Raw genomic sequence first — 55,539 nt, forward strand, 5'->3', positions numbered from 1 at the left:
CCGGCGGAGCGAAGCCCGGCGGAGCGAAGCCCGGCGGAGCGAAGCCCGGCGGAGCGAAGCCCGGCGGAGCGAAGCCCGGCGGAGCGAAGCCCGGCGGAGCGAAGCCCGGCGGAGCGAAGCCCGGCGGAGCGAAGCCCGGCAAGCCGGAGCCCGGCGGGGCGAAGGCCGGCGGGGCGAAGCCCGGTGCGGCGGAGGTCAGTGGTGCGAAGCCCGCAGGGGCGAAGCCCGCTGGAGCGCAGTCCGCTGGAGCGCAGTCCGGCAAGGCGGAGTCCGTGCGGTGCGCGGTCCGAGACAGCACCTGGTCCGGCGAACCGGACCAGGGCGAGGTGAGCCGTGACCGACGGAGAGCGGCGCCGTGCCGCGCGGGTGAGCGCGGCGCGGGGTGCGGGCGGTCTCATTGCGTCGCGGGCTTGGGGACCGGCACGCGGGACAGCACGTCGGCCAGCACCTCGGACGTCGTCACGCCCGCCAGCACGCTCTCCCTCGTCAGCACCAGGCGGTGTGCCAGCACCGGGTCCGCGATGTCCTGGACGTCCTGCGGCACCACGAAGTGCCGGCCCTTCGAGGCCGCGTACACCTGGGCGCAGCGCACCAGGGTCCGCAGGCCGCGGGTGGACGTGCCGAGGCGCAGGCGGTCGTCGGAGCGGGTGCCGGTGCCCAGGGCCGAGATGTACTGCAGGATCGGGTCGGCCACGTGCAGCAGCTGCAGGCGGCCGCTGAACGCGCTCACCTCGCGCGGTGAGGTCACGGTGCGGACGTCGGTGATGCGGCCGGCGCCGCTGCCGGGGCGCAGCACGTCCAGCTCGTCGGCGACCGCGGGGTAGCCGATGGAGGTGCGCAGCATGAAGCGGTCGAGCTGGGCCTCGGGCAGGCGGTAGGTGCCGTCGAGGTCGATCGGGTTCTGCGTGGCCACCACGAGGAACGGGTCGGGCACGGTGTGGCCGACGCCGTCGATCGTGACGGTCCGCTCCTCCATCACCTCGAGCAGCGCCGACTGGGTCTTGGCCGCGGCGCGGTTGATCTCGTCGGCCAGCACGATGTTCGCGAACACCGGGCCGGGGCGGAAGCGGATCTGGCCGGTCTGCGGGTCGTAGACCGACGTGCCGGTCACGTCGGAGGGCAGCAGGTCCGGCGTGAACTGCACGCGCCGCGACACCCCGCCCAGGGCGCCCGCCACGGCGCGCGCCAGCGTCGTCTTGCCGGTGCCCGGCACGTCCTCCAGCAGCACGTGGCCGCCCGCGAACATGGCCACCAGCACCAGGTCGACCACGTCCCGCTTGCCGCGCACCGCGGCCTCGACCGCGTCACCGAGGCGGGTGTGCAGGTCGCGGAAGGCCGAGACCTCGCCCGTGTCGATCACTGTTCCTCTTCCCTTCGCGGCTTGATCCGCAGCAGGAACGCCGCCGCGAGCAGGCCCAGGCCACCGGCGCCCATCGGGGCCGTCTCCACGCCGGCCGGTGCCATGCGCGGGATGCACGACGGCTTGCCGGCGCACTCGTCGTAGGTGAACAGCGTGGTCCGCGCGGCCGAGTCGACCTGGCCGCCGCCGGAGGCCGCGTAGGCGCGCACGACGATCCGGTTGCTGCCCTCGTCCACGTCGATCGTCGCCGACGTGGCGTTGCACGGGATGCCGACCGCGAAGCCGTACGTCACGTTGACGACCTCGCAGCGCCCGTTGTGGCTCGCCCAGTCCGGGGGCGGGGCCATGGTCACGCGGCGCGTCGGGATCGTCCGCGCACCGGTGAGCCCGGTGATCACCGTGGCACCCGCGCTCGGCAACGACGGCGGAGGCGGTGGCGGAGGCGGAGGCGGCGGAGGCGTGGTCGTTGTGGTCGTCACGACCGGCGGCGGGGGCGGTGGCGGCGGAGGGGGCGTGGTCGTCGTCGTGGTGGGCGGTGGAGGCGGGGGCGGGGTGTTCGGCGGCGTCACCGTGAACGCGGCCATGCCCGCGGCACCGGCGGCGGTCGCCGTCGACGCGCGCACCGTCACGTCCAGCCTGCCGTTCGTGCAGAACGTCGAACCCGCGCACGGCAGCGACAGCTCGGCCGTCGTGCCCGCCACCTGGGCCGACTTCGAGCCGCCGGTGAACGAGCCGGAGCCCGACACCGTGTAGCCCGCGATCGGCTCGGCCGACGCCGGCGCGGTCCAGCTCACCGTCACGACGAGCGCCGAGGAGCTGCGCGACTTCTCCCGCACGGACACACCGGCGGGCGCACCGGGAGCGGCACCACCCGCGGAAGGCGTCGTGGTGGTGGTCACCGGCGGCGGCGACACCTCGGTCGTCGGGCCGCTGCCGTCCGGGGTGCCGCCGGGGTTGCGCGGCGGCTTCGTCGGCTCGTTCGGGTTCGGCGGCGGGGGCGGCGGCACCGACGGCGGCGGCGAGCGGTCCGGGTCCTTCACCGGCAGCTCGGGCGAGCGGATCGTCAGCGAGCGGGTCGCGCCGTCGGCGTCGACCAGCACACCGGTCGAAGAGCCCGGCACGTTCACGAACAGCCGGCCGTCGTCGAACACCAGCTCCGGGTCGGACCCGCCAGCGGTGCGCACGTCGTCACCGCCGCGCTTGCCGCCGCGGTCGAGCACGATGACCTTGCCGGACCCCTTGCAGGGCACGTAGACCTTGTCGCGGAACACCGCGGGACGGCCGGGCTTCGGGCAGCCCAGCGAGCCGACGTCGACGCGCAGCACGTCGCGGCCCACGACCAGCACGACGACCGACGACGACGGGACCGAGGCGGGCACGAGGTCGAGCGGCGCGAGCTGCGCGGCGATCACCTCGGCGTCCAGTCGGCCGGTCGAGGCGGAGACGTCCTCGCCGGTGCCGTCGCGCACCACGACGCCTCCGTCCAGGCCGAGCAGCGTCACGCCCTGGTCGTGCGGCACGAGCACGGTGCGCGGCCCGGCACCGGTGACCTGGCGGTGCGACCGCTCCTCGAACTTCTCCTCGTCCACCGACCAGTCGAGCGCGCGCAGGGTGCCGCCGTGGTCCACGACCCACAGCACGCCGCGCTCGTCCACCACGGCGTCCGCGAGCGGCTGCCCCGCCTGCCACGTCTGGCCGACGTCGTCCAGCGTCAGCGGGTCGGCGGTGTGCACGGTGCCCGCTGCGCGGTCGACGACGAACACCAGCCCGTTCGCCACCAGCACCTTGCTCGTCGCTCCCGGCGGGGCCTGCCTGCGCCCGGAGGCGAGCAGCGTCGCGAGGTCGATGACGGTGATCTCGCCCGTGCGCCGGTCCAGCACGATCAGGCGCCCGTCCTCCTGGGCGATCTCCAGCTGCGAGTCCGGCCCGCTGATCTGCAGGCGGGTCTGCGGCTTGCCCGACACCGGGTTGACCTGCACGACCTCGCCGCGCTGGTCGTCGCCCAGCCAGGTGAGACCGTCGGAGACGTCCACCGAGGTGCGCGAGATGCCCTGCCCGAGCGCGGCGCCCGCGAGCACCAGCACGCCGAGCAGTGCCGCGACGAAGCTCGCCGACTCCCGCCCTCCACCGGAGATGATCCGTCTGATCCGGTGCCACCAAGCCATCGCGCACCCTCCCTCGCCCGCCGGGGATGCTAACCCCCTGCTCTGACAGCTTCGGACGGTGCTCGGTTCCCGGATCGCCCGGTCAGCCACACGGCCGACATGGACAACGGTAATGACGGGGTCTGACAATTCCGGATTCCGAATGGCACTGGACCGAACCGCTCAGCGCGGCAGACCGAACGGATCAACGCGGACACACGGCGGACGCCCTGCCGCGGAGCGCTCTCCTGAATACAGTGGACCCATGGAGATCCCCGGCATGGGACTGGCCAGGCAGGTGCTGGGCACCGCCGTCACGACGACGACCGCGGTGGCCGCGGTCCCCGGCCGCGTGCTCGACCTGATCGGCGAGGTGGAACAGCTCGTCCGCAAGGTCAACGGCACGATCGACGCGGTCGACGCCGTCGTCGCGCGGGCGGACGGCCTGGTGGAGCGCACCGGCAACGTCATAGCCGACGCGGAGAAGGCGGTCGACCAGGTGCGCGCGATCACCGCGAGCGCCGCGGACGTCGCAGAGCGCGCGGGTGGCGTCGTCGCGACGGCCGGGAGGACGGCGGACACCGCCGACGAGCTGATCCACATCTACGAGCCGATCGCGAAGCAGGCCCAGCCGCTCGCGAAGCGGTTCGTCGACGAGCTGTCGCCGCAGGAGATCGAGGCCGCGATCAGGCTGGTCGACGAGCTGCCCGCCCTCACCGAGCACCTGACCAGCGACATCTTGCCGATCCTGGCCACGCTCGACCGGGTCGGACCGGAGGTGCACCAGCTGCTGGAGGTCACGAGCGACGTCCGCCAGGCCATCCTCGGCATCCCCGGTTTCGGGTTCATGCGCCGGCGCGGCGAGAAGAAAGAGGAGGAAGAGGGTGTGAAGGACGGCGAGAACGGGTAGCCGCTTCGACATGACCGGTCTGAGACATGAAGATCAGCTCACGTGGTGGCTGCTGAGCGGCATCTTCGCCCTGCTGGCCGCGGTGAACGTCGGCCTCGCCGTCACCGAGAGCGCGACCTGGCCCTACGCGCTCGCGACCGTGCTGCTCGCCGCGAGCGCGTGGAGCGCCCGGCAGGCGTTCAGGCCCTTCCCGTCTTCTGGTGCGTCAGGTTCGACGCGACCCCGAATCGGAACGCCCGCACCCGATACGTCGCGTTTTTCTCGTCTGGGAGTGTGATCAGCCCGAACGAGGTGACGTCCGGGTCGAGCTGCGCCGCGACGCGGTAGTCCGCCGCACCCGCGGGCCTGAGCTCGATCAGGTACCCCTCCTCGTCGGACGCGTGGTCCTCCCACGTGAACAGGATGCCGTTCGCGTGCTTGACCTCCGCCTTCAGCACGCCCGGCGCCGCCTCCGGTGACGACACCGGGTGCGTGCCCCCGCCGGTCCTGCGCGGTTCCGCCCATTCGTGGCCATCGGTCTCCGGCACCTCCTCCCCCGGTGGCAGCGCGACGTCCACGGTGTCCGTGGCCGGTCCGGTGAACGGCCGGACCCGGTAGTAGAACTGCGTCTCCGGGATCAGGTCCGGGTGCTCGTAGGTGTTCTTGCCCGGCGGCGCGAACTCCAGCACCGCGTACTCGCCGTCGGCCGCGTTCGCGTACTCGACGACCTGCCCGGCCGCCCCCGCCTCCGGACGCCAGTGCAGCGTCACGTCGACCGGCGAGGTCAGCTCGGACGTCAGCGCGGGGGCCTGCTGCCCCTGGCCACAGGCAGCCAGGAACAGCAGGACCGCCAACCACGTGTGCCGTCGGGTCACTTGCGCCAGAACCGAATGTTGCTCCAGACGACCGTGGCAGGTCCTTGGCCGCTGGAGGTCCGATAAGCGCCGAACTTGTCGTAGAAGCTCGTACCCGAGCTCGCATAGGTGTGCTTGCGCGAGCCGTTGATGTACGTGCGGTGCTCGGTGGCCGTGTTGTGCACGGTGTTCACCCGCACGGTCGTGCCCACGGTCGCGCCGGTCGCGATGGTGTCGCCTCCGTGCACGGCGTAGAGCCGGCCGCCGCGTTCCACGGCGAGCATCCAGAACGGTCCCGCGGTGGGCCCTTCCCGGAACGTCTGCTTGAGACTGACGCGGGTGCCGCCGAGACTGGTGATCCGGAAGCTCCCCTCGAACTGCCGCGTGCCGCCGGAGTAGGTGGCGTACCGGCGTTCGGCGCGCTGGTCTCCGCTCGCGGTGGAGCAGGTCAGCCGGAACGTCAGGTCGTCGACCGTGCCGCAACCGCGTTCCTGGACGGTGAACGATGGTGAGTAACCGGTCCACGGACCGGTTTCCACCTGGGCCTGCGCGGGCGAACCCGCCACGAGCAGACCGGTTGCCGCTGCGATCCCCGCGACGGTGCGGAGTCGTGTGGACATACCGATTCCTCCTCAAGACGTGCTGAGGACAGCACGTTTTCTCAGGGGGCGGTAGCGGCAGCGTAGCCGATAATGATCGGATGTTCGACCTCCACCGGCTGCGGCTGCTGCGCGAGCTCTCCAGAAGGGGAACGCTCGCGGCGGTCGCGCAGGCGCTGAACTACAGCCCGTCCTCGGTCTCGCAGCAGTTGTCGTTGCTGGAGAACGAGGTCGGCGTGCCGTTGCTGGAGCCGGTCGGCCGCCGGGTGCGCCTGACCCCGCAGGCGGAGATCCTGGTGCGGCACACCGAGGAGGTCCTCACCCGGCTGGAGCAGGCCGAGTCCGAGGTCGCCGCGTCGCTGCACGAGGTGACCGGCACGCTGCGGGTCGCGACGTTCCAGACCGCGGCGCTCGCGCTGATCCCGGCGACCCTGGCGCGGATGCGCGACGAGCACCCGGCGCTGCGGGTCGAGTTCCAGGTGCTCGACCCGGCGGAAGCGCTGTCCGCCTTGAACGCCAGGGACTTCGACCTGGTGTTCGTGGAGGAGTGGCCGGACCAGCCGGAGGCGAGGTTCTCCGGCCTGGAGTACCGGGAGGTGTGCCGTGACCCGATCCGGCTCGCGGTCCCGCGTGGACTGCCCGCCGCCGAGGCCGCCGCGTTCCCGTGGATCATGGAGCCGGCCGGGATGCCGCAGCGGGTCTTCGGCGTGAACTGGTGCCGTCACAACGGTTACGAGCCGGACGTGCGGTTCTCCTCGACCGACGTGCTGGTGAAGCTGCGGTTCGTGGAACGGGGACTCGCGGTCGCGCTGCTGCCGGACCTGGTCTGGTACGACCGCGACGTCACCGTGGACCTGCACGAGCTGCCGGTGCCGCAGTCGCGGCTGCTGTTCACCGCGGCACGGGCAGGGCGAGGTCAGCATCCCGCGGTGCGGGCGTTCCGGGAGGCGCTGGCGCTGTCCACAGCGCCGCTCCGACCCCCGCGGTGATGACGAGCCCGACTGCGCACAGCGAGACCAGGTCCAGGTGCTGGCCGAGCAGCACCGCGCCGGCGAGCGCGGCCGCCGCCGGTTCCAGCGCGAGCACCACGCCGAACGTGCTGGCCTGCAACGTCTTCAGCGCCCTGATCTCCAGCGTGTAGGGGATCGCGGAGGCCAGCACCGCCACGAGCGTGCCCAGCAGCAAGATCCGCGGCTCGAACAACGCCGTGCCCGCCGTCGACAGCCCGTACGGCAGGGTCAGCGCCGCCGCGACGGCACTCGCGCCCGCGAGCCCGCCGGTGCCGAGGCCCAGCGTGGCGATGGTGCGGCCGGCGAGGACGTAGCAGGCCCAGAAAGCAGCGGCGACCAGCGCCAGCACGACGCCGACCAGGTCGAGGCCGGCACCGGTGTGCTCGCGCAGCCCCAGCACCACGACCCCGGCGAACGCGAGCCCGACCCACACGAAGTCCCTGGGCCTGCGGCTCAGGACGGCCGCGAGCCCCAGCGGCCCGAGGAACTCGATCGTGACCGCGACGCCGAGCGGGATGCGTTCGAGCGCGAGGTAGAACGTGCCGTTCATGCCGGCCATGGTCATGCCGAGCACAAGCGTCTCCTGGCGGAACTTCGGCCGCACCACCACTGCCAGCAGCAACGCCGCGATGCCCAGCCGCAGCGCCGTGGCCCCCGGCGCGCCGATCTGGCCGAAGAGCTGACTTGCGAACGCCGCGCCGAACTGCAGGAAGATGACCGAACCGAGGACCAGGAAGACCGCCATGGGCACAGCCTCGTTGACCAGGTCTCTTCGGTACAGCTCAAGTTTTCGAGCGATGTCGTTCGGTTTTTCCGAACGTTTAGACTGGCGGGTGCGATGAGACGCAAACCCTCCTCCCCACTCCCCCAGCGCAACGGCCTGGACGCGGCGCGCCTGAAGCTGCCGCCGGACGGCACGTGGCCGTCGTTGCGCGCGCACCTGGTCGAGCGCCTGCCGCGGGTGGCTCCCGAGCGCATCGAGGAGATGCTGCGCGAGGAGCGGATCTGGGGTGTCACGGGCCCGCTGGGCGTCGACGCGCCGTTCGTGCCGGACAGCTACATCTGGTTCCACCGCGACCTGCCGGTCGAGGTGCCGGTGCCGTTCTCCATCGGTGTCGTGCACCGGGACGACGACATCGTGGTCGCCGACAAACCGCACTTCCTCGCCACGATCCCACGCGGTCAGCACATCATGCAGACGGCGCTGGTGAGGCTGCGCGCCGAGCTGGGCCTGCCCGACCTCTCCCCCGCACACCGCCTGGACCGCGTCACGGCCGGGCTCGTGCTGTTCGTGGCCCGCCGGGAGCTGCGCGGCCGGTACCAGACGATGTTCCGCGACCGGGTGGTGCGCAAGGAGTACGAGGCGGTCGCGCCGGTGCGGCCCGACCTGGAGCTGCCGTGCGTGGTGCGGTCGCGGATCGTCAAAGAGCGCGGCATCATCACCGCGTTCGAGGAGCCCGGCGAGCCGAACGCGGAGACGCACGTGTCGCTGGTGGAGCAGCGCGGTGCGCTGGGGCGCTACCGGTTGCGGCCGCTGACCGGGCGCACGCACCAGCTGCGGCTGCACATGTCCGGTCTCGGCGTGCCGATCCTGAACGACGACTTCTACCCGGTGCTGCGGGAACGCCCGCTCGACGACTTCTCCTCGCCGTTGCAGCTGCTGGCCCGCACGCTGTCCTTCACAGACCCGGTCTCGGGCGTCGAGCGCTCGTTCACCTCGCGGCTGTCGTTGTCCGCCTGGTCATGAGACGTGCGTGCGCACGACTGGAATGCTGTGCTCCGGCCAGATCTCGCACATCCGCTCGTGCAGCCGCCGTGCGAGCGCGCTCGTCTTCGGGTGCGTCTCGGTGAACGCCGCCACCACCCGCGTGCGGAACATCAACCGGTCACGCGCGGTCGTGGTCGTCCACGCCCAGTCCTCCTCCACCACCCTGGCGAGGTGGTCGGTGCCGTCGCGGTGCAGCCGCCGCACGAGAGCGTCCCCCTGCACCAGCCAGCGCACGCACGCGTCCTCCAACGGCGCGGTGAACCCGCGTTCGGCGAAGTAGGCCTGTTCGGCGGCCTCCCGCAACGGTGCCGGTGTCTCGCTGACGAGCGCGCACGTCGGAAAGCCGATGCGGAGGTAGACGAGCTCGCTGAGGCCGTCGCCGAGCGCCGCTCCTTCGAGGTCCACGAACCGTGCGCCCCGGTCGGTGTACAGGTCGTTGCCGGGACAGGGATCGCCGTGCAGCAGGTCGAACCCGCCGGTGTCGGTGAACACCAGCTCGTCCTCGGCGCCACCGGTCTCGACTCCGAGTGCGTGGACCAGCCGCAGGAACGGCTCCGGGTCCGGTACCCGCTGGCGTGGCAGCAGACCGGCGTGCCGCGGACCGGTGGACATGTGCAGGCGGGCCAACGCCCGCGCGTAGTCGACCACCCAGTCCTCCCGCGGCGGCTCGGACTGCAACCGTTCGAGCACCACGGTCTGTGCGGCCTCGTCGACGTCGAGGACGCGCGGCACCACGCCGGTGTGCGCGGCCAGCCGCAGCGCGGTGACCTCGCGGGTGAAAGCGGCCGGATCGCCGATGACGCGTTTGACGATCCGGTCGCCGTCAGCCCACACGCTGGACCGCGGGTTGTCGTTCAGCAGCTCCACGGTCCCATCATCCTCAGGCGAGCGTGAGCGCGTACAGCTCCACCCGCGGGTCGTCCGGCAGCGTCACCGACCGCACGGTCTTGGCCGGGTCCAGCCGCAGCGACTGCCCGAACAACCGCACCGGCGGCCCGTCCACGCCCTGGCCCGCCTTGATCCGGTGCGGCATCTCCAGCACCGCGAGCCCACCGCCGGCCCAGTCCGGCACGGTGGCGGCGACCTCGGCGGAGGTGCCGTCGGTGTACCAGACGGTGAAGCCCGCCGACACCGGCCCGTTGTGCGAGGAGCCGACGACGTGCAGCCACGAGAACTGACCGGACGGCAGCAGCAGGCCCTGGCCGCGGGCCTCGACGAAGTTCGCCGCAGTGCCCGTCGGGTCCGGTGCCTGGTAGGTGATGCCGCCCCAGGTCACGGGTCCGGCGGGCGGCAGCAGCGCCTCGTCGTAGCTCCAGCCGCCGCCGTCGAAGTTGCCCGACGAGGACGCGGTGACGGACGCGGTGCCGTCGTGGTTGCGCTCCGGTGCGATGTCCACCGAGCACGCCGAGAACGCGCACAGCGCGGCCTGCTTGACCTCCACGGTGGCCTTGAGCTGCACCGCCTCGACCTTCACCGCCACCTCGTAGGTGCCCACCGGCGTGCCCGCGGGTACGGAGACCGTCAGCGGCACCGTCTTCTGCGTCGGCAGGCCGCGCGAGACGATCGCGAACGGCCGTGCGCCGGTCACCGCCCAGCCCGCGGGCGCGGTCACCTCCGGCCGCACCGTCGTGGCCGACGGTGACTGCGCCAGCACGTCGAGCTGCAGCGTCAGCGACTGCGCCGACTCGGAGGTGGGCATGACGACCTCGGTGCCGCGCAGCGAGGCGTTCAGCGACCGCCGCGAGTCCACCTTGCCGTCGTTGAGCGACGGCGGCTCGTCACCGCGGCTCGTGCCCCACGACGACGGTTTCGCCGACACCTCGTAGGACAGCTTCCCGCCGCGCTGCACCGTGGACCAGTCGACCCACGTCCTGCGCACGTCGCGGCCGTTGAACGACGCCGACTTCACGTACCGCACCGAGTCGGAGACACCGGGCGCGGTCACCGTCAGCGTGCCGCCCTGGGAGCCGTGCTGTCCGATCCGGACGGTCGCGGACGGGAACTGCGGTGACGACAGGGCCAGGAAACCCGAGCCGCTGAACGTCGGGTACAGGCCCAGCGACGAGAACACGTACCAGGCCGACATCGTGCCCAGGTCGTCGTTGCCGGTCATGCCGTCCGGGCCGGTGGTGAACAACGTCATCGCGGCCCGCACGACGGTCGCCGCCTTCGACGGCGTGCCCGTCCACAGGTACACGTACGGCGCCAGCAGGTCGGGCTCGTTGTTCGGGTTGTAGGTCGGCTTGCCGTAGTAGTCGTACGGCTCGGTGATCCAGTCCTGCCGTGCCGTGCCCGCCGGGTCGACGAGCAGCTTGTCGTAGGCGAAGAACGCGTCGAGCCGCTTCTCGGCCTCCCTGCGTCCGCCCATCAGCGAGATCAGCCCGGCCGGGTCCTGCGGCACCAGCCACTGGTACTGGTAGGCGCCGCCCTCGTGGAACTGGTGCGCGGCGTCGACCGGGTTGTACGGCGACAGCCAGGTGCCGGCGGCGGTGCGCGGCCGGAAGTGACCGGTCGAGGCGTCCCACAGGTTGCGGTACCACTGGCCGCGGTCGGCGAACATCCGCGCGTCCGAGCGGTGGCCGAGCCCCTTCGCCATCAACGCCAGCGACGCGTCCGCCGCCGAGTACTCCAGCGTGGCCGAGGCCGGGTGCACGCAGTCGTTGTCGCCGCCCTTGTGCGCGCAGTCCGTGCCCAGCTTCAAACCGGACGGGATGTAGCCGCGCTCGTTGTAGTGCTCGACGCCCGAACGCCCGTTGTAGGGCGAGTCGGCCGGCGGCAACGTCAGCGCGTTCTTGCGCAGCAACTGGTAGGTCTCCTCCTCGAAGCCCTTCAGCAGCCCCTTCTCCCACGCCTCGACCAGGAACGGCGTGACGGGGTCACCGGTCATGATGTTGGTCTCGGAGGACGCCAGCGCCCACCGCGGCAACCACCCGCCGTCGCGCCCGCCGGCCACGACGGACAGCGCCACGTCCCTGGCCACCCGTGGTTCGAGGACCTGCAGCAGCTGGTTCTGCGGCCGGTAGGTGTCCCACAGCGAGAAGTTCTGGTACGGCGTGTAGCCCTCGGCGGTGCGCACCTTCCCGTCGAACCCGGTGTACCTCCCGTCGACGTCTCCGGCGATGTTCGGGTGCAGCACGGAGTGGTAGAGCGCCGTGTAGAACGCGACCTGCCGCTCGCGCGTGCCGCCGGTGATCCGCACGGCGTCGAGCTGCTTCCTCCACACCGCCTTCGCCGCGGCCACCGCGGCGTCGAAGTCGAACGCGGGCGCCTCGGCGGCGAGGTTCTTCCGCGCGCCCTCCAGCCCGGTGTAGGACAGGCCGACCTTCAGCACGACGTCGCGGTCGGCCGTGGCGTCGAACGTGACCCACGCGCCGTTGCCACCCGTGCCGGCCGCGTCCCGCGACCCCGGCGTGGGCACGTTCCCCCGCCACGAGCCGAAGGACGCGAACGGCCGGTCGAACGTCGCCGTGAAGTACACGGTGTGCTCGTCCTTGCCCGCGCAGAACCGCCCGTTGCGCACGCGGCCCTCGATGGTCCGGTCGCCGACGACGTGGATCTCGGAGTCGAGCACGGTCTGGTTGGACTTGCCGGTGTTGAACAGGACGTTCGCGGCGCCGTTGGACGGGAAGGTGTACCTCTGCCAGCCGGTCCGCTGGGTCGCCGTGACCTCGGCGTTCACGCCGTACCGGGACAGCCCGACGCGGTAGTAGCCGGGCTGCGCTTGCTCGTCCGAGTGGCTGAACTCGGACTTGTAGGCGTTGATGTCAACGTTGTCAACGGACCCGACCGTCGGCATCACCGGCAGCTCGCCCATGACGCCGCACCCCACGCCCGAGAGGTGCGTCTGGGAGAAGCCGTAGATCGACGTGGCCTTGTAGTCGTAGCCGCCCTGACCTCCTGTGTCCGGGCTTACCTGCACCATTCCGAAGGGCACCGACGCTCCGGGGAACGTGTTGCCGAAGTTCTGCGTCCCCACGAAGGGGTTCACCAATGACGACGGGTCCTCCTGCGCCGGTGCCGCCTGCGCAGGAACTGTCAGACCCAGCAACAGCCCGGCTACAACCAGTGTCCGCATGGTCAGTCAGTATTGCCCGATCACCGCCACCCCGGCAGCTTCTGTCGTGTTTTGTCAGCCGGTGCGCAGCCGGCGAACCGCTTCCACCGACACGATCGCTGACAACTCCCCGGCACCGGGGTAAGCAGGAGGCATGCCCGTACAGCTCAACCACACCATCGTCCACGCCACCGACCAGGAGCGCTCCGCCCGCTTCCTCACCGACCTGCTGGGCCTGCCCGCCCCCGTGCGCTTCGGCCCGTTCCTCGTCGTCGAGGTCGCGAACGGCGTCTCGCTCGACTACGTGACCGCGCCCGGCCCGATCGCCGAGCAGCACTACGCGTTCCTCGTGACCGAGGACGAGTTCGACGAGGTCTTCGGCCGCATCCGGGAGCAGGGGCTCGAGCACTGGGCCGACCCGTTCCGCAGCCGCCCCGGCGAGATCAACCGCAACGACGGCGGCCGGGGCGTCTACTGGAGCGATCCGGACGGCCACACCCTGGAGATCATCACCCGGCCCTACGGGTCCGGCTCCTGACGGATCAGGCCCAAAAGGTATAGACCACCTCTTGTGCTCGGAGTGCCTGCCTGCCACCGTGAGAGCGGTAACACAGTGGGCGCGCAGATGCTCGGAGGAGTTGGTCCGCATGTTCTCCACACGCGCCGCCGCCCTGCTCGTCGCGCTGCTGGGCGTCTTCACGCTCGTGCAGCCGGCGACGGCGGCGCCGTTCATCGTCAGCGAGGCGCAGTTCAACCGGATGTTCCCGTCCCGCAACGGTTTCTACACCTACAGCGGCCTGCGGAACGCGATGGGCGCGTTCGGCTCGTTCGCGAACCAGGGCAGTGACACGGTCAAGAAGCAGGAGCTCGCGGCGTTCCTCGCGAACGTCTCGCACGAGACCGGCGGGCTCGTCTACATCCGCGAGATCAACCAGAGCGGTGACTACTGCGACGAGACCAAGCCCTACGGTTGTCCGGCGGGCACCAGGGCGTACTACGGCCGCGGCCCCATCCAGCTGTCGTGGAACTTCAACTACAAGGCCGCGGGCGACTACCTGGGCATCAACCTGCTGAGCAACCCCGACCAGGTCGCCACCAACGCCACCACGTCGTGGAAGACCGCGATCTGGTACTGGATGACGCAGAGCGGTCCCGGCACGATGACCCCGCACAACGCCATGGTCAACTCGCGCGGTTTCGGTCAGACCATCCGCAGCATCAACGGGTCGCTGGAGTGCGACGGCCGCAACCCGGGAACCGTCGAGAGCCGCGTCTCGAAGTACCGCTCGTTCACCGGGATCATCGGCGTCACGCCGGGTTCGAACCTGTACTGCTGAGGGTAGAAGAGGTCTAGACCCTTGACTGGTCTGGACCATTGATGCCAGTCTCAGCAGCACTGTTCACATCCTTGATCCCTCGGATGCGCAAAGACTCCAGAGGTGGGTGACCTTGCTGAAAAAACGCATCTTGGCGTCTCTCGCGGCGGGTGTGGTGGCGGCTTCCCTCGCCGTCATCGCGCCGACCGCGTCCTCTCAGGCAGAAGTGTCCGCGCAGGCCTGCACCTTCACGGACTGGGTCCAGGGCAAGTGGTACACCACCGGCTCGATCGTGAGGTTCGAAGGCAACTACTACGTCGCCGAGCACGACAACCCGGGCTACAGCCCGACGGTCTCCACCTGGTACTGGGAGCCGACGGGCTGTGACGGTGGTGGCGGCGGTGGCGGCGGCACCACCTGCAGCAGTGCGACCGACTGGGTGGCCGGCCGGCAGTACTACACCGGCAACATCGTGCGCTACAACGGTTCCTACTACATCGCCGAGCACGACAACCCCGGCTACGACCCGACGGTCTCCACGTGGTTCTGGGAGCCGCACAACTGCGGTGGCGGCGGCAACCCCGGTGGCTTCCCCGTCACCGAGGCCCAGTTCAACCAGATGTTCCCCGGCCGCAACAGCTTCTACACCTACCAGGGTTTCGTCGACGCGGCCCGCACCATCCCCGCGTTCGCCACGACCGGCAGTGACACGGTGAAGAAGCAGGAGGTCGCGGCGTTCCTCGCGAACGCGTCGCACGAGACCGGTGGCCTGGTCTACATCGAAGAGATCAACAAGAACAACGACCTCTGCGACGAGAGCCAGCCCTACGGCTGCCCGGCCGGTACCTACGCCTACTACGGCCGCGGTCCGATCCAGCTGTCGTGGAACTTCAACTACAAGGCCGCGGGCGACTACCTCGGCCTGAACCTGCTGCAGAACCCGTACCAGGTGGCGCAGAACTCCACGACCGCGTGGCGGACGGCGATCTGGTACTGGATGACGCAGCGCGGCCCCGGCACCATGACCCCGCACGACGCGATGGTCAACAGCGCCGGCTTCGGTCAGACGATCCGCAGCATCAACGGGTCACTGGAGTGCGACGGCCGCAACCCGGCGCAGGTGCAGAGCCGCGTCTCGAAGTACCAGTCGATCACCGGCATCATCGGTGTGACGCCGGGCGGCAACCTGTACTGCTAGGACTTGAGCTGTCCTGGTTCGCTGTCAGCTTCACTTCATGACCATGGAGCTGGACGAACTGCTGCACGAGCTGAACGACCAACGCAAGACCTTCCGCGTCACCGTGCGGGGTCTGACCGCTGCGGAGGCCGCGAAGCGCACGACCGCCAGCGAGCTCACGCTGGGTGGGTTGCTCAAGCACCTCACCCGGTGTGAGCGCGGCTGGACGCACATCCTCACCGAGCAGCCCCTGCCCCCGCCCGGGATGCTGGACTTCGACCAGTACACCTGGACGGGCGGCGACTTCGACGCGCTGCTCGCGTCCTACGACGAAGCGGTGCGCGCGACCGACGAGGCCGTGCGCACCGCTTCGCTCGACCACCCGGTGCCGTTGCCGTCCGCGCCCTGGGACCCGGACCCGCGGCCGATGTCGATCCGCCGGATCGTGCTGCACCTGATCAGGGAGACCGCGCAGCACGCGGGCCACGCGGACATCCTGCGCGAGTCGCTGGACGGCCAGTCGACCACGGCGTTCCTGTACGAGGACTGAGCACCTGGCCAGAAGCCTCGCCCGCCGTTGCTGCCCAGGCGTCTGCTCAGCCCCGGAAGGGGACTAGCTCGCGAGCTGTTCCTTCACCTGCGCCAGCGACGGGTTCGTGAGCGCCGTGCCGTTCGGGAAGTGGACGGTGGGCACCGTGCGGTTGCCGCCGTTCACGCTCATCACGAAGTCGGCCGCGCCGGGCGTCTCCTCGATGTTGATCTCCGCGTACTCGATGCCCTCGCGGTCGAGCGAGCTCTTCAGGATGCGGCAGTACCCGCACCACGAGGTGGAGTAGACGGTCAGCTGGTCCGGAGCCATCAGGCACTCCTCGTCGAGTCGTCGGACGTCACCGTTGTCAACGTGCGGCGGGAGCGCCTGATGCCGGGATGAGCGCCAGATCACTCCGGCGTGGGCCGCCGCGCTGCTCCGGCGAGGCGGCTTTCGCTCGTTCAGAGCAGCCGCGGCGATCGTCAGACAACCGTCAGGTCAATTCCGCCCGCGGTCGGCGAGCATGGTTCGCGCACACCCCGAAATCATCCGGAAACGCGATCGGTTCCCATTCCGCCGCCGGTTCCGCACCCCAGGAAAGAAAGGCTGGCCATGCTGAAAACGCTGGCGGCTGCCGCCCTCGCGCTGTCCGCGGTCGTCGTTGCCGCGCCCGCCGCCCAGGCGGTTCCCGACGTCCCCGACTTCGTCACGATCGACGTGGTCACCGTGAACGGTTCCGGCTGCCCCGCCGGTACCGCCGCCGTCGCCTCCGCCGACGACCGCACGGCGTTCACGGTGACCTACAGCCAGTACCTCGCGCAGGCGGGGCAGGGCTCCGCGCCCACCGACTTCCGCAAGAACTGCCAGCTCAACCTGCGCGTCACCTACCCGCAGGGCTTCACGTTCGGCATCGCCCAGGCCGACTACCGCGGCTTCGCCCACCTGCAGGCGGGAGCCACCGGGACGGAGAAGGGGAACTACTACTTCCAGGGCATGTCCCAGACCGCCAGCCGCACCCACACGTTCACCGGCCCGAAGAGCGACAACTGGCAGGCGACCGACCGTGCGCAGGTGGCGGAAATCATTTACGCGCCCTGCGGTGAGGTCCGGCACCTCAACATCAACACCGAACTGCGCGTGAACGCGGGAACCGCGTCGAAGGCGAACAGCTTCATGACGATGGATTCCACCGACAGCAGCGTCAGCACCAAGTACCAGTTCTCCTGGAAGCGCTGCTGACAGCTGCGTCCACCGCCGCCGGTCTTTGTCGGATTCCAGTCGGAAAGGTGCCCCATGCTCAACGCAGTGGCCGCGGCCGTGCTCGCGACGTCGACGATCATCATCCCGCCGGGAGGCGCACCCGGCACCACGCCTCCGCCGGACCACATCACCATCGACGTCGTGACCATCAACGGGTCGGGCTGCCGGGCCGGCACGGCCGCCGTCGCCGTGTCCCCCGACAACAAGGCCTTCACCGTCACCTACAGCGAGTTCATGGCCCAGGTCGGCCCGCAGGCCCTGCCGACCGACTTCCGCAAGAACTGCCAGCTCAACCTGCGCGTCAACGTGCCGTCCGGCTTCACCTACGGCATCTCCTCGACCGACTACCGCGGGTTCGCGCACCTCGAACGCGGCGCCACTGCCCTGGAGCGGGCCAACTACTACTTCCAGGGCATGTCGCAGACCGAGTACAGGCAGCACAACTACAAGGGCCCGTTCAGCGACGACTGGCAGGCGACCGACACGACCGACGTGGCCGCGATCGTCTACCACCCGTGCGGTGAGAAGCGGAACTTCAACATCAACACGGAGCTGCGGGTCAGCGCGGGCACGTCCGACCCGAAGAAGACCACCAGCTTCATCGCGATGGACTCGACCGACGGGTCGATCGAGACGACGTACCACTTCGCGTGGAAGCTCTGCACCCCCAGGACGTGACACCCGGTCAGGGAGCTCCGGGTCGCGCACCGACGCGGCCCGGGGTTTCCGTTCTCAGATCAGGAAGCGGTACGCGGTCGACCCCGGCTCCACGTGCTGGATCTTGAGCGGGGACTCCTTCATCCGCCCCCACAGCAGGTCGTAGTCCTCGCGCCGGCCCAGCTCGATGCACACGAGCGCGGCACCGGTCTCCCGGTTGTCCCGCTTCACGTACTCGAACTGCACGATGTCGTCGTCCTTGCCGAGCACGTCGTCGAGGAACCGCCGCAGCGCACCCGGCTCCTGCGGGAACTCCACCAGGAACCAGTGCTTGAGGCCGCGGTGGATCATCGACCGCTCGACGATCTCGGCGTAGCGCGACACGTCGTTGTTGCCGCCGGAGAGCAGGCAGACGACCGTCGCGTCCGGCGCGACCGAGATCTCCTCCAGCAGCGCCGCCGAGGCGAGCGCGCCCGCGGGCTCGGCGATGATGCCGTCGATCTGGTACAGCTCCAGCATCTCCGTGCAGACCGCGCCCTCGGCGACGGTGAGCAGCTCGGCACCGGAGTCGCGCACCATCGGGAACGTGACGTCGCCCGCGCGCCGCACGGCCGCACCGTCGACGAACGTGTCCACCTCGGGCAGCGTGACCGGGTGGCCCGCCTGCATCGCGGCGATCATGCTGGCCGCGCCCGCGGGTTCCACGCCGATGACGCGGGTGCGCGGGAAGCGCTCCTTGAACCAGGTGCCGACGCCGGAGAGCAGGCCGCCGCCGCCGACCGGGGCGATGACCACGTCCGGGGCGCCACCGAGCTGCTGCACGATCTCCAGGCCCACCGTGCCCTGGCCCGCGACCGTGCGCGCGTCGTCGAACGCCGGCACGAGGGTGGCGCCGGTGTGCTGGGCGTACTCCTTGGCCAACGCCGCCGCGTCGTCGTAGGTGTCGCCGTCGACGATGAGCTGCACCATGCCCTGGCCGAGGGCGGCGATGCGGTCGCGCTTCTGGCGGGGCGTGGTGCGCGGCACGTGCACGCGGCCCTCGATGCCCAGGCGGCGGCACGCGTACGCCATGCCCTGGCCGTGGTTGCCCGCCGACGCGCAGACCGCGCCGCCGAAGGCGAACTCGGTCTGGCAGAGCAGGTTGAAGGCGCCGCGCAGCTTGTACGAGCGGCCGACCTGGAGATCCTCGCGCTTGAACCAGACGCGGGCGCCGGTGCGCTCGGACAGCCGCTGGTTCACCTCCAGCGGGGTCGTGCGAGCGACTCCACCGAGCCGGGCTGCGGCCGCGGACACCTCATCAGCGAAGGACATGACACTACATCTTCCGTGAACGACTCGGGTCTGGCACGCGTACCCCTGGAAGACAGGGAGGTGCCGAATTGTTTCGCCTTGTGGGCGTGTCAGCGCTGCTCATGATGCTCTCCGCGGTTCCCGCGCACGCCCATGGCGCGCCCACCGACCCACCGAGCAGGGCTTTTCTCTGCTCACCGGGCCGGCAGACAGCATCATCCTCGCCGTGCCGGACCGCCATCGCAGCGGGGTTGCCGTCCACGGAGTGGGATGACGTCCGGCTGGCGAACGTCGCCGGGCAGGACACCGCGCGCGTGCCCGACGGCAAGCTGTGCAGCGCCGGGCTGCCGAGGTACGCGGGCCTGGACCAGCCGCGCGCCGACTGGCCGGCCACCCGGCTGACGAGCACGGCGTTCACCTACCGGGCGACGATCCCGCACCAGGGCTCGTTCCGGTTCTACGTCACCCGCGACGGCTACTCCCCGGCCCGGCCGCTGCGGTGGGCGGACCTGGAGCAGTTCCTGACCGTGCCCTCTCCCCCGCTGGTGAACGGCGCGTACCGGTTCACGGTGCAGCTGCCGAAGCGAACGGGCCGGCACGTCGTCTACACGGTCTGGCAGAACACCGACACGCCCGACACCTACTACTCGTGCACGGACGTCGAGCTCGCGGCAGCACCCGCGACCGCTTCGGCACGGAAGCCCGTCCCCGTTGCGTCGAGCACCGAACAACCTCCTTCCGCCACAACGAGGATCGGGCTGTCGGCGGTGATCGGAGCGGTCGGCGGGCTCGCGGTCCTCGGCGGCTTCCTGTTGTGGCGCAGAAGAATTCTGTGAACGTCCCGGTACCCAACAGGTCTGGACCACCCTTACGATGATCTTCGGGCGCGCAACCCCTGTGAGATGGAGTGTGTGCCCCCATGGCCCGAAAACTGCTGGCGTTGCTGGCGATGCTCGCCGCGGCACTCGTCCCGGTCGCCGTCCCGGCACCGGCCCAGGCCGCCCCGTTCAAGGTGCTGGCGTTCTACAACGGCACGTTCGACGCGGCGCACGTCGCCTTCGTCAACGAGGCGAACCCGTGGCTGACCCGCGCGGGCCAGGAGAACGGCTTCACCTACGAGGCGACGCGGGACTGGAACCGCCTGGCCACCCTCACGCCCGCTCAGGCGCAGGTCGTGGTGTTCCTCGACGACGCGCCCACCGGTGCCGCGGCCCGTGCCGGGTTCCAGCGGTACGTGGAGGCCGGCGGCGGGTTCTTCGGCTTCCACGTCAGCGCGTTCACCCAGAACGCGAACGAGTGGTCCTGGTACCACAACACGTTCCTGGGCAAGGGCAACTTCGTGAGCAACACCTGGGAGCCCACCACGGCGGTGCTGAAGGTCGAGACCCGCACCCACCCGGCGACCCTGCGCCTGCCGGAGCGCTTCACGTCGTCGGTCAGCGAGTGGTACAGCTGGTCGCGCGACCTGCGCACCAACCCGGACGTCCAGGTGCTGGCGAGCGTCGACCCGTCGAGCTTCCCGCTCGGCACCGACCCGAACCAGCAGTGGCGCAGCGGCTACTACCCGATCATGTGGACCAACAAGAACTTCAAGATGGTCTACGCGAACTTCGGCCACAACGCCATGGACTACGTGAACAACGTCCCGAGGTCCTCGACGTTCGCCTCCGCCACGCAGAACGACTTCCTGGTCGACAGCCTGCTGTGGCTGGGCGGCGGCACCCGGCAGCCGCAGCCGGAGTGGAAGACCCTCGTCAACCGCGGCAACGGCAAGTGCGTCGACGCCCGCGCCGCCGGTACCGGCAACGGCACCGTCGTGCAGCAGTACACCTGCAACTCCACCACCGCCCAGAACTTCCGCGCGGTGGCCACCACCGACGGCTTCTCCCGGCTGGAGTACCGCAACAACCCCGCGAAGGTGGTCGACGTGAGCGACGTGTCCACCGCGGACGGCGCCGGCCTGCACCTGTGGGACTACGTCGGCGGCGCCAACCAGCAGTGGCGGGTGACCACCGGGTCCGACGGCTACTCGACGATCGTCGCGCGGCACTCGGGCAAGTGCCTGTCGGCGCCGGCCGGGAACAACGCCGACGGGGTGCAGCTGGTGCAGGCGACGTGCACCGGCTCGGCCGCGCAGAGCTTCCGGATCGGCTGACCGGCCGGGTCGTCAGTCGGCGGTGCCCGGCTGCGGCCTGGCCGTCACGGTGACGCGTTCGGCCGGTCTCCGTGCCGCGGAGGCCGGGCCGGGCGCGGGGAGGAAGCCGTACATGTCGTTGAGCTGGTGCAACGCCGACACCGCGTCCCTCCACACCGGGCACGGCCAGGCGCGGTGGCGCCCGTACCAGGTGTGGCACGACTTGCACCGGTGCTTCTCGTCGGGCTCGTGCATCCGCAGCAGTCCGCGCCACCACGGCAGCGCCGAGCGCAGCTGTTCGCGCAGCTCGACGACCTCGTGCGGCGAGTCCGCCCGCGCGAGCCGGCCCATGGTGCGGTAGACGACGTCGATCACCGCCCGGTGGAACGGTCCCTGCCGTTCAGCGAGCGCCATGACCTGCTGCCTCCCAGGTCGCGGGTACCCCGGTCGCGGTTGAGACTCCCACGGTGGGAGTCTATGTTGGCCCACGGCGGCTTTCAACTGGTGAAAATCCAGTCACCCGCACAGCTCTTTCCGTGGGTGGAAATGCTCACCGCGCGCAACGGGAGGAGTCGGCAATGGCGGGGGAACGGTCCCTGGCTGACAAGCTCAACCACCTGTTCGCCGCTCACACCGCGCGGTCCGGGCAGGAGTACAGCAACGAGCACGTCGCGGCGGCGATCGCCGACACCGGGGTGACCATCTCGCAGAGCTACATCTGGCAGCTGCGCAAGGGCCGCAAGGACAACCCGACCTTCAAGCACCTCCAGGCGCTGGCGGGGTTCTTCGGCGTGCCGGTGAGCTACTTCTTCGACGACGAGGTCACCGACCGGGTCAACGAGCAGCTGCAGCTGCTCAAGGAGGAGCAGTCCAGGTTGAACGAGCTGACCGCCTCCAGCGACGCGCAGCTGATGGCCATGCGCGCGGATGCGTTGTCACCGGACCGGCGCCGGCTCGTCATGGAGCTGCTGGACGTCGTCTACCGGCAGGAACAGGCCGAGCGCGGCGAGGGCTGACCCGTGGCCGAACGAGAGCTGCGCAGGCGCTGCCGCCGGCTGCTGAACGAGCTCGACATCCAGCCGCCGCTGGACGTCGCCGAGCTGTGCCGCCGCGTCGGCGAGCAGCGCGGCAGGCCGATCCGGCTGCTCGCGCACCCGATCCCGGTGCCGGGGCCGTTCGGCGTCTGGATCGCGACCGCGCAGGCCGACTACATCCTGTACCAGCGGGAGACGTCGAAGGCGCACCAGAACCACATCATCCTGCACGAGCTCGGGCACCTGCTGGCCGGTCACACGACCTCCGAGCAGGACGACGGCCTGCTCGCCGGCCTGTACCCGGACCTCGAACCGGAGGCGGTGCGGCGCGCGCTGCGGCGCACCTCCTACGACTCCGCGCACGAACGCGAGGCCGAGACGGTCGCGACGATCATCCTCGAATGGGCGTCGGTGCTGGACCAGGTCGCGCCGCGCAGCTCGGAGGGCCCCGCGCGGCGGATGGCCTCCTCGCTCGCCGACCGGATCGGGTGGCTGTAGTGGAGTACCTGAAGGAGACGCAGGGCATCGTCGCGTTCTCCGCGCTCGCCGTGGTGCTGTACCTGCTGGTGCGCCGCCCGCACGACCCGCGGCTGCGCTCGGTGACCGGTCTGGTGGCCGGCTGGGCGGTCGGCTACCCGTTCGGGCGGGCGGCGGCGAACGGGCGGTGGTTCCTCGGGCTCGACCCGATGGTGTGCCAGCTGGTCCAGCACTCGATGCTGCAGGTCGGGGTGTTCTGCCTGATCTGCTTCTTCCTCTTCTCCGCGCTGGACGACGAGGGTGCGCGCCGGAAGGCGGTGCAGCACCTGGTGCCGCTCGCCGGGTGCATCGCGGTCATGACGTGGGCGGTGCTGTCGATCCCGGACGAGCTGCGGGTGGCGGCGGCGCGCGTGCCGAACTCGCTGGGCGGTGGGCCGACCGGTGTCCTCGCGATCACGGTGTTCTACGCGCTGGGCAACGGCTACCTGCTCTACGGGTTCGCGACGATGTTCGGGTGGGCCCGCCGGTACGCGCGCGGTGCCGAACCGCGGCTGCGCAGGGGCCTGCTGATCACCTCGACCGGCCTCGCGCTGCTGGTGCCCGCCGACGCGATCTTCGTGTCGTCGAACGTCTCCCGCTACTTCGGCGAGCCGCTCCCCCGCTGGCTGCTGACCGCGGCCGTGTGGTTCCTGCTGCCCGGGGTGCTGCTGTGCGTGGTCGGCGTGCTCTACCCGGTCGCGGCGATGCGGTTCGCGGCGACGAGGCTGTGGTTGCGGCACCTGCGCGCCTACCACCGGCTCGGTCCGCTGTGGACGCTGCTGCACCAGTCGTTCCCGGAGGACGCGCTGCACCGGGTGCCGTCGCGGCGGGACGCGTTCTCGTTGCGCGGCGTGCACCGGCGCTACTACCGGCGGGTGATCGAGTGCCGGGACGGCCTGGTGCGGATCAGCCCGTACGTCGCGCAGACGCCGGAGGACCTGCCGCTGGCCGAACGGCTGCGGGCCGGCCTGGAGACGCGCAGGGCGGGCGGGGTGGCGCAGCGCAGGCCGATCGCGCTGGCCGTGCCCGAGCACGACGGGATGGACGCCGACGTCGGGGAGCTGGAAAAGCTCGCGGTGGCGTTGCGCTGAGCTTATGGTCCGGAGGTGGACCTGCCCGTGATGCCTCCGGTGAAGCCGATGCTCGCGAAGTCCGTGCCCGAGCTGCCGCGCGGGGACGGCCTGCACTACGAGCCGAAGTGGGACGGCTTCCGCTGCATCGTGTTCCGCGACGGCGACGAGGTCGAGCTCGGCTCGCGCAACGACAAGCCGCTGACCCGCTACTTCCCCGAGGTCGTGGAGCTGCTGCGGGACGCGCTGCCGCCGCGGTGCGTGGTCGACGGCGAGATCGTGCTGGTCACCCCGGACGGCCTGAGCTTCGACACGCTGCAGCTGCGCCTGCACCCCGCCGCGTCCCGCGTCCGCAAGCTCGCCGCCCAGACCCCGGCGAGCTTCGTGGCGTTCGACCTGCTGGCCCTCGGCGACACCGACGTGACCGGTCTCCCGCTGGCCGAGCGCCGCGCGATGCTGGAGGACGCCGTCCGCGAGGTGCCCGGTGCCTACCTGACACCGTCCACAACGGACCCGGTGGTGGCGCAGGACTGGTTCACCCGCTTCGAGGGCGCCGGCTTCGACGGTGTGGTGGTGAAGGCGCTGGACGGGGTCTACGAACCCGACAAGCGGGTGATGTTCAAGGTCAAGCACGAGCGCACGGCCGACTGCGTGGTCGCGGGCTACCGGCTGCACAAGGACGGCGAGACCGTCGGGTCGCTGGTCCTCGGCCTCTACCGGGACGGCGAGCTGCACAACGTGGGCGTGGCCAGCAGCTTCACCGCGGCCCGGCGGCGGGAGCTGGTCGAGGAGCTGGCGCCCCTGCTCGACCCCGCGGAGCACCCGTGGAGCGCGTGGGCGACGTACGAGGGTCCCGGCATGAACAGCCGCTGGAACCCCGACAAGCAGCTCCAGGTCGTGCTGCTCGACCCGGTCCGGGTGGCCGAGGTGCGCTACGAGCACGTGCAGGGCGGCCGGTTCCGGCACACGGCGCGGCTGGTGCGGTTCCGCCCCGACAAGGAGCCGCGGGACTGCACGTTCGAGCAGCTGGAGGAGGTGCCGCCCGCGGAGCTGGACGCGCTGTTCGGGGAGGCGGAGCGGCGGCGGATGATCGAGCCGTGAAGGTGATCAGGCGGAACGGCACGCACGAGATCGAGATCGGGCGGTCGCGGTTCCTGTGCCACATCGCCCGCGTCACCTCCGACCAGGAGGCGTCCGAGTTCTTCGCCCGCGTCCGCAAGGAGCACTGGCAGGCCACGCACAACTGCACGGCGTTCCGCACCGCCGACACCCAGCGGTCCTCCGACGACGGCGAACCCGCGGGCACGGCCGGTGTGCCGATGCTGGAGGTGCTGACCCGGCGCGACCTGGTCGACACCGCCGTCGTCGTCACCCGCTACTACGGCGGCATCAAGCTGGGCGCGGGTGGTTTGGTCCGTGCGTACGGACGAGCCGTATCCGAGGCGGTCGACGCACTGGGCACGCTGACCCGCGAACGGCACGAGAGCGTGCTTCTGGCCGTTCCGCACGACCAGGCCGGGAAGCTGGAGAACGCGTTGCGCGCGGCCGGGTACCACGTCGCCGACACCGAGTACGGCCACGACGTCACCTTCACCGTGCTGACGAAGGACCCGGACGGCTTCGAGGTCTGGCTCGCCGCGCAGACCGGCGGTGCGGTCACCGCGATCAGGGGCGAGCCGGTCGACCTCGACAGCTAGGCCGTCAGGGCGTCCAGAGCGGACTGGCTCGTGGCGTCCGCGGCGCGGTGCACCACCACCAGCTGGCCGGGGTCCTGCACCGGCCGCAGCGTCTCGAACCGGGTGGTGATGACGCCGGCGTCCGGGTGGTGCAGCACCTTGTGCCCGCGGGCGTTGACGCGGACCTCGCCCGAGGCCCAGAGCCGGGCGAACTGCTCGTCCCCGGCCACGCACTCGGCGATGAGCGCGCCCAGCACCCGGTCGTCGGGGTGCGCGGCCCACGCCGTGCGCAGGTGCGCGACCCCGTCCCGCACGACCTGGTCGCGGTCGGCGTAGAGCGTGCGCATCCGCGGGTCCACCAGGCACACCAGGATCGCGTTCCGCCTGGCTGGCGGCAGCGTGCCGAAGTCGAGGAACAGCCGCGCCATCGCGTCGTTCCAGGCCAGGACGTCGTAGCGGTGGTTGAGGACCATGGCCGGGCGCGGTGCGAGATCGGCGACCAGCGCGGCGAGCGCCGGGTCCGCGGTGGTGGCGGGCTCGGCGGTACCGCGCGGGCGCTGCCGGGTCAGGCCGTAGAGGTAGGCGCGCTCGTCCGGCGCCAGCCGCAACGCCCCGGCCAGCGCCTCGACCACGTCCGCCGACGGCCGCAGCCCGCGGGCCTGTTCCAGGCGCACGACGTAGTCGACGCTGATCCCGGCCAGCTCGGCGACCTCCTCGCGGCGCAGACCGGGTGTGCGCCGCGAACGGCGTTCGGGCAGGCCGACGGCGCGGGGGTCGAGGCGTTCGCGCCGGGTCCGCAGGAACGCGGCCAGCTCCGCGGTGGTGCTGATCACCCCTGGTCCAACCCGCCGGGTGGGACGGCTGTTCCCAGGAAGCGCCGTCCCTTACCCGCCGCTCGCCGCCGGCCGACCCTGGTCGCACGACGAGCACAGGAGGACCTGATGGCAACCACCCTCGACACCTACCGGCTGCTGGGCCGCTCGGGGTTGCGGGTCTCCCCGCTGGCGCTGGGCACGGCCACGTTCGGCAGCGAGCTGGGCTGGGGCGCCGACCGCGCCGACGCGCGGAAGCTGTTCGACACCTACGTCGAGCGCGGCGGCAACTTCATCGACACCGCGAGCGGCTACGGCGGTTCCGAGCGCCTGCTGGGCGAGTTCGCCGGGGACCGCCGCGAGAGCCTGGTGCTGGCGACGAAGTACGCGACGCTGCGCCGGCCCGGCGACCCGAACTCCGGTGGCGCGCACCGCAAGAACCTGGTCGCGTCGGTGGAGAACAGCCTGCGGCAGCTGCGGACCGGCTACCTCGACCTGCTGCACGTGCACGTGTGGGACTTCGCGACACCGGCCGAGGAGGTGCTGCGCGGCCTCGACGACCTGGTGCGCCAGGGCAAGGTGCTGTACGTGGCGGTGTCGAACACCCCCGCGTGGGAGATCTCGCGCATGCAGGCGGTCGCTGACCTGCGCGGGTGGTCGCCGCTGGTGGCGGTGCAGGTCGAGTACAGCCTGCTCAACAGGACCGCGGAGCGCGACCTGGTCCCGATGGCGCGGGCGCTGGGACTGGGCGTGACGCCGTACTCGCCGCTGGGCGGCGGGGTGCTGACCGGCAAGTACCGCCGCGCCGACCTGACCGCGCCGGACACGACCGAGAGCACCCGCAGGAGCTTCAACGCGGCCCTGGGCATGGTCACCGAACGCGCGCTGGGCATCGCCGGCGTCGTGCGGGAGGTCGCCGCGGAGCTGGACCGCACGCCCGCGCAGGTCGCGCTGGCGTGGAACCTGCGGCAGCCGGGCGTGACCGCACCCGTCGTCGGGGCCCGCACCCCCGAGCAGCTGCTCGCGAACCTGGACGCGCTGGCGGTCGACCTCTCCGACGACCAGCTGGCCCGGCTGGACGCCGTGAGCGCGATCGACCTCGGCCACCCGCACGACCTGCTGGCCGGTGAGCACATCCGCGCGGTGACCACCGGTGGGCTGAAGGTCGAGGCCCGCCGCTGAGAACAGCAGCGGCGCGGCTCCCCCGCTCCCGGGAGGGCCGCGCCGCGGTCTGCTGACGAGCTACGTGCAGGGCAAGGCGTCCGGATCAGCCCCCGCCTTGGGCACCCACCGCACGTTCGCGAACGAGGCCTGGAACGTGCCGTCGGTGTAGACGAGGAACGGCGTGTTCACGGTCTCCAGGTCGAGCCCCTTGTCGGAGAAGCAGGAGACCGGGATCTTGACGGTCGCCTTCTGCCCGATCGGGAGGCTGCGGAACGCCTGCGTGGCGTCGAACTCCGCCAGGCACGGATACACGCAGTGCGCGCTGAGGACCGTGCGGTTGGCCGGGGCCTGGTGCACGATCACGTCGAACTGGACGGCCGCGTTGGCGTTGCCGTAGCCGCGCAGGTCGGCTGCGGCCGGGCTCTGCAGGTACACCTGCGCGGGGCCGGTGCCGGTCCACGTCGTCTTGAGCGCGTCCTGCTGGACGTTCACGTCGGACTGCACGACGTTGATCTCGGCGTGCGCGGCCTGGCCGTCGGGGCCGATGACCGTGCCGCCCCAGTTCTCCGCCGACCCGATCATCGACTGGTAGGGCGCGACGTCGGTGCGGTTGAAGACCTCCAGGTCCTCGGTGGCCGTGCCGCCGCCACCGCCGGAGCACAGGGCGCCGGGGCTGGTCTCGTCGAGCTTGCCGACGTTGCCGGTCTGCCAGTCGCGCAGGCCGTAGCCGAGCTTGAACAGCGGCGTCTTCGCGGGCTCACCGGGCAGCGCCGGGCAGGCCTCGGCCGGCCACGAGTAGGACAGCTTGCCGCTGAACCCGTTGTGCTTGCCGCGGATCAGCAGGTCCGCGATGCCCTGGCCCTCGGTACCCGGCAGCCAGGCGGCCACGAACGCGTCGGAGCGGTTGATCTCCTTGTTCATGTGCAGCGCTCGGCCGCCGACGTAGACGGTGATGACCGGCTTGCCCTTGCCGGAGACCTTGTCCAGCACGGCGATGTCCTGCGGGTGCAGGCGCGCGGCCTCGAACGAGCGCTTGCCGAGGTCGCCCACGCCCTCCGCGTACGGGGTTTCGCCGATGACGGCGATGACGGCGTCGAACTGGCTCGCGTCCACGCCCTCCGCGGTCTCGGCGAACGTGACGTTGGCGGTGCCCAGGGTGTCCTGGATGCCCTTGAGGATGCTGGTGGCGTTGGGGAAGTCGGCGTTGGTGTTGCCGGTGCCCTGCCAGGACAGCGTCCAGCCGCCCGTCTGGTTCGAGATGTTGTCCGCGCTCTTGCCGACCACGAGCACCTTGCTGCGCTTGGACAACGGCAGCACGCGCTTGTCGTTCTTCAGCAGCACCGCGGACTCGCGCACGGCCTCGCGAGCGAGCTCCTTGTGCAGCAACGCCTTCTGCTCACCCGCGTGCTCGCGCTGCGAGGGCTTGGGGGCGTCGAACGTGCCGGCGCGCAGCTTGACGCGCAGGATGCGGGTGACGGCGTCGTCGATGCGCGCCATCGGGATCTCGCCGGCCTGGACCTGCGCGATCGTGTTGGTGATGAACGCCTTCCAGTCGTTGGGCACCATGATGATGTCCATGCCGGCGTTGATCGCCTGCGCGCAGCTGGCGTTGGTGCAGCCGGTGACCTGGCCGATGCCGTTCCAGTCGGAGACGAGCAGGCCGTCGAAGCCCATCTTCTCCTTGAGGATGCCGGTCTGCACGTACTTGCTGCCGTGCACCTTGCCCTCGTTGATGACGTCGTTCGTCCAGCTGTTGAACGAGATCATCACCGTCTGCGCACCGGCGGCGAGGGCACCGTAGTAGCCCTGCCCGTGCACGTTGATCATCTTCTGCTCGGTGGACGGGTTGACGCCCTGGTCCTTGCCGCCGGTCGTGCCGCCGTCACCGATGAAGTGCTTCGCGGTGGCGATCACGCCGTCCTCGCCGATGCGCTTCTTCGCGTTGTCCTGCAAGCCCTTGACGGCCTCGTAGCCGTAGGCGCGGGTGATCCGGGGGTCCTCGGAGAAGCCCTCGTAGGTGCGGCCCCAGCGGTCGTCCTCGACGACGGCGAGGGTCGGCGCGAACGCCCAGTCCTGGCCGGTGGCGCGGATCTGCTCCGCGGTGGCCGCGCTGATGTCGCGGACCAGGCACGGGTCCTGTGCGGCACCGAGACCGATGTTGTGCGGGAAGACCGTGGTGCCGAAGACGTTGTTGTTGCCGTGCACCGCGTCGATGCCCCAGATGACGGGGATCTTGGTGCGCGTCTGCTTCGACGCCTCCCAGTAGGCGTCGGCCAGCTTCAGCCAGTCCTGCGGCGTGGCCCGCTTGTTGCCGCCGGGGAAGCTGCCGCCGCCGTTCAGGACAGAGCCGAACCCGTAGGTCGTGACGTCGGCCGGGGTGATCGCGGCGATCTCCGGCTGCGTCATCTGGCCGACCTTCTCGGCCAGCGTCATGTCCTTGAGGATCGCCTTGACGCGCGCCTCGTCCCTGCGGTCACCGTCGAGCTGGCTGTCGACCTTCGGCCAGTCCTTCAACGTCGGCAGGGACTTCTCGATGCGGGCGCACCCGTGCTCGGTCTTGGGCTGCCCGATGACCGTCTGCTTCGGCGGCCGGTGCTGCGCTTCCTGCGCGGTGGCCGCCGACGTCGCGCTGGCGGCGAGCGTCAACCCCAGCACTGCGGCGAGAGTGCTTCTCCAATGCATGCCGCCGATCCTCAACTCCGTGTTACACCCACGTCAATGGGAACGCTCTCATGACTTTGTTCCGGAACGGGCCTGGACGAGGTTCCACTGTCCGGGCTGTGCGTTCGTGTGTGATTTTGGTCGAGGATTTTGAGGTGGGGCGGGTGTGCACGTGCGTGCCCGGACAGCGAACGGCCCCCGGCTCCTTCCGGAACCGGGGGCCGTTGTCAGCCGAAGATCAGCCGGCGAGCGCGCGCACCCGCCGCAGCACCTCGTCCTTGCCCAGCGTGCGGGCGACGGAGTGCAGGTCGGGGCTGCGGGTCGACCCGGTCAGGGCGACGCGGACCAGCTGCGCCGCCTCCTTGATGGAGCCGGGGTAGGCGTCCGGGTTCTTCTTGAACTCCTTGGGGTTCGGCGCGAAGCCGTGCTTGCCGGCCAGCTCGCGGATCTGGCCGAACCACTCCTGGCCGTCCTCGAGGTCGGCGTAGCCGTCCGCGAAGTCCGCGGCGAAGGCCGAGATCAGCTCCGGGGACAGGCCGCCGAGGCGCTCGTCGGTGCGGTCGGTGACCAGCTCGAACAGCGACGGGAAGAAGAACCCGTAGGCGGAGCGGAAGTCGGACCACTTGCGGAGGTCCTTGCGCGGGTTCGAGACCTCCGGGCCGCGCTCGACCTGGAGGGCCGCCAGTGCCTCCTCGCGCGCCGACGACAGCACCTCGACCAGCTCGGGGTCGTACGTGGCCGCCCACACCGAGATGCGCTCGACGATCTCCTCGCCGGACAGGGTCGCGACGTAGTCGGCGCAGATGTCGTCGAGCTTCACGAGGTCGACCAGCGGGCCGGCGACGCCGCACTCGGCCAGCGTCAAGGGCGACTCGAGGGCCTCGGCCAGGGGCAGCTCGGCCAGGCGGGCGTTGACCAGGCCGCGCAGGTAGTACTGGACGGCCTGCGCCGGGAAGCCCGCCTCGATGAAGTACTCGACGGAGGCCTCGGGGTCCTTGCGCTTGGAGAGCTTGCGGCGGGAGCCGCCCTGCTGCTTCATCAGCGGCGCGATGTGGGCGTACTCGACGCGCTCGAAGCCCAGTGCGTCGAACAGCTGCAGGTGGGTGGGGACCGAGGAGATCCACTCCTCGCCGCGGATCACCAGGTTCACGCGCATCAGGTGGTCGTCGACGGCGTGCGCGAAGTGGTAGGTGGGCAGGCGCGGCGACTGGTCGGAGGCCTTGAGGACCACCACGTCGTTGCGGTTGGCGTCGTGCTCCAGCTGACCGCGGATCGCGTCCACGAACGAGGTGCGCTCCCCCGCCTTGCCCGGCGAGCGGAAGCGGACGACGTACGGGCGGCCGGCGTCCAGGGCCTCCTGGACCTCCTCGGCGGTCTTGTCGCGCCACAGCGCCCAGCGGCCGTAGTAGCCGGTCGGGAGCTTCGTCGCCTGCTGACGGGCGGTGATGTCGGCGAGCTCCTCCTTCGTGGCGAAGCAGAGGTACGCCTTGTCCTGGCGCAGCAGCTCGCGCACGTAGGTCAGGTAGACCTGCTCGCGCTGCGACTGGTGGTACGGGCCGTAGGCGCCGACTGAGTCCGCCTCGTCGGGCTGGATGCCGAAGTAGGCGAACGCCCGGTTGAACTGGTCGACGGCGCCCTCGACCTCACGGGCCTGGTCGGTGTCCTCGACGCGCACGATGTAGGAGCCACCGGAGTGGGTGGCGATGTCGCGGTCGATCATGCCGACGTACAGGCCGCCGATGTGCAGGAAGCCGGTCGGCGACGGCCCCAGCCGGGTGACCTTGGCGCCTTCGGCCAGCCCGCGGGGCGGGTACTGCTCCTCCCAGTGGGACGGCTCGGGCAGGTCCGAGGGGAACAGGGCGTCGACGACGGCACGGTCGAGCATCGCTGAGGGTCTCCAAAACCGGGGAAAGAGAGTCGTCCCAGGTTATCAATGCGAACGACCGGGGAACGCCCTGGGCATGAAGGCAGTCACTTGGCACGGCAAACGCGACGTCCGGGTCGACAACGTTCCCGACCCGGCGCTCAAGGAACCAGAGGACGTCATCGTCAGGGTCACGTCCAGCGGCATCTGCGGGTCGGACCTGCACCTGTACGAGGTGCTGGGGCCGTTCCTCACCGAGGGCGACATCCTCGGGCACGAGCCGATGGGCGTCGTCGAGGAGGTGGGCGCCCAGGTCACCGAGCTCAAGCCCGGCGACCGGGTGGTGATCCCGTTCAACGTCTCCTGCAACCACTGCTTCATGTGCGACCAGGGGCTGCAGTCGCAGTGCGAGACGACCCAGGTCCGCGAGTACGGGTCCGGTGCCGCCCTGTTCGGCTACACGAAGCTCTACGGCCAGGTGCCCGGCGGTCAGGCCGAGTACCTGCGGGTTCCGTTCGGCAACAGCCTGCCGATCAAGGTGCCGGAGGGCCCGTCGGACGACCGGTTCGTGTACCTGTCGGACGTGCTGCCCACGGCGTGGCAGGCGGTCGAGTACGCGGGCGTGCGGGACGGCGGCACGGTCGCGGTGCTGGGCCTCGGCCCGATCGGCGACATGGCGTGCCGGGTCGCGATGCACCGGGGCGTGCGGGCGATCGGCATCGACCTGGTGCCCGAACGGCTGGCCCGCGCCAAGGCCAGGGGCGTCGAGACGATCGACCTGCGGGGTGCCGGCAAGCGCATCGCCGAGGTGGTCAGGGACCTCACCGGCGGTCGCGGGCCGGACGCGGTGATCGACGCGGTCGGCATGGAGGCCCACGGCGCACCGGTCGCGAAGGCCGCGCAGCAGTTCACCGGCCTGCTGCCGGACGTGGTCGCGCAGAAGTTCATGCGCGAGGCGGGCCTGGACCGGCTCAAGGCGCTGCACACCGCCATCGAGATCGTGCGGCGCGGTGGCACCATCTCGATCTCCGGCGTCTACGGCGGCATGGCCGACCCGATGCCCATGCTCACCATGTTCGACAAGCAGGTCCAGCTGCGCATGGGCCAGGCGAACGTGTGGCGCTGGGTGCCGGAGATCCTGCCGCTGCTGACCGACGGCGACCCGCTGGGCGTGGACGACTTCGCCACGCACCGGCTGCCGCTGGCCGAGGCGCCCCGGGCGTACGAGACGTTCCAGAAGAAGGCCGACGGCATGGTCAAAGTGCTGCTCAAACCTTGATCGGCCTAGACTGCGCGGCCATGGCGAAGTACCTGGACGTCCACCCGGACAACCCGCAGAAGCGCGCGATCGACCAGGCCGTGCGGATCTTGCAGGAGGACGGCCTGATCGCGTACCCGACCGACTCCTGCTACGCGCTGGGCTGCCGTCTGGGCAACAAGGACGGCATCGACCGGATCCGGTCGATCCGCAAGCTCGACGACAAGCACCACTTCACCCTGATGTGCGAGAACTTCGCGCAGCTCGGGCAGTTCGTGCAGGTCGACAACGCGGTGTTCCGCGCGGTCAAGGCGGCGACGCCGGGCGGCTACACGTTCATCCTGCCCGCCACGAAGGAGGTGCCGCGCCGGATGATGCACCCGAAGAAGAAGACGGTGGGTGCGCGCATCCCGGACCACATCGTGACGCAGGCGCTGCTGCAGGCGATGGGTGAGCCGCTGCTGACGTCCACCCTGCTGCTGCCAGACGAGGCGGAGCCGCTGGTGCAGGGCTGGGAGATCAAGGAACGGCTCGACCACGTGGTGGACGCGGTGATCGACTCCGGCGAGTGCGGCACCACGCCCACCACGGTGGTGGACTTCTCCGACGGCGAGCCCGAGATCACCCGCTACGGCGCCGGCGACCCAACCCGCTTCGAGTGACGTGTCACGCGGGGCCCCCGCGTGCCCCCAGGGGAACGCGGGACTCCCGCGTGACCCGAAAAGGGAACGCGGGGCCCCCGCGTGCCGTCGCACGCGGGGGCCTTTCGTGCGCTCAGAGAGTACGAAAGCTCCCCGCGTGCACCTTGCGCGATGGCGCACGCGGGGCCTTGCGTGATGGCGCACGCGGGGGCCTTTCGTGCGCTCAGAGAGTACGGAAGCTCCCCGCGTGCACTTTCTAGGAGACGACGAGGGCGTAGTCGGCGTCCGTTGCGGCCGTCTCGCGGTGGCCGTCGACGTTGACCGCCGTCGCGATCACCTCGACCGTCCAGGTGCCCGCGGCGGGCGTCTGGACGAGCACGTTCTCGACGGTGTCGACGGTGTTCGCGGACCCGCCGGGCGTCGACCAGTTGCCGGCCAGCAGGCCGTTGTTGCCGTAGTAGACGGTGCCGTCGGGCGCGGTGACCTTGAGCGTGAGGTCGTTGACGGTGGCCTTGGCCGCGGTCGGCGAGCCGGCCGGGTCGGTGTAGGCCAGGGTGGCCCGCAGCGGCGTCTGGCCGTTCGACGTCACGGTGTACTTGCGCGACTGGCCGGTCGTGAGCAGGTCGGTCTCGTTGACCAGCACCAGCAGCTTCCAGCCGCCGGCCTTCGCGCGGTCGTAGAGGTTGCGCACGGACGCGGTGCCCCAGCCCTGGTGGGTGCGGGTCTGGTCGTGCGTGGTGCCGGAGAACGCGTGCTGGTCGGCGGTGTTGATCAGCAGCGCCTTGGCCGTGGCCGCGTGCGGGCGCGCGGTGAACACGTCACGGCCCTTGCCGGGACCGCCGTCGAACACGCCGTCGGCCCACATCTGGAACAGCAGGCCGGCGTTGCCGCAGGTGATCGGCGTGGCGCCGGACGTGCCGCCGAACGACGTGGTGTAGGAGGTGTCCGAGGTGGACGACGTGGTGTCGATGCGGTCGTAGAAGTTCGACAGCTCCGGCTTGATGCGGCCGTCGGCGGCCGGTCCGATCGACGCGCCGCCGTTCCACTTGTCGTCGGCGCGCGAGGCGGTGTTGTAGTGGTAGTGGCCGCCGACCGACAGCACGTTCTTCGCCCACGCCTGCGGGCGTGAGCTGCGGGTGCCGGCGTTGCTCTGCGACTGGCAGATCAGGATGTCGTGGTCGAACACGATCCGGTCCATCTGCTGCGAGACCGACGTGTACGCGGTGGTGAGCGAGTCGCCCCAGCTGTTGCTCTGGAACACCGCCCGGTACTGCCCCGCCGGGTCGACGAGCTGCGCGGTGTGGGCGTAGCGGTCACCGGAGTTGTAGACGGCGAAGATGCCCTGGCCCTCCGGCAGCACGCCCCGCTGCGCGGCCGAGACGCCGGAGGCGAAGATCTGCCCGTAGGTCGACGTGCCGTGCGAGGTGCTCGACGAGTTGCCGGTGTGCATCAGCGGCGGGCGGGCCTTGAACTCCTGGTGCGTGGTGCGCAGCCCGCCGTCCATCACCTCGCCGCGCACGCCCTGGCCGCGGTAGCCGCCGGCGGCCTCGACGTAGTTGGCACCGGACGACTCTCGGGAGATCGCCATGTCGGTCTCCGGCGCGGACACCGGGTCGACGGCGAGCACGGCCGGCAGCTTCGCGACCTGCGCCGCCTGCCCCGCGTCCAGGTGGGCCAGGATGTGCTCGCGGCTCGCCGAGATCGAGTCGACGCGCGCGCCGATCGCCTTGATCTTGTCGGCGACGGCCCTCTGGTCGTCGGCGTTCTGCTCGACGAGCGTCACCAGGTACGCGGCGGACCCGGACAGCGCGGCCACCTGCGGCCGGGCCTCGAACGGGCGCAGGTCCCGCACGTAGCTCAACCGGGCGATCCGCGCCGTGTTCGTCATCCGCGCCACGTAGGTGCCGTCCTGCACGAACGCGCCGAGCCGGACCCCGAGGCCCTTGAGCTGGACGCGTTGCGCGTCGGACAACGTGTCGCGGAACTGGAGCAGATATGCGCCCTCGACCGGTGCGGCGACCGCGGGCGTGGCACCGCTGATCAGCGCGAACACTGATACGGCGGAGAGAATTGTGCGCAGCACTAAAGGAACCTCCACATCGGCAGGGATGCCCGGACAGGAGGTGCAGTCCAGGCCCGTGACCAGCACGTTACCGTGATCGACGAGATCAGGGCATCAGTCGTTCGGCGGGAGATGATCTGTCATAGGGTGTAGGTCGGCCACTTTGCCCGTCGATATCCACATTCACCCGGACGGGTGCGTCCGCAGTAACGCCGGAGCAGGTGGGCCCGACATGTCCGGCGAACTGAAATCCGCGCGGAGGATGGATGTCTGTCTCACCTGAGCAGTTGATGGAAGAACTGCGCACGTTGTGCCGCGGGCGCGGTGTGCAGACTCCCGGAATCGACGTGCACGTCGGTCCTGCGCTGCGCCAGGTGTGCGGCATCGCGGAGGCGGACGGCGCGGAGACCGTGCGCACGAAACTGCGCGAGTGGGTGACGAACGCGGTGCGCGGATTCCCGGTGGAGGTCCGCAACGCCGTTCTCGCGCCGCTCGGACTGCACGACGAGGCGCAGTACCGGTTCCTCAACGAACGCATCGACTGGCTCGCGCGGCAGCAGGACCGCGGCGCGCGCACGGTGCGCAGGAGGATGGAGTCCGGTTTGCAGCGCCTCGTGGAGGTGGCGCTGCAACCGGCTCCGGCGACGGCGCCCCCGGCACCGTCCGAGTCGTGGCACGTCAAGGAGTTCGAGGCGCTGTTGAAGCTGGACGGCCCGACGCCGGCCTGCACGGAGCGCCGGACCGTCGTGGCCGACACCGACGGCGTGAACGAGATCGCCTGGTCCATCACGATCCCCTCCCCGACCCCCGAGGGCGCGCCGGGCGACCTGGACATCGAGGTGTTGCACGGGGTCGAGCTCATCGGCCACGAACGACCGTCCCCGCGGCGCTTCCTCATGAAGCTGCGGTTGCCCCGACCCCTCAACACGGGGCAAACGCACCAGTTCGCACTGGAGGTGAGGGTGCCGCGGGGACAGTCGATGCGTCCGACCTACGTGTTCTGGCCGGAGCGGATGTGCGAGTCGTTCCGGTTGCGGGTGCGGTTCGACCGGAACGACCTGCCCGAGTCGGTGTGGCGCGTCGACGAGGCCTTGGCCCGCGACACCGACGACCTGACGCCCTGGCCCGCGAGGCTGCCCGTCGACGAGATCGGTGAGATCGACGTGGAGTTCTCACACCCCCGTCAGGGCCGCGGTTACGGCGTGCAGTGGGCACCACGTCCGCCGGTCTAGGCGAAGACGCCCAGCAGAGCGGACAGGAGCTCAACGAAGAAATGCGGTTCCACGGTTTCCACCTCCCTGTTTCGGCAAGGGAGAACCGCAGATCGAAGTCGGGTCAGATCACCGAGACGATGAGGAAACTACCGGCCACGAATCCCACCAGCAGGCAGATCGCGGCCACCTTCACCACGGTGGCGAGTGAGCACAGAACTCTCATCGCTAATTCACCTTCTCATTTCGACTGACTTCGGTCTGTTGTTCTCGCGTGCCACAAGAATGCGACCGGGCCGATCGGATGAGAACGGGTTTCCTGTTTCCTGGTGGATCAGGAAACACCTAGTGCGCGGTGGCGCGGCGCAGTGCCATCACGAGCACCGCGTGGGAGCTGCCGGCGTGCGGGAGCATGCCCTGCTGGACCAGTTCGAGCGCGTGCCGGAACGGGATCGTGCGCACCCGCAGGTCGGACTCGCCGGGTTCGAGGGACGCCTGGCCCTGGGTGAGGCCGGTGGCCAGGAAGATGTGGTCGACGTGGTTGCTCAGGCTGTCCGCGCCGTGGATCTGGCCGAGCCGTTCCCACCGCTCGGCGTGCAGCCCGGTCTCCTCGGCGAGCTCGCGGGCGGCCGCCTCGGCGGGACCCGCGTCGGTCTCGTCCACGGCACCGCCGGGTAGTCGCCACTGCGTGCCGTTGTGCGTGTAGATCCACTGCCTGGTCAGCACGACCTGGTCGTCGTCGCGGATCGCCAGCACCGTCACCGACGCGGGCGCCACCACGTGCGTGTACACGCCGTGGCCGCCGTCAGGTCTGACGACGTCGTCGCTGCGGACTTCGAACCACGGCGAACGGTGCACCACGTTGGTCGCCAAGCGCTGCCAGACCATCACCACACCAGCCGAGGAGGAGTCGGGACACGTCGTAGCCATGCCTCACATGGAACCATCGCCAACCGTCCCAGATACGCCCAGTTGATCGTCAATGAATGGCCAAATCGTGGACATTCGGCTCGGTGGGGCGCGCGGCGCGACACACTGGCGCGGGGAGGGGGTGAGCCCGGTGTCGCCCACGTTCGCCCAGGAGGTGCGGCGCCTGCGCACCGAGCGCGGGCTGTCGCTGACCAGACTCGCCGAACAGGTCCGCTACAGCAAGAGCTACCTGAGCAAGATAGAGAACGGCCAGGTCCGCCCGACGCCGGAGATGGCGCGGGTGTTCGAGGACGCCCTGCACGCCGGCGGCCGGTTGACGGCGCTCGCCGACGCGCCGGCCCGCCCGATCCCGGCTGACGACACGGTGCTGCTGACGTTCGACGCGATGTTCGGCAACATCCGCATGCTCGGTCACCGCTCCAGCCCCGAGGCGGTGCTGCAGTGGCTGCGGCCGCAGGTCGACACGCTGGGCACGATGGCGCGTTCCGCCGGCGACCCCGGTCTGGGCCAGGGCCTGTGGCTGCTGGCCGCGCGGTACGCCGAGTACGCGGGGTGGATGGAGCAGGAGAACGGCGACGAGGCGGCGGCCGCGGAGCTGACCCGCCAGGCGGTGCAGTACGCGATCAAGGGCGGTGACCGGGAGCTGGAGGCCTTCGCGCTGGTCCGGTCCGCCGAGTTCGCCCTGTACCGCGGTGACGCGCGCGCCACGGTCGAACGCGCGCGCCGGGCCGGGCGGTCGCGGTCACCGGCGGTGCAGCGGGCGGCGGCGCTGCGGGAGGCGCAGGGCTACGCGCTGGCCGGGGCCGCCCGGCGGTGTGAGGAGACGCTGGAACGCGCGTTGCTGCTGCAGCAGCAGGGCGGCGAGATCCGGTACGGCTCGACGAGCCTGGTCGACCAGGTGGCGATCACGACGGCGTGGGCGTTCCACGACCTGGGCCGCCACGCGGAGGCCGCCGCGATCCTCGACCTGCAGCTGCCGTTGATCGCCCCGGCGGCGTTGCGCGCCCGCACCCGGTTCGGGCTGCGGCGGGCGCTGGCCCACGCGGCGGCGGGCGACCTGGAGCACGCGTGCGAGCTCGTGACCGCGTTGCTGGACGACGTGCGGCAGGTGCAGTCGGCAACCGTGCACATCGACCTGACGGCGTTCAGCAACCTGCTCACCCGCTCCTGTCCCGCGGTGGGCCGGGAGCTGGCGGCGGAGATCGCGGAGCTCCTCTTCGCCGGCTAGCCGTCCGGCGCGGGGTCACACAGCGGCGCGGTTTTCGCGTTCCAGGGCGTCGGCCATCTCGGTCCACGCCTCGGCGCAGCTGCGCGCCATGTCCGCGACCAGCTCACGGCAGTGCGACGGCACCCCGTTCACCACCACGGCCCACTCCCCCGACGACACGGCGTGCGCCTCCAGCCAGCGCAGCACCAGCCGGCCGTGCTCGGTGAACCGCAGCGACGGGTCACGGCGCAGGATCGGCAGCGTCACGCCCGGTGCCCGCACCTCGGTGCGCACCTGCGGCGCCACGGCGTCGGCCCGTTCGGCGGCGCGCATGCGTTCGGGCACCGGGTCCAGGCCCTGGCTCAGCCGCCGCCGCACGTCCCGCACCGTCCCCGGTGACACCCCGGCGGCGCGGGCGACGTCGCGCAACGACGCCCCCGGCCGGTCCTGGATCAGCTGGCCCGCGAGCCGGCGGCCGGCGGCGCTGTTGACCGGGCGGACCTTGCCGTCGCGACCGACCCTGCTCGGTGACTGGCCGCCCACGGCCCTGCGCAGGACGCCGACGGACTTGGCCGCGAGACCGGTGACGGCGGCGATCGAGCGGTCGGACCACTGCGGGTGCGACCGCAGCACCCGCCGGGCCGCCGCCTCGCGGTCGGCGGTGGACAGCGTGGCCTGGTTCAGCTCGACGGACAGGACGAACGCGTCCTCGACCGTCCCGTCGACGTACTCGACGTCGACCGAACTCCAGCCGCGCAGTGCCGCCGCCCTGACCCGGTGCACGCCGTCGACGACCCTCATCGAGGGCCGGTGCACGACGACCGGTGGGATCGAGGCGTCCGAGGACGCCAGGTGGCGGACGAACTCGTCACTGCAGCCGCCAACGCGCGGAGAATCCGCGGGCTGCAGCACGTCGATGTCAACGCGCATGGCAGAACAAGCCCCCCAGGCTCAGTGTCCCCGAACCCCCAGGTGCCGGAGACGACTACAACGCAGGGTAGCCAAGGCGTCAGCGCGAGCGCCACTCGATCGCCGGGCAGACGTCCATGACCATCCGCAGCCCCGCGTCCTTGGTGCGCCGGAACGCCTGGTCGTCGACCACGCCGAGCTGGAACCACACGGCTTTGGCACCGATCTCGACGGCTTCGTCGGCGAACTGCCCCGCGTCCTCGGAGCGCCGGAACACGTCCACGACGTCCACCTCGAACGGGATGTCCTTCAGCGAGGCGTAGCCCTGTTCGCCGTGGACGGTCTCGGCCGACGGGTGCACGGGCACGATCTTCTTGCCGCGCTGCTGCAGGAAGCGGGCAACGCCGTGGGCGGCGCGGGACGGGTTGTCGGACAGGCCGACGATCGCCCAGACCTGGCAGTTCTCGAGAATCCACTCGACGTCGTCACGCATGCGCCCAGCCTAGCCCCGCATCGCAATTTGTGACGCCGGTCACAATGGAGTCCGTGCTGTCGAAAGCCACCGCCGCCCGATCGACGCGTGGGTAGAAACGCACGCACACCCGAGTTCACGAGGAGACCGACATGCGCTTCATGGTCATCGTCAAGGCGTCCGAGGAGTCCGAGAGCGGCGTCCTGCCCACCGCCGGCGAGCTCGCCGAGATGGGGGCCTTCAACGAGGAGCTGGTGAAGGCGGGCGTGATGCTCGCGGGCGAGGGGCTCTACGACAGCGCGAAGGGCGTCCGCGTCCACTTCGACGAGAAGGGCGCGACGACCGTGGTCGACGGCCCCTTCGCCGAGACCAAGGAGCTGATCGCCGGCTTCTGGATCTGGGAGCTGCCCACGCTCACCGACGCCGTCGAGTGGCTGAAGAAGGCGCCGTTCCGCGGCGGTTCGGTCGAGATCCGGCAGATCCACGGCGCGGAGGCGTTCGAGGAGGTCATGACGCAGGAGCTCAGGGAGCAGGAGGACCGGCTGCGCGAGCAGATCACGGCGCAGAACCAGTAGCGGCGGCGCGTGGCGGGCCCACCCGGCCCGCCGCACCGTCCGGTGTGGACGCCGCGGGCCTAGCGGCGCCGGGTCTTCGCGCCCTTCTTGGCCGGCTTCTTCGGCTGCCGCTGCCCGGAGGACTGGCGCTGCCCGGAGGACTGCCGCGCCTGGGACTGCGACTTCGACTGGGCCGCCGCCTTGCGCGGCTTCTCGGCCGGTTCCGCGGCGGGACCGCGGGTGCTGTTGACCGTGCGGCCGCGCACGATGCCGATCAGGTGCTCGACCAGCTCGGGGTTCTCGTCCTCGATCAACCACGCCAGCGCGACCCGCGACTGCGGTGCGTCGTGCACCGGCACGTGCTTGAGGTCCTTGCGGTGGTGCAGGCGGGCCAGCGACTGCGGCACGACCAGCAGACCCACCCCCGCGGCCACGAGCTCGACGGCGGCCGCGGTGGTCTCCGGCCGTTCGACGGGCGCCTGCCCCGGCTGCTCGTCCCAGCGGAGGGTGTCGTCGGCGGGCTGCCACAGCACGTGCTCGCGCAGGTCGGCCAGGGACAGCTCCTCGGCGGCCGCGAGCTCGTGGTCCTTCGGGACGACGACGACCGTGGTCTCGGTGTAGAGCGGGATCGCGTGCAGGTCCTCGCGGTCGCCGGGCAGCCGCAGCAGCACGGCGTCGGCCTCCTTCGCGCGCGCCTTGGCCGCGGCCTCGGCGACGGGGACTCCGACGAGGTGCAGCGGGGTCTCCGGCAGGCGTTCCTGCCAGACCCGCGCCCACTTGCCCGGCGTCACACCTGGGACGTACGCGAGCGTGAAAGAGCCGGTCACCTCCCGAGAGTAGCCTGGTCCGCCGGGTGGCCGAACGACCCGGTTACCCTTTGCGCATGAAGTCGCAGCAGACGATGAAGCCCGCCACCGCCGCCAAGAAGCTCGGCGTGTACCTGGAGGCGACGCCCGAGGAGTTCCGGGCCGGCGTCGTCTCGCGCGACCAGCTGGACGAGATGCAGGCGAACCCGCCGGAGTGGCTGCGAGACCTGCGCCGCAACGGCCCGCACCCCAAGCAGCTGATCGCGCAGAAGCTCGGCATCTCGACGTCGGGCCTCGTGCGCGCGGGCATCACCGAGGCGCTGACCACCGAGCAGATCACCGCGATCAAGGAGGAGAACCCGGACTGGCTGGTGCGCGAGCGCGCCACCTACGCCGAGTTCAAGGCCGAGGAGGCGCGGCTGGCGGAGAAGGCCCGTCTGGAGGCGGACGCCGAGGCCTAGGAGCCGCCCCGCCGTTCCGCTGAAGAAACCGCTCCGAGCGGTTAGGTTGAACGGCATGGGCAAGTCCCCGGCTGTGGAGCTCGAGGTGGAGGACCGCGTCGTGCGGATCTCCAACCCCGACCGCGTCTACTTCCCCGCGCGCGGGGAGACGAAGCTGGACCTCGCGCGGTACTACCTGTCCGTCGGCGACGGCATCGTCCGCGCCCTGCGGGAACGCCCGTGCATGCTGCACCGCTTCCCCGAGGGCGTCACCGGCGAGAAGGTGCACCAGAAACGCCTTCCGCACGGTGCGCCGCCGTGGGTCCGCACGGTGCGGGTGCACTTCCCGCGCTACAACCGGCACGCGGACGAGCTGTGCGTCTCCCACCTCGCCGACGTCATCTGGGCGGTGCAGATGTCCACAGTGGAGTTCCACCCGTGGAACTCCCGCGCGGCCGACACGGAGAAGCCCGACGAGTGGCGCATCGACCTCGACCCCGGGCCAACGTGCCCGTTCGACCGCGTGCGCCGCGTCGCCCTGGTGGTGCAGGAGGTGCTCGCCGAGCTGGGCGCGGTGGGCTTCCCGAAGACGTCGGGCTCGAAGGGCTTGCACGTCTACGTGCGCATCAAGCCGTCCTTCGGCTTCCAGGACGTCCGCAAGGCCGCGCTGGCGTTCGCGCACGAGGTGGAGCGCCGCGCGCCCGACGACGTCGAGACCACCTGGTGGCGCAAGGACCGCGACCCGTCCCTGGTGTTCGTCGACTACAACCAGAACACCCGCGACCGCACGATCGCCAGCGCCTACTCGGTCCGCGGCCACCCGGAGGCCACGGTCTCGACCCCGGTCCGCTGGGACGAGATCCCGGACGTGGACCCGCGCGAGTTCACCATCGCCACCGTCCCCGCCCGGTTCGCGGAGCTGGGTGACCTGCACGCCGGCATCGACGACGCGGTGTGGTCCATCGAACCCCTGCTGGAGTGGGCAGCCCGTGACGAGCTCGAGGTCCCCGATGAGCAGTGACGCCGTGAAGTTCACGAGCCTCGACCAACCGCTCTTCGGCGGCACCGTCAAGGCCGACCTCGTCGACTACCTGGGCTTCGTCGCCGACCGCTTCGTCCCGGTCCTCGCCGGCCGCCCGCTGTCGGTGTGGCGGGTCCTGCGCGGCCAGGACCCCTTCATGCAGAAGAACGTCCCGAAGTACACGCCGTCGTTCGTCAAGACCACCTCGGTCTGGGCGGAGGCCTCCCACCGCTCGATCCGGTACGCGCTGTGCGACGACGAGCGGACGCTGATGTGGTTCGCCAACCAGCGGGCCGTCGAGTACCACGTCCCGCTGTCCGCCGGTGAGCACCAGACGCACCTGGTCCTCGACGTCGACCCGCCGGAGGACGCGGGCTTCGACGTGGTCGTGCGGTCGGCGTTCTTGATCCGCGAGGCACTGGCGGCGGCCGGTCTCTCCGGCCTGGTGAAGACGAGCGGCGCCAAGGGCGTCCACGTCTTCGTCCCCCTGCTCCCCCACGACCCCGACGACGTCGCCGCCGCCACCCGCGCCCTCGCCGCGCGCGCCGAGAAGCTCGACCCCGCTCTCGCGACCACGGCGTACATCCGCGCGGAACGCGGCGGCAAGGTCTTCCTCGACTCGACCCGCGCGTGGGGCGCCACGGTGGTCGCCGCCTACAGCCCGCGGTTGCGCGAGGGCCTGCCGATCTCGTTCCCGGTGCCCTGGGAGTCGCTGGCCGACGTGACCCCGGCCGACTTCACCGTCCGCAGCCGGTTCGAGGGCGATCCGTGGACGTCGCTCATGCCCGCACCGCAGCAGCTGCCCGCGGACCTCGTGGCCGAGGGGCACGAGATCCCGGTGGCCAGGGTCGTGGCGATGCACGAGGGGAAGCGGCGGAAGCGGGCGGCGGAGCAGGCGGGCGAGTAGCCGCGCTACGACGGGTCGGACCCGCGGAAGGCGCCCCACCACAGCCCGAGGGCCCCGGCGACCACCGTGGCCGTGACCCACCCGAAGAACCCGCTGTCGTCCAGGTAGGCCCAGAACAGCCCGACGAACGGTGCCGGGGCGAAGAACACCGAGTCGACCCGCAGCTGCGCCCACACCCCGCGCACCCCGACGGTCTCGGCGTCCGGCCGCACCGGGTTGTCCACGCGCCGTCCCCGCGGGTGCCGCGTCACCACCCGCCCCGACGGGTACACCGCCACCCCGTCCAGGACGAACACCCGCCCGCGCCGCTCCCCGGCCGACGGCGACGGCAGCGTCACGAGCACCGGGTCGTAGTACACGGGCACCCACCGCTCGGTGGGCCCGTCGAGCTCCAGCCACGACCGCACCATCAGCCCTGACTGCACCCGGATCCGCCGCACGGTCACCGCCTCCGGCGCACCGCGGCGGGAGGCCAGCAGCACCCGCACCGCACCGGCCAGCACGACCAGCACCGCCACCGTGGCGGGGAACGTCACGCCGCCCAGCGCGCGGTCCGTGTCCACCAGCAGGTCCGACCCCGGCAGCACCGCCCGCGACGGGTCGGCCGGGTCGTAGGCGACCTGCGCCTGCCGGCCGACCAGCTTGTCCCCCGAGGAGTAAGCCACCCGCGCCGAACCGGACGGCCAGCGGACGTCCACGTAACCGTCCGAATAGGACACCACGTCGGCGATGGCACGGGAGGTCAGCGACGCCAGCTCCGCGCGTTTGTCCGTGTAGGACAGCCACGAGAACAGGGCGACCACGCCGCACACGAGCAGCACCACACCGGTGGCGACGAGACCATGACGCAAAGCGCGGACGCGCACAGGAAACTCCTACGGGCAAAGCGAACGGCCCGGCGGGGAGACCCACCGGGCCGTTCGGGCCTTACTACAACCGAGTACCTACAGCCGGGTCACTTCTGGATGAAGCCCATGTGGATGTAGTCGTACGGGCGGTTCGCGTACGCGACGGCACCGAAGTTCGCCACGGTGTCGCGGACCGCGACGGCGCCGGGCGACTGGTAGAGGGGCAGCTGGTGGCCCGCCTCCCAGATCTTCTTGTCCGCCTCGTTGGCGATCTCGAAGCGCTTGGCGTCGTCGAGCTCACCGTTGGCCTGCTCGAGCAGCTTGTTGATCTCCTCGGAACCGATGCGGCCGTAGTTCTGGTTGGTGCTGGCCTGGTCGAGGAAGTAGATGCCCTTGCTGTCCGAGATCGGCGAGGCCGAGGACAGCCAGCGGAAGCCGGTCATGTCGAAGTTGCCGACGTTCACGTACTGCTTGAAGTAGTCGGCGCTCGGCACGGCCTGGATGTCGACCTTGGCGCCGACGTCCTTCAGCTGCGTCTGGACCAGCTTCGAGATGTTGTCCGACACCGGGTTCGGGGTCGGGATGATGTACCGGATGACGAGCTCCTTGCCGTCCTTCTTCCGGGTCTCACCCTCGAGCTTCCAGCCCAGCTCGTCGAGCTGCTTCTTCGCGGCTTCCTTGTCGAACGCGGCGACGGCCGAGTTGTCCTTGTACTCCTTCGAGCCGATCAGGAAGAAGTGGTTGCCGACGACCTGCGGCTCGCCCTTGAGCATCTGGCCGAGCAGCGCCTTGGCGATCGTCTTGGTGTCGATGGCCTTCATCAGCGCGACGCGGAGCTTGGCGTCCTTGAGGATCGAGGTGTCCGCACCGTTGAACGTGATGTGCGAGTAGTCCGGCGACACGGCCTGGCGGATGACGGCGCCCGGCGTGGTCTTGGCACGCTGGAAGTAGTCGATGTTCGAGCCGATGTCGTAGAAGTCGATCTGGCCGTTCGCGAACGCGTCAGGGCCGGCGGTGCGGTCGACCTGGCGGAACGTGATCGAGTCGAGCTTCGGCTTCTCGCCCCACCAGTTGGCGTCGCGGACGACGGTCACGATCTTCGCGGTGCGGTCGATCGAGCCCAGCTTGAACGGGCCGGCGGTCGTCTGCGGCTGGTCGGCCCAGCCCTTGTTGAAGACCTCGGGCGAGTCGAACATCGCCTTCGGGTAGAGGGGCGAGAAGATGCCCTTCCACTCGGCGAACTTCTTCTTGAACGTCACCTTGACGTCCTGGTCGGTCGCGCCCTTCTCGACCTTCTCGATGTCCTCGTAGCCCGTGGTGGTCGACACCTCGTAGGCCTTGTTGGTGCCGTTGAGGGCCTTCCACATGGACTCGAAGTCCTGCCACGAGATCGCGGTGCCGTCCGACCACTTGGCCTTCGGGTTGATCTTGAACTCGAGGACCTGCGGGTCGGAGGAGGCGAGCTTCGCGTCCTCCAGGTAGTCCTTGTTGACCTCGATGGTCGAGTCGGCCTTCTGCGTGAACAGGCTCGGCATGAACGTGCGGAGCATGACGTCCGTGTCGGCGTTCGTGCCGTCGAGCTGCCAGTTGTTCCAGTTGTCCGCCAGCGAGGTGATCGGCCAGTTGAAGTTGCCGCCGTCCTTCACCTTGGACGCGTCCTGCGGGTTGATGTCCGCCTGACCGACGGCCTGGTCCGTTCCCTTGAGCCCGGTGTCGTTCTTAGCGGGCCCCCCACACGCCGTAAGCGTGAGGGCGACCGCGACCAGTGCGGCCGCTCCCACCTTGGTACGTCGACTCACTGTCGTGAACCTCCCTCGTGCCCGGACACCAGTTGCCGGGGACACTGTTCCTTCGTGCACGCAGGTCACCTGAGCCATCAGAGGACCTGTCGAATCTGGGCGAAGTGGCAGGCGGCCTCGTGGTCGACTGCCTGGACCTCGCGCGGCGGTTCCAGCTCGATGCACGTGCGCTGCTTCTCGGGAGGCAGCGAGGCGTGCAGGAAGCACCGGGTGCGGAACCGGCAGCCGGACGGCGGGTTCGCCGGGCTCGGCAGGTCGCCGGTGAGGATGATGCGCTCGCGCTGGCGTTCCTTGACGGGGTCCGGGATCGGGATCGCCGACAGCAGCGCCTGCGTGTACGGGTGGCGCGGTGCGTCGAACACCGAGTCCACCTCGCCGATCTCGACGATCTTCCCCAGGTACATCACGGCCACCCGGTCCGCGATGTGGCGCACCACCGACAGGTCGTGCGCCACGAACAGGTAGGCCAGTCCGAGCTTGGACTTCAGCTCCTCCAGCAGGTTGATGACACCGGCCTGGATGGAGACGTCGAGCGCGGAGACCGGCTCGTCGAGCACGACGAGCTTGGGCTCCAGAGCGAGGGCGCGCGCGATGCCGATGCGCTGGCGCTGGCCGCCGGAGAACTCGCCGGGGTAGCGCGACACCACCTCGGGCCGCAGCCCGACGAGCGACATCAGCTCCGGCACCCGGCGGGCGATGTCGGACTTGCCGTAGCCGTGCACCTGCATCGGCTCGGCGATGATGTCGTAGATCGGCAAGCGCGGGTCGAGCGAGGCCATCGGGTCCTGGAACACGACGGACATGTCCCTGCGGATCTCGAAGCGGCGCTTGGCGTCCAGGGACGCCACGTCCCGCCCGAGCACGGAGATGCCGCCGCTCATGGGCTTCTCGAGGCCGAGGATCTCCATCAGCGTCGTGGTCTTGCCGCAGCCCGACTCGCCGACGAGGCCCAGGGTCTCGCCCTCGCGGATGTCGAACGTGATGCCGTCGACGGCGTGCACGGTGCCGACGCGGCGCTTGAACACCACGCCCTTGGTGACCGCGTACTCCTTGACCAGCTCGTCGAGGCCCAGCACGACGTCGCGCTGCTCGCGCGGCACCTTGGCGATCTCGGCCTCTTCGACGACCTCGGCGCCGTAGATCTCCGCCGCGGCCTCCGCGCCCTCGGCGTCGGTCGCCGCGATCTCGCCGGTGCGGATGCACGCGGCCTGGTGCTCTGGCGAGCCGTCCACGTCGATCAGCGGCGGCTCGGCGGTGTGGCAGGCGTCGACCACCATCGGGCAGCGCGGCGCGAACGGGCACCCCGGGGGGAGGTCCGTGAGCGCGGGCGGCTGGCCCACGATCGGCACCAGCGCCTGCTTCTCGCCGACGTCCAGGCGCGGGATCGAGCCGAGCAGGCCGAGCGTGTACGGCATGCGCGGCCGCTGGTAGATCTCGTCGACCAGGCCGGTCTCGACGGCGCGGCCCGCGTACATGACCATCAGCCGGTCCGCGAACCCGGCGACCACGCCGAGGTCGTGGGTGATGAGCACGATGCCAGCGCCGGTGACCTCCTGCGCGGTCTTGAGCAGTTGCAGCACCTGCGCCTGCACCGTCACGTCGAGCGCGGTGGTCGGCTCGTCGGCGATGATCAGGTCGGGGTCGTTGGCGATCGCCATGGCGATCACCGCGCGCTGCCGCATGCCGCCGGAGAACTCGTGCGGGAACGCCTTGGCGCGCTCCGCGGCGTTCGGGATGCCGACCAGGTCGAGCAGCTCGACCGCGCGCTTGGCCGCGGCCTGCTTCGACACGGCGCCCCTGCGGTGCACCAGGATCGCCTCGGCGATCTGGTCGCCGACGGTGTAGACGGGCGTCAGCGCCGACAGCGGGTCCTGGAACACCATCGAGACGCGCCGGCCGCGGATCTTCGACAGCTCGGTGTCGGTGCGGCCGATGAGCTCGCGGCCCTGGAACCTGATGGAACCGGTGATGCGCGCCGAGGACGGCAGCAGGCCCATCACGGCGAGCGACGACACGGACTTGCCGGAGCCGGACTCGCCGACGATGCCGAGCACCTCACCGGGCGAGACCTGGTAGCTCAGGCCGCGCACGGCCTGCACGCGACCGGCCTCGCTGGGGAAGGACACGTGCAGGTCCTCGACCTGCAGCACCGGCCCGACGGCCGCCGGGCCGGCCGGCGAGTCGAACTGGATCTCCGAGGTGGTCATCGGGACGCCTTCTCCTTGCTGTCCTTCTTCTCGCGCTTGCGCACGCGCGTGGAGGTCGGGTCGAGCGCGTCGCGCAGACCGTCGCCGACCCAGTTGACCGCCAGCACGAACACGACGAGGAAGCCCGCCGGGAACAGGAACAGCCACGGGAAGGTGGTCGCGGACTGCGACGCGGAACCGATCAGGGTGCCGAGCGAGACGTCGGGCGACTGGACGCCGAACCCGAAGTAGCTCAGGCCCGTCTCGGCGAGCACGGCCGACCCGACGTTGATGGTCGCGTCGATGATCAGCAGCGACGCCATGTTCGGCACGATGTGCTTGGCGATGATCGTGCGCGCCGGCTGGCCCATGAACTTGGCCGCCTTGACGAACTCGCGTTCCTTGAGCGTCAGCGTCATGCCGCGCACGATGCGCGCGGTGATCATCCACTGGAACGCCGCCAGCATGAACACCAGCAGCCACCACGACTCGCCGCGGAACAGCGGGCTGAGGATCGCGATGATCAGGAACGACGGCAGCACCAGCAGCAGGTCGACGACCCACATGAGCGCGCGGTCGGCGACGCCGAGGAAGTACCCGGCGGTCGCGCCGATGATCGCGGCGACGGTGGTGGAGATGAGCGCCACCAGCATGCCGATGATCAACGACTTCTGCAGCCCGCGCATCACCTGCGCGAACATGTCGGTGCCGATGTTGTCGGTGCCGAAGATGTGCTCGTTGTAGGGCGGCTGCAGGAACGCGGTGTAGTCGCGGTCGGTGTAGCTCCACTGCGAGAAGAACGGGCTGACGAACGCCATCAGGTACAGCACCACGATGATGCCGAGCCCGACCAGCGCCAGCTTGTTGCGCTTGAAGCGGATGAACACCAGCTTGCCGCGGGTCATCGCCTTGCCGGGGTCCGGAGCGGCGTCCACCGGGCTGCCGGAGGCGGCGCCGGAGGTTCCCGCGGAGTCGCCCTCGTTGAGGATCACGGTCACGTCGTCGTCCTCTTCTAGTTGACCCGGATGCGGGGGTCGAGTGCGGCGTACAGGACGTCGGCCAGCCAGCCGGAGAACAGCACGCAGACCGCCACGAACAGGGTGACCGTCGCGGTGACGTTCGTGTCCTGCTTCGAGATCCCCTCGACCAGCCAGTGGCCCATGCCGAACCAGTTGAAGATCGTCTCCGTGAACGTGCCGCCGACGACGAGCAGGCCGAACCCGAACGCGAACAGCGTCGCCATCGGGATGAGCGCCGTGCGCAGGCCGTGCTTGAACAGCGCCCGCCTGCGGGTGAGCCCCTTGGCCTGCGCGGTGCGCAGGAAGTCGCTGCCCAGCACGTCGAGCATCGACGAGCGCTGGTAGCGGCTGTAGTAGGCGATCTGGCCGAGCGCGATCGTCAGCGTCGGCAGGATCAGGTGCTGCATCCGGTCCCAGAAGTGCTCGAACCAGCTGCCCTCGAAGTTCGGCGTCGTCTCGCCGACGAACAGCAGCACGTTGCTGCCGACCGCCTCGTTGAGGTCCTGTGCGCCGATCTTGAGCAGGTTGCCCAGCACGAACACCGGCGTGGACAGCAGTATGAAGCTGAAGAGGGTCGCGAAGTAGTCGCTGAACTTGTACTGCCGGATGGCGCTCACGACGCCCAGCAGCACGCCGAACAGGATGCCGATCGTGATGCCCAGCAGGAACAGCCGCAGGCTCACGCCGACGCGCCGGCCCAGCTCCTCCGTGATCGGCCGGTCGGTGACCGTCTTGCCGAAGTCACCCTGCACGACCCCGCTCATCCACGTCACGAACCGCTGCGGGATCGGCTGGTCCAGGTGGAGGTCTCTCTTCTTCGCCTCGATCGTGGCTGCCGGCGGCGGGGGGTTGCGCTGCTGCAGCACCCCGATCGGGTCGAACGTGACGGAGGCCAACGTGAACGCGAGGAACGTCGCCACGAGGGCGAGCACCACGTAGTTGACCAACCGCCGCAACAGAAATCCGGCCACCCGTGTTCAGTCCTCTCCCCGGTGGTTGCGACGTCGGCGCACTGGATTGCAGTGGACGAGTTGCACGAGATTAACCGCCGTTCTGGCGGACCGCCGCCCACCCCCACCATTCGCGGGGGTCCACTGACCGGGCCATAGTCGCCCACGTCAGCGGCAAAGGACGGCCGATCAGCCACATCAACAGTTGACTCTCGGCAATTGTGTGTCCAAGCGTGACCATTGTGCGTCCAGATCGCTGTATTCCCGGGCTTGTTCTGTCTCGGCACGGATCGACATGCCGCATCCGGGTGAATGCATTGACCGGAAGACGTGGGACAAGCAGCGCAATGTCATCGCAAACCCGGCATCACACAGCGGAGCTATTCGGGTGTCCGGAGTGACTGGATCGATCAGGCCCAGCGGGTGCCGCCGGGCGGCCCACCGGTGGCTCCGCCACTCCGCCCGCGAGCCGGTCGTCCCGTGGCCGCAACCGCACCGCCTCCAGGCGGGCCAGCGGTGAGGCGTGACGCGCGGTGTGGCGCGCGGGTCAAGCCAGCCGCCACAGGCGGTCGCCCGCGATCACGAACACCTGCCCGCCCGCCACCGCGGCGGCGCTGACCTTCCCGGTGGGCCCGTCGGCGGGCCGCTCGTCCCGTTCGGACACGAGCTTGACGCCGCCGTGGTCGACGAACAGCGTCGGGACGCCGTTGACCGGCACCGGTGGCGCGAGGTCGTCGCGGTCGCCCACCGGGACGTCGGGCGTGGAGACCTTCCGCCACCCCGCAGGCTCGGCCTGCGACCCCTGCCACCACGCGAGCTTCCCGCCGCTGCGGCCGACGACGTGGCAGGTGCCGTCCCAGCAGCGCGCGGCGAGCGCGGCGTCGCCGTCGGGGAGGGTCGCGGTGGTCCAGGTGCGGCCGTCGAACCGCCAGACCGCGGCACCGGTGCTGCCGCCGCCGGTCTGCCAGCCGACGACGAGCGCGCCGCCGTCGTCCGTCGAGGTTGCCGCCATCGGGAACTTCAGCAGCTCCTGCGAGCTCTCCAGGACCGTGCCCGCGCTGGGTTCGCGGGTCCACGTACCGGCGCCGTAGGTCCAGGTGGCGATGTCGAGACCGGCCTTCGCGCTCTGCCAGCTGCCGATGATCCGCGGGCCGGTCGCGGTGCCGACGACGGTGAGCAGCTCCCCCGCCCCGTACCCGCCGAACGTGCTGAAGCCCTGCGGCTGCTCGGCGATCTGGCGGCCGTCACCGGTCCACGCGCTCCACCGGACGTTGCCGTGCGCGCCGCCGCGTTCACCGCCGACGCCGAAGACGTCCCGGCCGTCGGACGTGAGCCCGTACCAGTGCGCCTCCTTGCCGTACGGGGTGGCCGGCGTGAGGCGGACGGCGCTCTGGGTGCCGTCCTTCGCGCGCAGCACCAGCTCGGGGTGGTCGCTGGGCCGCGTGCCGACGAGCAGCGCGTCCCCGTGCGGCGCCAGGGCCTCCGGGGTCGCGGTCAGGTCCACGCGGACCAGCTCGACCCCGTTCGCCGCGGTGCCGGAGCACCCGGTGAGCACCAGCAGAACCACGAGCACCAACCTGCGCATGGGCGTCAGTATGACCACATGCGCCCTGAACGCGGACAGGTTCTGCACTTCTCCGAGGACCCGGCGATCACGCGGTTCGTGCCGCACCTGGCGGCGACCGCGCGGCAGTCCGGCGAGTACGTGTGGGCGGTGGACGCGGAGCGGTCGCCGGACCACTGGTTCCCGCGCCAGTGCCCGCGGGTGCTGGCCTGGGTGGTGGACGGGACGACCGCCGGGGACCGCGACCGGGTCATCGGGCCCGGCTGCGGCGACCGGGTGCACGCCGTCGAGTACGGCTGGCTGGAGCGGATGCGGACGGTGGTGCTCTACGCCTACCGGTTCGACGCCGGGCCGTTCCGCCCGTTCGGCGAGCAGGGCGAGGGGCCGGGGCACGCGGTGGTGGCGACGGTCCCGGTCGAGCCGCTCGGGCCGCCCGAACGCGTGGGCGACCTGTTCGAGCTGCACGAGGAAGCGGAGATCTCGTTGCGGGTGCTGCCGGCGCTGCAGCCGTTCTGGGCCGCGGTGCGCGGGAGAACCCTCGGGTGGAGCGGCATCCGGTTGGGCAACGCCCGGCAGGTGGGGTGACCGGCGTGCGGACGAGTTCCCGGGAAGCCTGGTAAACGTGGACGCATGGGACTTCTCAGCGGGATGATGGGCAACGCTTCCAAGCTCGACCCCAGGGCGGCCGCGCAGGAGTTCGGCCGGCTGCTGGCCCAGGGCGAGCAGGTGCACGCGGCGTACCAGCTGCTGCGCGACGCGTTCGTGTTCACCGACCGGCGCCTGATCCTGGTCGACAAGCAGGGCATGACCGGCAAGAAGGTCGAGTACCACTCGATCCCCTACCGGGCGGTCACGCAGTTCAGCGTGGAGACCGCGGGCCACTTCGACCTCGACGCGGAGCTGAAGATCTGGGTCTCCGGCGCGGATGCGCCGATCGCCAAGCAGTTCGGCAAGGGCGTGGACGTGTACGAGGTGCAGGCCCTGCTGGCCGCTTTCGTCGCACGGTAGCCGGTGTCCTGTGGGGACACCGGCGGCGCGGGAACCCGTTCTGCGGTGAGCCCTAGCGGGCCTGCAGCATCGGGCGGAACCGGTCGCGGTACGCCCATGCCAGACCGATCTCGGCGGCGACGACGAGCAGTGCCGTCACCAGGCCGCCGGTCTCCAGGAAGACGTGGAACAGGAAGATGTTCACCACCACCGGCGCCAGCAGTGCGAGGGCCAGCGGCACGAACCGGCCGACCATCAGCAGCACGCCGGCGACGAGCTCGACACCGGCGGTCAGCTGCAGCATGTACCCGGTGGCGTACAACGCCCCGGTGAACGCGACACCACCCGGCGCCATGGTGCTCGGGTCCGGTGCGGGCAGGAACATCAGGAAGCCGTTCAGGCCGGTCGTCGCGAACAGCAACCCGGTCAGCACCCGCGTCACGGCGGTGGCGTAGCGGCCGACGGCGAACTTGCGGGTGGCGGTGGCGGTCGTGGCGCTCATGGTGATTCCCTCCAGGATGTCGTGTCCTTCCACTGATGCGTCGAACGGCACCGGCACCGGATCGACACGCGCCGCGAAAAATCTTGAAAGAGTTCTGCCGCCGGCCCGAGCACGAGGACCACGTCGTCTCCACGGTCCTGCCAACGTTGTCACCTCGGGCGCGGCACCTCGTGGCCACGTTCGCACGGCTTGGCCCGGTGCGGCGTGCTTCAGGTTGTCGGTATGGCAGGGCTTTGCGAGTATGCGGGTCCGTCTCTTCGTGAGGAGCGATTCCGGTGGCCACTCGCCTCAACCCGTACCTGCGCTTCGACGGCTCGGCCCGCGAGGCCATGGAGTTCTACCACTCGGTCTTCGGCGGCGAGCTGAAGGTGAGCACCTTCGGCGAGTTCGGCATGCGGGACACGCCGCAGGCCGATCAGGTCATGCACGCCCAGCTGGAGACCGAGGCCGGTTACACGATCATGGCCTCGGACACGCCGCCCGGAATGGACCACCGGCCCGGCGACACCATCACCGTGTCCCTGTCGGGTGACGAGGAGGTGCTGCGCACCTACTTCGAGAGGCTGTCCGAGGGCGGCGAGGTCGGGACGCCGCTGGAGAAGCAGATGTGGGGTGACGAGTACGGCGACCTCACCGACCGCTTCGGCGTGCGGTGGATGGTCAACCTCGGCTGACCGGTCCGGCGAGGTCCTCCCACCGGGTCGCGGCGGTGGCCCCGCCCGCCGCACTGCCGCATCATGTGGACCATGAGCGAGCGTCTGCGCCGGGTGGTCGGCCGGCTCGGCGTCCGGCCCCGCGACCGGGTGCTGGAGATCGGCTGCGGCCAGGGCGTGGCCGCCGGGCTGGTGTGCGAGCTGCTGTCCACCGGGACGCTCACGGCGATCGACCGGTCGGTGAAGATGGTGGAGGCCGCGACCCGGCGCAACGCGGCGCACGTCGCGTCCGGCAGGGCCGAGTTCCTGATCGCCTCGCTGGAGGACGCGGACCTCGGCGACCGCCGGTTCGACCTGGTCTTCGCGGTCAGGGTCGGGTTGTTCCACCGCGACCCCGGCCGTGCGCACGAGCTGGTGCGGCCCTGGCTGGCACCGGACGCGCGCGTGCTGTCGTTCTTCGACGAGCCCGGTGTCGCCTCAGCGCGGCTCCCCTGACGGGCCGCGCGGCGCGTCGAGGCTCTGCCGCAGGACCTCCTCGGCCCTGGCCCGCCAGTCGGCGGTCTCGTCGACCACGCCGTTGAGCACGGCGACGGCCACCAGCGTGACGGTGCCCTGGACGTCCGCGGTCAGCGCCGGGACCACCGGGGCGGCGGTGAACGCGGTGCCCTGCGGTGCTTTGTGCCGTGCGGTGCCGGTCCAGCCGGCGACCGGGACGAGCGCGGACGGCAGGTCGGTGGCCCAGCCGGTGAGCTCGGCGCGGGTGCCGGGCGGGGCG

At 70.6% G+C, this 55,539-nt stretch carries 55 protein-coding genes and 1 pseudogene (1 of these 56 only partly in view); 29 read left to right on the forward strand and 27 right to left on the reverse strand.

Annotation, left to right across the window (positions count from 1 at the left end):
* The 3 genes and pseudogenes from AB0A63_RS34200 to AB0A63_RS34210 form a co-directional block, all read right to left on the reverse strand.
* Positions 1-63 (reverse strand): annotated as a pseudogene (locus AB0A63_RS34200) (pentapeptide repeat-containing protein); the annotation flags it as partial.
* 331 nt (positions 64-394) lie between these two features.
* The gene (locus AB0A63_RS34205) at positions 395-1,360 is read right to left on the reverse strand and encodes a MoxR family ATPase (protein WP_360398617.1); all 966 of its coding nucleotides are present in this window, start codon (positions 1,358-1,360) and stop codon (positions 395-397) included.
* On the reverse strand, positions 1,357-3,525 hold the full coding sequence (locus tag AB0A63_RS34210) for a hypothetical protein (protein ID WP_360398619.1): 2,169 nt from the start codon (positions 3,523-3,525) through the stop codon (positions 1,357-1,359). The genes AB0A63_RS34205 and AB0A63_RS34210 overlap by 4 nt, the downstream gene beginning before the upstream one ends.
* Before the next feature lie 244 nt (positions 3,526-3,769).
* Between AB0A63_RS34210 and AB0A63_RS34215 the strand changes: the two genes are divergently transcribed.
* Positions 3,770-4,414, forward strand: coding sequence for a hypothetical protein (locus tag AB0A63_RS34215; protein WP_360398621.1), 645 nt, complete (start codon positions 3,770-3,772; stop codon positions 4,412-4,414).
* A gap of 179 nt (positions 4,415-4,593) precedes the next feature.
* Here AB0A63_RS34215 and AB0A63_RS34220 read toward each other — a convergent pair whose 3' ends face one another.
* Together AB0A63_RS34220 and AB0A63_RS34225 are read right to left on the reverse strand one after the other, a co-directional pair.
* On the reverse strand, positions 4,594-5,268 hold the full coding sequence (locus AB0A63_RS34220; protein WP_360398623.1) for a fibronectin type III domain-containing protein: 675 nt from the start codon (positions 5,266-5,268) through the stop codon (positions 4,594-4,596).
* Complete coding sequence (locus AB0A63_RS34225) at positions 5,265-5,867, reverse strand: hypothetical protein (RefSeq protein WP_360398625.1); 603 nt, start codon at positions 5,865-5,867, stop codon at positions 5,265-5,267. The genes AB0A63_RS34220 and AB0A63_RS34225 overlap by 4 nt, the downstream gene beginning before the upstream one ends.
* A gap of 80 nt (positions 5,868-5,947) precedes the next feature.
* Here AB0A63_RS34225 and AB0A63_RS34230 point away from each other — a divergent pair, with 80 nt between their 5' ends.
* Positions 5,948-6,835, forward strand: a complete 888-nt coding sequence (locus AB0A63_RS34230; protein WP_360398627.1) for a LysR substrate-binding domain-containing protein — start codon at positions 5,948-5,950, stop codon at positions 6,833-6,835.
* Here AB0A63_RS34230 and AB0A63_RS34235 read toward each other — a convergent pair.
* Entirely contained in the window at positions 6,738-7,601 is an 864-nt protein-coding gene (locus AB0A63_RS34235; RefSeq protein WP_360398629.1) for an EamA family transporter, read from the reverse strand. The two genes, AB0A63_RS34230 and AB0A63_RS34235, sit on opposite strands and share 98 nt — an antisense overlap.
* Positions 7,602-7,694: 93 nt before the next feature.
* Here AB0A63_RS34235 and AB0A63_RS34240 point away from each other — a divergent pair, with 93 nt between their 5' ends.
* On the forward strand, positions 7,695-8,603 hold the full coding sequence (locus tag AB0A63_RS34240) for an RluA family pseudouridine synthase (protein ID WP_360398631.1): 909 nt from the start codon (positions 7,695-7,697) through the stop codon (positions 8,601-8,603).
* Here AB0A63_RS34240 and AB0A63_RS34245 read toward each other — a convergent pair.
* Together AB0A63_RS34245 and AB0A63_RS34250 are read right to left on the reverse strand one after the other, a co-directional pair.
* The gene (locus tag AB0A63_RS34245) at positions 8,598-9,491 is read right to left on the reverse strand and encodes a hypothetical protein (RefSeq protein WP_360398633.1); all 894 of its coding nucleotides are present in this window, start codon (positions 9,489-9,491) and stop codon (positions 8,598-8,600) included. The two genes, AB0A63_RS34240 and AB0A63_RS34245, sit on opposite strands and share 6 nt — an antisense overlap.
* A gap of 13 nt (positions 9,492-9,504) precedes the next feature.
* Positions 9,505-12,699: a GH92 family glycosyl hydrolase gene (locus AB0A63_RS34250; protein WP_360398635.1), complete on the reverse strand. Its 3,195-nt coding sequence runs from the start codon at positions 12,697-12,699 to the stop codon at positions 9,505-9,507.
* A gap of 133 nt (positions 12,700-12,832) precedes the next feature.
* Between AB0A63_RS34250 and AB0A63_RS34255 the strand changes: the two genes are divergently transcribed.
* The 4 genes from AB0A63_RS34255 (at position 12,833) to AB0A63_RS34270 (ending at position 15,721) form a co-directional block, all read left to right on the forward strand.
* Positions 12,833-13,216: a VOC family protein gene (locus AB0A63_RS34255; protein ID WP_360398637.1), complete on the forward strand. Its 384-nt coding sequence runs from the start codon at positions 12,833-12,835 to the stop codon at positions 13,214-13,216.
* Between the two features lie 109 nt (positions 13,217-13,325).
* A complete protein-coding gene (locus tag AB0A63_RS34260) occupies positions 13,326-14,015 on the forward strand; it encodes a chitinase (protein WP_360398639.1) in 690 nt (229 codons plus the stop codon).
* A gap of 112 nt (positions 14,016-14,127) precedes the next feature.
* Positions 14,128-15,192: a glycoside hydrolase family 19 protein gene (locus AB0A63_RS34265; RefSeq protein ID WP_360398641.1), complete on the forward strand. Its 1,065-nt coding sequence runs from the start codon at positions 14,128-14,130 to the stop codon at positions 15,190-15,192.
* Positions 15,193-15,229: 37 nt separating this feature from the next.
* Entirely contained in the window at positions 15,230-15,721 is a 492-nt protein-coding gene (locus AB0A63_RS34270; RefSeq protein ID WP_360398643.1) for a DinB family protein, read from the forward strand.
* Between the two features lie 63 nt (positions 15,722-15,784).
* Here AB0A63_RS34270 and AB0A63_RS34275 read toward each other — a convergent pair whose 3' ends face one another.
* Entirely contained in the window at positions 15,785-16,030 is a 246-nt protein-coding gene (locus AB0A63_RS34275; RefSeq protein WP_360398645.1) for a mycoredoxin, read from the reverse strand.
* A gap of 282 nt (positions 16,031-16,312) precedes the next feature.
* On the opposite strand from AB0A63_RS34275, the gene AB0A63_RS34280 reads away from it, so the two are divergent.
* Entirely contained in the window at positions 16,313-16,939 is a 627-nt protein-coding gene (locus tag AB0A63_RS34280) for a DUF4360 domain-containing protein (protein ID WP_360398647.1), read from the forward strand.
* A gap of 54 nt (positions 16,940-16,993) precedes the next feature.
* Positions 16,994-17,638 (forward strand): DUF4360 domain-containing protein, encoded by a 645-nt coding sequence (locus tag AB0A63_RS34285; RefSeq protein ID WP_360398649.1) that lies wholly within the window; start codon positions 16,994-16,996, stop codon positions 17,636-17,638.
* Positions 17,639-17,692: 54 nt separating this feature from the next.
* Here AB0A63_RS34285 and ilvA read toward each other — a convergent pair whose 3' ends face one another.
* On the reverse strand, positions 17,693-18,928 hold the full coding sequence (ilvA, locus tag AB0A63_RS34290; protein WP_360398651.1) for a threonine ammonia-lyase IlvA: 1,236 nt from the start codon (positions 18,926-18,928) through the stop codon (positions 17,693-17,695).
* 104 nt (positions 18,929-19,032) lie between these two features.
* On the opposite strand from ilvA, the gene AB0A63_RS34295 reads away from it, so the two are divergent.
* Together AB0A63_RS34295 and AB0A63_RS34300 are read left to right on the forward strand one after the other, a co-directional pair.
* Complete coding sequence (locus tag AB0A63_RS34295; protein WP_360398870.1) at positions 19,033-19,743, forward strand: lytic polysaccharide monooxygenase; 711 nt, start codon at positions 19,033-19,035, stop codon at positions 19,741-19,743.
* 83 nt (positions 19,744-19,826) lie between these two features.
* A complete protein-coding gene (locus tag AB0A63_RS34300; protein WP_360398653.1) occupies positions 19,827-21,062 on the forward strand; it encodes a ThuA domain-containing protein in 1,236 nt (411 codons plus the stop codon).
* Between the two features lie 12 nt (positions 21,063-21,074).
* Here AB0A63_RS34300 and AB0A63_RS34305 read toward each other — a convergent pair whose 3' ends face one another.
* A complete protein-coding gene (locus AB0A63_RS34305; RefSeq protein ID WP_360398655.1) occupies positions 21,075-21,455 on the reverse strand; it encodes a hypothetical protein in 381 nt (126 codons plus the stop codon).
* Positions 21,456-21,619: 164 nt separating this feature from the next.
* On the opposite strand from AB0A63_RS34305, the gene AB0A63_RS34310 reads away from it, so the two are divergent.
* The 5 genes from AB0A63_RS34310 to AB0A63_RS34330 are packed head-to-tail and all read left to right on the forward strand — an operon-like array spanning position 21,620 to position 25,358.
* The gene (locus tag AB0A63_RS34310) at positions 21,620-22,057 is read left to right on the forward strand and encodes a helix-turn-helix domain-containing protein (RefSeq protein ID WP_360398657.1); all 438 of its coding nucleotides are present in this window, start codon (positions 21,620-21,622) and stop codon (positions 22,055-22,057) included.
* A 3-nt stretch (positions 22,058-22,060) separates the two neighbouring features.
* Positions 22,061-22,573 (forward strand): hypothetical protein, encoded by a 513-nt coding sequence (locus AB0A63_RS34315; RefSeq protein ID WP_360398659.1) that lies wholly within the window; start codon positions 22,061-22,063, stop codon positions 22,571-22,573.
* Positions 22,573-23,682, forward strand: coding sequence for an MAB_1171c family putative transporter (locus AB0A63_RS34320; RefSeq protein ID WP_360398661.1), 1,110 nt, complete (start codon positions 22,573-22,575; stop codon positions 23,680-23,682). The genes AB0A63_RS34315 and AB0A63_RS34320 overlap by 1 nt, the downstream gene beginning before the upstream one ends.
* A 15-nt stretch (positions 23,683-23,697) precedes the next feature.
* Positions 23,698-24,762, forward strand: a complete 1,065-nt coding sequence (locus tag AB0A63_RS34325; RefSeq protein WP_360398663.1) for an ATP-dependent DNA ligase — start codon at positions 23,698-23,700, stop codon at positions 24,760-24,762.
* The gene (locus tag AB0A63_RS34330; RefSeq protein ID WP_360398665.1) at positions 24,759-25,358 is read left to right on the forward strand and encodes a YigZ family protein; all 600 of its coding nucleotides are present in this window, start codon (positions 24,759-24,761) and stop codon (positions 25,356-25,358) included. Before AB0A63_RS34325 ends, AB0A63_RS34330 begins: the two co-directional genes overlap by 4 nt.
* Here AB0A63_RS34330 and AB0A63_RS34335 read toward each other — a convergent pair.
* Positions 25,355-26,170, reverse strand: coding sequence for a helix-turn-helix transcriptional regulator (locus tag AB0A63_RS34335; protein WP_360398667.1), 816 nt, complete (start codon positions 26,168-26,170; stop codon positions 25,355-25,357). The two genes, AB0A63_RS34330 and AB0A63_RS34335, sit on opposite strands and share 4 nt — an antisense overlap.
* Positions 26,171-26,278: 108 nt before the next feature.
* Here AB0A63_RS34335 and AB0A63_RS34340 point away from each other — a divergent pair, with 108 nt between their 5' ends.
* Positions 26,279-27,331, forward strand: a complete 1,053-nt coding sequence (locus AB0A63_RS34340) for an aldo/keto reductase (protein WP_360398669.1) — start codon at positions 26,279-26,281, stop codon at positions 27,329-27,331.
* Between the two features lie 60 nt (positions 27,332-27,391).
* Here AB0A63_RS34340 and AB0A63_RS34345 read toward each other — a convergent pair whose 3' ends face one another.
* Positions 27,392-29,959: an exo 1,3/1,4-beta-D-glucan glucohydrolase gene (locus tag AB0A63_RS34345; RefSeq protein ID WP_360398873.1), complete on the reverse strand. Its 2,568-nt coding sequence runs from the start codon at positions 29,957-29,959 to the stop codon at positions 27,392-27,394.
* Between the two features lie 253 nt (positions 29,960-30,212).
* Positions 30,213-31,859: a glutamate--tRNA ligase family protein gene (locus AB0A63_RS34350; RefSeq protein WP_360398671.1), complete on the reverse strand. Its 1,647-nt coding sequence runs from the start codon at positions 31,857-31,859 to the stop codon at positions 30,213-30,215.
* 76 nt (positions 31,860-31,935) lie between these two features.
* Between AB0A63_RS34350 and AB0A63_RS34355 the strand changes: the two genes are divergently transcribed.
* Positions 31,936-33,117, forward strand: coding sequence for a zinc-dependent alcohol dehydrogenase (locus tag AB0A63_RS34355; RefSeq protein ID WP_360398673.1), 1,182 nt, complete (start codon positions 31,936-31,938; stop codon positions 33,115-33,117).
* A gap of 20 nt (positions 33,118-33,137) precedes the next feature.
* Positions 33,138-33,758, forward strand: a complete 621-nt coding sequence (locus tag AB0A63_RS34360; protein ID WP_360398675.1) for an L-threonylcarbamoyladenylate synthase — start codon at positions 33,138-33,140, stop codon at positions 33,756-33,758.
* A gap of 235 nt (positions 33,759-33,993) precedes the next feature.
* Here the strand turns inward: AB0A63_RS34360 and AB0A63_RS34365 are convergent, their stop codons facing one another.
* Entirely contained in the window at positions 33,994-35,820 is a 1,827-nt protein-coding gene (locus AB0A63_RS34365) for a S8 family serine peptidase (protein WP_360398677.1), read from the reverse strand.
* Between the two features lie 245 nt (positions 35,821-36,065).
* Here AB0A63_RS34365 and AB0A63_RS34370 point away from each other — a divergent pair, with 245 nt between their 5' ends.
* On the forward strand, positions 36,066-37,031 hold the full coding sequence (locus AB0A63_RS34370) for a hypothetical protein (protein ID WP_360398679.1): 966 nt from the start codon (positions 36,066-36,068) through the stop codon (positions 37,029-37,031).
* Positions 37,032-37,355: 324 nt separating this feature from the next.
* Here AB0A63_RS34370 and AB0A63_RS34375 read toward each other — a convergent pair whose 3' ends face one another.
* Positions 37,356-37,940, reverse strand: coding sequence for an NUDIX hydrolase (locus AB0A63_RS34375; protein ID WP_360398681.1), 585 nt, complete (start codon positions 37,938-37,940; stop codon positions 37,356-37,358).
* Between the two features lie 130 nt (positions 37,941-38,070).
* Here AB0A63_RS34375 and AB0A63_RS34380 point away from each other — a divergent pair, with 130 nt between their 5' ends.
* Positions 38,071-39,168, forward strand: coding sequence for a helix-turn-helix transcriptional regulator (locus tag AB0A63_RS34380; RefSeq protein ID WP_360398683.1), 1,098 nt, complete (start codon positions 38,071-38,073; stop codon positions 39,166-39,168).
* A 15-nt stretch (positions 39,169-39,183) separates the two neighbouring features.
* On the opposite strand, the gene AB0A63_RS34385 is transcribed toward AB0A63_RS34380, so the two are convergent.
* Both AB0A63_RS34385 and AB0A63_RS34390 read right to left on the reverse strand, forming a co-directional pair.
* The gene (locus tag AB0A63_RS34385; RefSeq protein ID WP_360398685.1) at positions 39,184-40,077 is read right to left on the reverse strand and encodes a ParB N-terminal domain-containing protein; all 894 of its coding nucleotides are present in this window, start codon (positions 40,075-40,077) and stop codon (positions 39,184-39,186) included.
* Between the two features lie 79 nt (positions 40,078-40,156).
* Complete coding sequence (locus tag AB0A63_RS34390; protein ID WP_360398687.1) at positions 40,157-40,549, reverse strand: CoA-binding protein; 393 nt, start codon at positions 40,547-40,549, stop codon at positions 40,157-40,159.
* Between the two features lie 131 nt (positions 40,550-40,680).
* Between AB0A63_RS34390 and AB0A63_RS34395 the strand changes: the two genes are divergently transcribed.
* The gene (locus tag AB0A63_RS34395; protein ID WP_360398689.1) at positions 40,681-41,103 is read left to right on the forward strand and encodes a YciI family protein; all 423 of its coding nucleotides are present in this window, start codon (positions 40,681-40,683) and stop codon (positions 41,101-41,103) included.
* Between the two features lie 59 nt (positions 41,104-41,162).
* Here AB0A63_RS34395 and AB0A63_RS34400 read toward each other — a convergent pair whose 3' ends face one another.
* Complete coding sequence (locus tag AB0A63_RS34400) at positions 41,163-41,909, reverse strand: LysR substrate-binding domain-containing protein (RefSeq protein ID WP_360398691.1); 747 nt, start codon at positions 41,907-41,909, stop codon at positions 41,163-41,165.
* Between the two features lie 74 nt (positions 41,910-41,983).
* Between AB0A63_RS34400 and AB0A63_RS34405 the strand changes: the two genes are divergently transcribed.
* The 3 genes from AB0A63_RS34405 to AB0A63_RS34415 are packed head-to-tail and all read left to right on the forward strand — an operon-like array spanning position 41,984 to position 44,256.
* Complete coding sequence (locus AB0A63_RS34405; RefSeq protein WP_360398876.1) at positions 41,984-42,349, forward strand: DUF5997 family protein; 366 nt, start codon at positions 41,984-41,986, stop codon at positions 42,347-42,349.
* Between the two features lie 55 nt (positions 42,350-42,404).
* The gene (gene ligD / locus AB0A63_RS34410; protein ID WP_360398693.1) at positions 42,405-43,349 is read left to right on the forward strand and encodes a non-homologous end-joining DNA ligase; all 945 of its coding nucleotides are present in this window, start codon (positions 42,405-42,407) and stop codon (positions 43,347-43,349) included.
* Complete coding sequence (locus tag AB0A63_RS34415; RefSeq protein WP_360398695.1) at positions 43,339-44,256, forward strand: ATP-dependent DNA ligase; 918 nt, start codon at positions 43,339-43,341, stop codon at positions 44,254-44,256. Before ligD ends, AB0A63_RS34415 begins: the two co-directional genes overlap by 11 nt.
* A gap of 5 nt (positions 44,257-44,261) precedes the next feature.
* On the opposite strand, the gene AB0A63_RS34420 is transcribed toward AB0A63_RS34415, so the two are convergent.
* The 6 genes from AB0A63_RS34420 to AB0A63_RS34445 form a co-directional block, all read right to left on the reverse strand.
* Positions 44,262-45,122 carry a hypothetical protein gene (locus tag AB0A63_RS34420; RefSeq protein WP_360398697.1) on the reverse strand — a complete coding sequence of 287 codons (861 nt, stop codon included), beginning with the start codon at positions 45,120-45,122 and terminating at the stop codon, positions 44,262-44,264.
* A gap of 89 nt (positions 45,123-45,211) precedes the next feature.
* Positions 45,212-46,903: an ABC transporter family substrate-binding protein gene (locus AB0A63_RS34425; RefSeq protein WP_360398699.1), complete on the reverse strand. Its 1,692-nt coding sequence runs from the start codon at positions 46,901-46,903 to the stop codon at positions 45,212-45,214.
* 77 nt (positions 46,904-46,980) lie between these two features.
* The gene (locus tag AB0A63_RS34430; RefSeq protein ID WP_360398701.1) at positions 46,981-49,110 is read right to left on the reverse strand and encodes an ABC transporter ATP-binding protein; all 2,130 of its coding nucleotides are present in this window, start codon (positions 49,108-49,110) and stop codon (positions 46,981-46,983) included.
* Positions 49,107-50,087: an ABC transporter permease gene (locus AB0A63_RS34435; RefSeq protein WP_360398703.1), complete on the reverse strand. Its 981-nt coding sequence runs from the start codon at positions 50,085-50,087 to the stop codon at positions 49,107-49,109. Before AB0A63_RS34435 ends, AB0A63_RS34430 begins: the two co-directional genes overlap by 4 nt.
* A gap of 14 nt (positions 50,088-50,101) precedes the next feature.
* Positions 50,102-51,079: an ABC transporter permease gene (locus tag AB0A63_RS34440; protein WP_360398705.1), complete on the reverse strand. Its 978-nt coding sequence runs from the start codon at positions 51,077-51,079 to the stop codon at positions 50,102-50,104.
* Between the two features lie 526 nt (positions 51,080-51,605).
* Entirely contained in the window at positions 51,606-52,643 is a 1,038-nt protein-coding gene (locus AB0A63_RS34445; RefSeq protein WP_360398707.1) for a hypothetical protein, read from the reverse strand.
* An 18-nt stretch (positions 52,644-52,661) separates the two neighbouring features.
* On the opposite strand from AB0A63_RS34445, the gene AB0A63_RS34450 reads away from it, so the two are divergent.
* Entirely contained in the window at positions 52,662-53,207 is a 546-nt protein-coding gene (locus tag AB0A63_RS34450) for a DUF6886 family protein (RefSeq protein ID WP_360398709.1), read from the forward strand.
* A 45-nt stretch (positions 53,208-53,252) separates the two neighbouring features.
* Positions 53,253-53,630 (forward strand): PH domain-containing protein, encoded by a 378-nt coding sequence (locus AB0A63_RS34455; protein ID WP_360398711.1) that lies wholly within the window; start codon positions 53,253-53,255, stop codon positions 53,628-53,630.
* 52 nt (positions 53,631-53,682) lie between these two features.
* On the opposite strand, the gene AB0A63_RS34460 is transcribed toward AB0A63_RS34455, so the two are convergent.
* Positions 53,683-54,111 (reverse strand): hypothetical protein, encoded by a 429-nt coding sequence (locus AB0A63_RS34460; protein WP_360398713.1) that lies wholly within the window; start codon positions 54,109-54,111, stop codon positions 53,683-53,685.
* A 275-nt stretch (positions 54,112-54,386) separates the two neighbouring features.
* On the opposite strand from AB0A63_RS34460, the gene AB0A63_RS34465 reads away from it, so the two are divergent.
* Both AB0A63_RS34465 and AB0A63_RS34470 read left to right on the forward strand, forming a co-directional pair.
* The gene (locus AB0A63_RS34465) at positions 54,387-54,785 is read left to right on the forward strand and encodes a VOC family protein (RefSeq protein ID WP_360398715.1); all 399 of its coding nucleotides are present in this window, start codon (positions 54,387-54,389) and stop codon (positions 54,783-54,785) included.
* Between the two features lie 72 nt (positions 54,786-54,857).
* Positions 54,858-55,259 carry a class I SAM-dependent methyltransferase gene (locus AB0A63_RS34470; RefSeq protein WP_360398718.1) on the forward strand — a complete coding sequence of 134 codons (402 nt, stop codon included), beginning with the start codon at positions 54,858-54,860 and terminating at the stop codon, positions 55,257-55,259.
* Here AB0A63_RS34470 and AB0A63_RS34475 read toward each other — a convergent pair.
* Positions 55,242-55,539, reverse strand: partial view of a DUF2264 domain-containing protein gene (locus AB0A63_RS34475; protein ID WP_360398721.1) — the end only. The gene runs 1,409 nt beyond the window's last position; only the last 298 of its 1,707 coding nucleotides appear in the window; the start codon falls outside the window, past its right edge — the gene reads right to left on this strand; it ends in the stop codon at positions 55,242-55,244. The two genes, AB0A63_RS34470 and AB0A63_RS34475, sit on opposite strands and share 18 nt — an antisense overlap.

The organism is Lentzea sp. NPDC042327 (assembly GCF_040647275.1).
Lineage (GTDB): Bacteria > Actinomycetota > Actinomycetes > Mycobacteriales > Pseudonocardiaceae > Lentzea.

Excerpts from the sequence above, each read along its gene's own strand:
- AB0A63_RS34470 (WP_360398718.1), top strand. The coding sequence starts at position 54,858 with ATGAGCGAGCGTCTGCGCCGGGTGGTCGGCCGGCTCGGCGTCCGGCCC.
- AB0A63_RS34270 (WP_360398643.1), top strand. The coding sequence starts at position 15,230 with ATGACCATGGAGCTGGACGAACTGCTGCACGAGCTGAACGACCAACGC.
- AB0A63_RS34375 (WP_360398681.1), bottom strand. The coding sequence starts at position 37,940 with ATGGCTACGACGTGTCCCGACTCCTCCTCGGCTGGTGTGGTGATGGTC.
- AB0A63_RS34415 (WP_360398695.1), top strand. The coding sequence starts at position 43,339 with ATGAGCAGTGACGCCGTGAAGTTCACGAGCCTCGACCAACCGCTCTTC.
- AB0A63_RS34275 (WP_360398645.1), bottom strand. The coding sequence starts at position 16,030 with ATGGCTCCGGACCAGCTGACCGTCTACTCCACCTCGTGGTGCGGGTAC.
- AB0A63_RS34355 (WP_360398673.1), top strand. The coding sequence starts at position 31,936 with ATGAAGGCAGTCACTTGGCACGGCAAACGCGACGTCCGGGTCGACAAC.
- ilvA (WP_360398651.1), bottom strand. The coding sequence starts at position 18,928 with ATGTCCTTCGCTGATGAGGTGTCCGCGGCCGCAGCCCGGCTCGGTGGA.
- AB0A63_RS34340 (WP_360398669.1), top strand. The coding sequence starts at position 26,279 with ATGGCAACCACCCTCGACACCTACCGGCTGCTGGGCCGCTCGGGGTTG.
- AB0A63_RS34385 (WP_360398685.1), bottom strand. The coding sequence starts at position 40,077 with ATGCGCGTTGACATCGACGTGCTGCAGCCCGCGGATTCTCCGCGCGTT.
- AB0A63_RS34310 (WP_360398657.1), top strand. The coding sequence starts at position 21,620 with ATGGCGGGGGAACGGTCCCTGGCTGACAAGCTCAACCACCTGTTCGCC.
- AB0A63_RS34395 (WP_360398689.1), top strand. The coding sequence starts at position 40,681 with ATGCGCTTCATGGTCATCGTCAAGGCGTCCGAGGAGTCCGAGAGCGGC.
- AB0A63_RS34240 (WP_360398631.1), top strand. The coding sequence starts at position 7,695 with ATGAGACGCAAACCCTCCTCCCCACTCCCCCAGCGCAACGGCCTGGAC.
- AB0A63_RS34230 (WP_360398627.1), top strand. The coding sequence starts at position 5,948 with ATGTTCGACCTCCACCGGCTGCGGCTGCTGCGCGAGCTCTCCAGAAGG.
- AB0A63_RS34360 (WP_360398675.1), top strand. The coding sequence starts at position 33,138 with ATGGCGAAGTACCTGGACGTCCACCCGGACAACCCGCAGAAGCGCGCG.
- ligD (WP_360398693.1), top strand. The coding sequence starts at position 42,405 with ATGGGCAAGTCCCCGGCTGTGGAGCTCGAGGTGGAGGACCGCGTCGTG.
- AB0A63_RS34445 (WP_360398707.1), bottom strand. The coding sequence starts at position 52,643 with ATGCGCAGGTTGGTGCTCGTGGTTCTGCTGGTGCTCACCGGGTGCTCC.
- AB0A63_RS34210 (WP_360398619.1), bottom strand. The coding sequence starts at position 3,525 with ATGGCTTGGTGGCACCGGATCAGACGGATCATCTCCGGTGGAGGGCGG.
- AB0A63_RS34285 (WP_360398649.1), top strand. The coding sequence starts at position 16,994 with ATGCTCAACGCAGTGGCCGCGGCCGTGCTCGCGACGTCGACGATCATC.
- AB0A63_RS34450 (WP_360398709.1), top strand. The coding sequence starts at position 52,662 with ATGCGCCCTGAACGCGGACAGGTTCTGCACTTCTCCGAGGACCCGGCG.
- AB0A63_RS34370 (WP_360398679.1), top strand. The coding sequence starts at position 36,066 with ATGTCTGTCTCACCTGAGCAGTTGATGGAAGAACTGCGCACGTTGTGC.
- AB0A63_RS34295 (WP_360398870.1), top strand. The coding sequence starts at position 19,033 with ATGCTCTCCGCGGTTCCCGCGCACGCCCATGGCGCGCCCACCGACCCA.
- AB0A63_RS34455 (WP_360398711.1), top strand. The coding sequence starts at position 53,253 with ATGGGACTTCTCAGCGGGATGATGGGCAACGCTTCCAAGCTCGACCCC.
- AB0A63_RS34250 (WP_360398635.1), bottom strand. The coding sequence starts at position 12,699 with ATGCGGACACTGGTTGTAGCCGGGCTGTTGCTGGGTCTGACAGTTCCT.
- AB0A63_RS34390 (WP_360398687.1), bottom strand. The coding sequence starts at position 40,549 with ATGCGTGACGACGTCGAGTGGATTCTCGAGAACTGCCAGGTCTGGGCG.
- AB0A63_RS34215 (WP_360398621.1), top strand. The coding sequence starts at position 3,770 with ATGGAGATCCCCGGCATGGGACTGGCCAGGCAGGTGCTGGGCACCGCC.
- AB0A63_RS34350 (WP_360398671.1), bottom strand. The coding sequence starts at position 31,859 with ATGCTCGACCGTGCCGTCGTCGACGCCCTGTTCCCCTCGGACCTGCCC.
- AB0A63_RS34280 (WP_360398647.1), top strand. The coding sequence starts at position 16,313 with ATGCTGAAAACGCTGGCGGCTGCCGCCCTCGCGCTGTCCGCGGTCGTC.
- AB0A63_RS34300 (WP_360398653.1), top strand. The coding sequence starts at position 19,827 with ATGGCCCGAAAACTGCTGGCGTTGCTGGCGATGCTCGCCGCGGCACTC.
- AB0A63_RS34260 (WP_360398639.1), top strand. The coding sequence starts at position 13,326 with ATGTTCTCCACACGCGCCGCCGCCCTGCTCGTCGCGCTGCTGGGCGTC.
- AB0A63_RS34430 (WP_360398701.1), bottom strand. The coding sequence starts at position 49,110 with ATGACCACCTCGGAGATCCAGTTCGACTCGCCGGCCGGCCCGGCGGCC.
- AB0A63_RS34405 (WP_360398876.1), top strand. The coding sequence starts at position 41,984 with ATGAAGCCCGCCACCGCCGCCAAGAAGCTCGGCGTGTACCTGGAGGCG.
- AB0A63_RS34225 (WP_360398625.1), bottom strand. The coding sequence starts at position 5,867 with ATGTCCACACGACTCCGCACCGTCGCGGGGATCGCAGCGGCAACCGGT.
- AB0A63_RS34305 (WP_360398655.1), bottom strand. The coding sequence starts at position 21,455 with ATGGCGCTCGCTGAACGGCAGGGACCGTTCCACCGGGCGGTGATCGAC.
- AB0A63_RS34255 (WP_360398637.1), top strand. The coding sequence starts at position 12,833 with ATGCCCGTACAGCTCAACCACACCATCGTCCACGCCACCGACCAGGAG.
- AB0A63_RS34460 (WP_360398713.1), bottom strand. The coding sequence starts at position 54,111 with ATGAGCGCCACGACCGCCACCGCCACCCGCAAGTTCGCCGTCGGCCGC.
- AB0A63_RS34235 (WP_360398629.1), bottom strand. The coding sequence starts at position 7,601 with ATGGCGGTCTTCCTGGTCCTCGGTTCGGTCATCTTCCTGCAGTTCGGC.